Genomic DNA, 48,078 nt, shown 5'->3' on the forward strand with positions numbered 1-48,078 from the left:
TAAAAATTTAGAGGGTTGTGTATTTTTATCGAAATGCCGATTTTTGACACTACCAGACAGTTCAGGAGGAGAGTTTATGTTGTTAGCGGATAAAATCATAGAAGAAAGAAAAAAGAATGGATGGTCACAAGAAGATTTTGCGAATTTGCTGCATGTTTCTCGTCAAGCTGTATCAAAATGGGAAAGTGCACAATCTATTCCAGATATTAAACGCATAATCGAAATGGCCGATTTATTTGGTGTAAGTACGGATTATTTATTAAAAGAAGAAATGGAGTCTGTTCCATCTGTGCAAAACGAAGAAAATGGTATTTCTATTCGTAAAGTCACAATGGAACAAGCCAATGAATTTTTAAATATGCGTCAAATAAGTGCGAATAGGATTGCTCGAGGCGTAAGTTTATGTATCTTAAGTCCAGCTACATTGATTTTTTTGTCAGGAATTGATGGAAAAGAAAATGTTAGAATGGCTTTTGGTATGTTTGTTTTATTTGTAATGGTCGCCATAGCGGTTTATACCTTTATTTCAAATGGAATGAAAGAAGAACAATTTTCATATTTGGAAAAAGAATGCTTTGAAACGGAATATGGAGTAACAGGTTTAATAAAAGAAAAACAAAAAGCATTTGCACCTGTATTTACACAAAGCATTGCTCTTGGGGTTGTTTTGTGTATACTTTCAGCTCTTCCATTGATTGTGATATCTCTATTAGAATTTTCTGAATTCTTTATGACAAGTTGTGTAGCCATTATTTTGATTCTAGTATCCATTGATGTATATAGAATTGTGAAGGTATCTATGATCAAAGGTGGCTATGATATGCTTTTACAAGAAGGAGAATATTGTAAAGAAGAAAAAATTCGCAATAAAAAACTAGATTTATTTGATGGGGCTTACTGGTGCTTAATTGTAGCAATTTATCTGGCAACTAGTTTTTATTCCAATCGATGGGATCGAACATGGATTATCTGGCCAGTAGCCGGTGTTTTATTTGTAACAGTTCGTAGTATTGCACTTATATTTATGAAAGATGAAAACAAGCTTTAACTACAGGCTTGTTTTTTTTATAATGATAATATGGTAGATATTCAGGAATTATTAACTTATAAAGATGAAACCTATGCTTCTTTTCATGCTAAATTAGTACCTACTATTGATGCATCAACTATTATTGGTATACGAGTTCCTGTTTTGCGTAAATATGCATCTATGCATACAGACATAGGAAATTTCTTAGATCAATTACCGCATACATATTATGAAGAAAATATGTTACATGGTATTTATATTTCAAAAATTAAAGACTTGTCTTTGTGTTTAGAAAAAATCAATCAATTTCTTCCTTATGTTGATAACTGGGCAGTTTGTGATTCTATGAATCCTGTAGGATTTGGAAACAAGAAAGAAGATTTTTTTAAAATTCAAGAATGGATTTCGTCTAAGCATGTTTATACCATTCGCTTTGGCATTTTGATGTTGATGAAACATTATTGTCAAAAAGAATATTATTCTTTGGTTTATTCTATTCAAAGTGAAGAATATTACGTGAATATGATGATTGCCTGGTATTTTTGTACGGCTTTATTAAAAGACTTTGACAATGCGAAAAAAGTATTAGAAGATTCTGTTTTATCGATTTGGATTCACAATAAAACAATTCAAAAAGCCAGAGAAAGTCGTTTATTATCACAGTCACAAAAAGATTATATAAAGACATTGAAACGAAAGGAAAAATAATATGAACTGGAAAAATTTTAGCGCAAAGCCCTGGCTTCTTCCAATGCCTGTATGTATTATTGGTACATATGATGAAAAAGGAAATCCCAATGCGATGAATGCAGCCTGGGCAATGATTAGTGATACGCATGAAGTTACTATTTCACTGGCACATCATAAAACCACTGAAAATATATTACAAACAAAAGCTTTTACTATTGGATTTGCGACTGAAGAGTGCATTGTGGCATGTGATTATGTCGGCATTGTTTCACAAAATCAAGTACCGGATAAAATGGAAAGAACAAATTTTTCCATTCAAAAAAGTGAAAATGTAAATGCACCCATTCTTTTGGATTTGAAAATGAGTTTGGAATGTAAATTGAAATCCTATAAAGATGAAATTTTAACAGGTGAAATTGTCAATGTATGTGCTAGTGAAGATGTATTAACCAATGGAGAAATTGACATTTCAAAATTAAAACCACTTTTATTTGATCCTATTCATCATTTGTATTATTCTTTTGGAGATATCAAAGGAAAAGCTTTTTCAATTGGAGAGACTTTAAAGAAATGATTTCATTTGAATTATATATTTTAAATGCCATTCAACAAATACAGAATCCATTTTTAGATTCTATTATGGTTTTCTTTACAACACTGGGAAACAACGGAATGATTTGGATCACATTAACAATTTGTTTTCTTTTTTTTAAGAAAACACGCAAAATCGGAATTTTGCTGGGTATTGGTTTACTCTTAGATTTGATTCTATGCAATGGAATATTAAAACCTTTAATCCATCGATTAAGACCATTTACATACAATGACATCCATTTATTAATACCAAAGCCAAGAGATCCTTCTTTTCCATCTGGTCATACTGCTGCTTCCTTTGTTTGTGTAATGATTTTATTTTTGATGAATCAAAAAGGAAAATATCTGGTTTTATTGATTGCTCTTTTCATTGCATTTTCTCGATTATATTTATATGTTCATTTTCCTAGTGATGTATTAGCCGGCATGTTTCTTGGTTTATGCATTGGCTGGTTTGTGGTTTTCTTTTTCAAAAAAAGAATTGACGAAAAAAGGTAAGTTTTATATAATTGAATAAACAAACACATGAACAAGTATTCAATTATGGAGGGCTTATGAAAAAAACATATAAAATTGATGTAGATTGTGCGAATTGTGCTAATAAAATGGAATTGGCTGCCAAACAGACAAAGGGTGTAAAAAATGCAACTGTAAATTTTATGGCATTGAAAATGATTGTAGAATTTGAAGAAGGATTTACACCGGATGTGGTTATGCCAGAAGTTGAAAAGAATTGTAAAATTGTAGAAGATGATTGTGAAATTTTCTGGAAGAAATAAAGTACGGGTTCGTACTTTTTCCTTTCGTTTAAATATGAACAATTGTTCAAATGTTCAATAGGAGGATGTATGACAAAAAAACAAAAGAAAGTATTGCTTCGAATTATTGTTTCATTTCTTTTATGTGGCATTATTTCTTTTTTTAAATGCCCAACTATTCTTTATTTGATTCCATATATTGTCATTGGATATGATATTTTAAAAAAAGCATGGAAAGGTATTTTAAAGAAACAAGTCTTTGACGAAAACTTTTTAATGGCTGTTGCCACTATTGGCGCTTTGTTGCTTCAAGATTATTTAGAAGGGGTTGCGGTCATGTTGTTTTATCAAATTGGAGAATTGTTTCAAAGCTATGCGATTGGAAAGTCCAGAAGAAATATTGGAGCACTCATGGATATTCGTCCAGATTATGCGAATGTAGAAATAGATGGTATATGGCAAAAAGTAGATCCAGATGAAGTGGAAATAGGAACGATTATTCAAGTCAAGCCAGGGGAAAAAGTGCCAATTGATGGTATTGTGATTCAAGGGAATTCTACTTTGGATACATCGGCTTTAACAGGTGAAAGTGTTCCAAGAGATATTCATGAACAAGAAGAAGTGATTTCGGGTTGTATTAATTTAAGTGGTGTTTTATTGATTCAAACTACAAAAGAATTTATGGAAAGTACTGTTTCAAAGATTTTGGATTTAGTAGAAAATGCGAGTTCACGAAAATCAAAATCCGAAAATTTTATTTCAAAATTTGCTCGTTATTATACACCTGCTGTATGTTATGCTGCTTTATTTTTAGCAATTGTTCCACCTGTTATTTCTCTATTACTATCAATGAATCCAAGATGGAGTGACTGGATTTTTAGAGCCTTGACTTTTTTAGTCATTAGCTGTCCATGTGCTCTTGTCATCAGCATTCCATTAAGTTTCTTTGCCGGTATTGGCTGTGCCAGTCATGAAGGTGTATTGGTAAAGGGCTCGAATTATTTAGAAGCTTTGGCAAATGCAAAGATTGTAGTCTTTGATAAAACAGGAACTCTGACAAAAGGAACATTTGAAGTTATTGATGTTATAGAAGGTCAATATAAAAAAGAAGACATTTTAATGTATGCAGCCCATGCGGAATCGTTTTCCAGTCATCCTATTAGTCAGTCTTTGATTCGTGCTTATGGAAAAGAAATTGATTCTTCTTGTGTTAAAGATGTACAGGAAATCAGTGGTCATGGTATTGTATGTCAAATGAATGGGCATTCTGTTTTAGCAGGGAATATAAAATTGATGAATCAATATTGTATTGAAGTCCCTGTCATTTCAAAAAGTGCAACCATTGTTTATGTAGCCATTGATTCTGTTTATGCAGGTGCAATTTTAATTGCAGATGAAATCAAAGAAACATCAAAACAAGCTGTTTCAAATTTAAAGAAACTTGGAATTCAAAAAACAGTGATGTTGACTGGAGATCATGAAGGAGTTGGAAAAGAAGTAGCGGATGAATTGGGAATGGATTTGGTTTATACACAGCTTTTACCGGCTCAGAAAGTTGAAAAAGTTGAGGAATTGTTGAAGAATAAAAACAAAAAGGATCAACTTGTTTTTGTTGGTGATGGTATCAATGATGCACCAGTTTTAACAAGAGCTGATATCGGTATTGCCATGGGAGCTTTGGGAAGTGATGCGGCTATTGAAGCAGCGGATGTGGTTTTAATGGATGATGATCCATTAAAAATTGGAAAAGCCATTCAAGTGGCTCGTAAATGCATTCGTATTGTATATCAAAATATATATTTTGCCATTGGTATAAAAGTTTTGTGTCTTGTTTTAGGGGCACTTGGAATTGCCAATATGTGGATAGCAATTTTTGCGGATGTGGGTGTTATGGTCATTGCGGTATTAAATGCGATTCGAGCTCTTCGAATTTAGAAAGGATGAATATGTCAAAAAATGAAATTGATTGTTGTCAGGAACATCATGTACATGAAAATTTAGTGGATTTTGTCAATGAACATAGTCCCAAAGAAGATGTGATTTATGATTTAGCAGAATTGTTTAAGGTATTTGGGGATTCTACACGTTTGAGAATTTTAATTGTTTTATTTGAAGCCGAGGTATGTGTATGTGATATTGCACAGGCATTGAATATGACCCAATCCGCAATTAGTCATCAACTTCGTATTTTAAAACAAAATAAATTGGTAAAATCCAGAAGAGATGGAAAAACAGTTTATTATTCATTGGCTGATGATCATGTTTATAATATTATTGGACAGGGTTTGGAACATATTGTGGAATGAAAGCTCAGAAATGAGCTTTTTTCTGTGCTATAATAAAAGAAGGTGAAGACGATGATTTATGTATTTATGTTTTATATTCTTTGTTTAGTTACAAGATGTTTTGTTTTTCAGAAATTAAATATTGCTGCATGGAAAAGCATGATTCCATTTTATGGTTCTTATAGTCTTTTAAAAACTCTTCAGAAAACCAATATCTTTTATATCTATTCTGGATCGTTTTTTATATGTGTACTTTGCTGGTTTATGAAAATGGACTGGATAGGAGCTATTTTATTTATAGGATGTGGAATTGTTTTTGTGTGTTATTGGCTGACTATATGTTATTATGTGTGCAAAGCTTGTAAAAAGAATGTATTCTTTTACCTGCTTCTTGTGTTTTTACAACCATTGGCTTTTATTTTGATGGGTTGTAAGAAGGAAAAGGAATAAGATAATTTATCTATTTTTTTATAGTTTTTCTTGTTATAATAAACACGCTAAGGGGGTATTGGTGTGACGTATTATCAATTATTACGGCAAAGACGATTGAGTCTCAATTTAACAATCGAAGATGTCTGTTCACAAACTCGCCTGGACCCAAATTTTATTTTAGCCATAGAAGAACATAACTTAGATATTTTTGCGAATGATTATTCATTTGTTCGATATTTTATACATGCATATTGTGATGCCATTGGAGTGAATTGGGTTGTCGTGCAACAGGAAGTAGATCAGGACATCCATGCCTATGCACGTTCAAAAAATCATGCTATTACCCAGGCTCAAAAGAAAATTGCTTCTTCGATGCGTCCGGCAACAAGCAATAAAAAAAAGAAGAATAAGTCAGTTTTTAAATGGCTTTCATATAAGATTTCAGGGTCTTATCGGTTTAGTCGAATTATTATGATGGGAGCCATCGCTTTTGTATTTTTGATTGTTTTTAATATCTTTACGGATATAATGGCTTCTAGACAACAAGCGGAATATGAAAGACAGGTGCAAGAGGAGTTGGCACAAAAAGAAAAAGAAACCGAAGCACTTGCCAAACAATTTCAACAGGAAAAAGCTAAAAAAGCTATGAAAATTGATCTTGATGATCGAGATGAAAATATTTGGCGAATCTACAATCTTTCTGAAACGAAAGACATTCATTTTACAGTGGATTTACCTGAAGAAAGTACGGTTGCTATTTATGTGGACGATGCATTGGTTGCTGGTTCTGAAACGGTTTTATATAATGGTACATTTGAAGAAACAGTTTCGGTTTCACAGGATTGTACAATTATTCTGGAAATTGGAACCTATGCACAAAATAAAGTAACAGTAGAAAGTGAAGATATAGAATTTTGTGAAGATTACTGGTATTTAGATACACCAGCGGATTATACATTTGTTGTTGAATTTAATTCAGATTCAACAAAACAAGAAACAGAAGAAGAACTTGAAGAAGAATAGAGGTGGCTTCAATGAATTTACCAAATAAGTTGACATGCTTACGAATTTTACTGGTTCCTGTTGTTGTAATTATTTATTTATGTATCAGCCCTGATTTCTGTGTTTTTTCACAAACGACAGGATTGGCTTTACGCGATATATTGGCGTTTCTGGTTTTTGTTGGGGCATCGATTACGGATATGCTGGATGGACAAATTGCGCGACGGGAAAATTTGATTACTTCTTTTGGAAAATTTGCCGATCCCATTGCCGATAAAATGTTAGTGAATACTTTATTGATTTTAATGGTATATACACATCAAGCCAATGTTGTGGCAGTTTTATTAATGATTGCTCGTGATTTAGTGGTAGATGGACTTCGCATGATTGCCAGTCAACATGGTAAAGTGGTTAGTGCAGGGATGCCTGGAAAAGTAAAGACGGTATTGCAAATGATTGCGATTGCGGTTTTATTATTAAAAAACTGGCCGTTTGCGTTTTTTAATCTTCCATTGGGTTCCATTTTATTATGGTGTGCAACCATTGCTTCTTTATACAGTGGATGGATTTATTTTTATAAATTAAGAAAATATGTTTTAGAAAGTATGTAGTATGAAAGAAAAACTGGTTGAATTACTGACAAAAAAACAAGAAACCATTTCTTGTTGTGAATCATTAACGGCTGGGTTGGCAATGGCAACCATTGCTTCTGTTCCCGGGGCCAGTCAAGTTTTAAAAGGTGGATTTGTTACATATCAAAGTGCAATGAAACATATATTGGCTCATGTAGATCAAATGGTTATTGATACATATGGCGTGGTTTCAAAGCCATGTGCGTATCAAATGGCAAAAAATACATTAGCAATCACACAAAGTGATTATGCGCTTTCATTTACTGGAAATGCAGGACCACAGGCTATGGAAAATAAAAAAGCAGGTTTAGTCTATTGTGGGTTAGCATCGAAAAAAGGTGTCGAAGTGTATTCGTTTCAATTTGAGGGCATGAAACGAAATGACCTTCGTCAAAAAGTGGTAGATGAAATGATTGAAATCCTTGTGAATCAATTAGAAATGGAGTAAAAATGCAAGACAACAAAGATAAATTATTAGAAGATGTTTTAAAAGATATTGAAAAAGAATATGGAAAAGGGTCGGTCATGAAATTGGGAGATCGCCCCAATGTCGATATTGAACCCATTCCATCAGGTAGTCTTTTATTGGATCAGGCTTTAGGTGTAGGTGGATATCCAAAGGGACGTATTATTGAAATTTATGGACCTGAATCCAGTGGGAAAACTACTTTGGCTTTGCATGCCATTGCGGAAGTGCAAAAAAAGGGGGGGCGAGCAGCTTTCATAGATGCTGAAAATGCCATTGATCCTGTCTATGCCAAAAATTTAGGTGTTAATATTGATGAATTGATTTTGTCTCAACCTGACAGTGGAGAACAAGCCCTGAATATTTGTGAAATGCTGATTCGCTCAGGCGCTATTGATTTAATTGTTGTGGATTCAGTAGCTGCATTGGTTCCACAAGTGGAATTGGACGGAGAAATGGGGGATCTTCAAGTTGGGGCACAGGCACGTATGATGTCAAAGGCTATGCGTAAGTTGGCAGGTGCTATGAATCATCAAGAATGCACAGCTATTTTTATTAATCAGTTGCGTGAAAAAGTTGGAGTTTTCTATGGAAATCCAGAAACAACGCCTGGAGGACGTGCTCTGAAATTTTATGCATCGGTTCGTGTAGACATTCGCAAAGCTGATGTGATTAAAAATGGTTCCGAAATTGTGGGAAATAAAGTAAAAATCAAGGTTGTCAAGAATAAAGTGGCGCCTCCTTTCAAGCAAGCTGTTATCGAAATTATGTATGGTGAAGGAATTTCTTATTTATCGGAATTATTGGATATGTGTGTCAATGCCGGTATTGTAAAAAAAGCTGGTGCCTGGTTTAGCTATAATGGTGATAAAATTGGCCAAGGTAGAGAAGCTGCCAAGCTTTATATTAAGAGTAATCCGGATTTTCAAAAGGAACTGGAAGAAAAATATTATGAATATGTTCAAAATAATGGGCAGATTCAAATCGAAGAACAATGACAAGACACTTGTCTTGTTTTTTATTTTGATTTTTTAAAAATCAGAGTATAATTGACCATAAGGAGACAAGATTATGAGTGAAAAAAGAAATTTAACCCTTGTAATGGATTTTTACGAATTGACAATGAGTCAATGTTATTTCAATCAAGGAAAAGATAAACAAGTCGCATTCGATTTATTTTATCGAAGAAATCCAGATGATGGTGGATTCTGTGTTTTTGCCGGATTAGAACAAGCCATCGATTATGTTAAAAATTTGCATTTCAGTAAAGGAGACATTGATTATTTGCGTTCCACAAATACGTTTTCAGAAGAATTTCTTGAATATTTATCAACTGTTCGTTTTACCGGAGATATTGATGCCACTCCAGAAGGAACACCTGTGTTTCCTTATGAACCACTAGTTCGTGTCAAAGCCCCTATTATTGAAGCGCAATTAGTGGAAACAGCTCTTTTATTAACATTAAATCATCAGACATTGATTGCCACAAAGGCACGTCGAATTGTACAAGCCAGCGAAGGAAGAGCGGTTATGGAATTTGGAGCCCGTCGTGCTCATAACTTTGATGCAGCTATTTATGGTGCAAGAGCTGCTTATATTGCAGGTTGTGCTGGAACTGCAACTACATATGCAGGAAAAGAATATGGAATGCCTGCTTTAGGTACAATGGCACATTCTTTTGTGCAAAGCTTTCCAAGTGAATATGAAGCATTTTTATTTTATGCCAAGACATATCCAAATAGTTGTACTTTATTAATTGATACATATAGTACTTTAAAATCGGGTATTAAAAATGCTATTAAAGTGGCAAAAGAATATTTAGAACCAAATGGCTATCGATTAAAAGGTGTTCGAATTGATAGTGGTGATATTGCGTATTTATCTAAGAAATGTCGAAAAGAATTGGATGCCAATGGTATGCAGGATTGCAGTATTGTGATTTCTAATTCATTGGATGAATATGTGATTACGTCTTTGATTCAGCAACAAGGCGCAAAAATTGATTCCTTTGGAGTGGGAGAAAACTTAATCTGCTCAAAGAATAGTCCAGTTTTTGGTGGTGTTTATAAGATGGTTGCAGCTGAAGAAAATGGGGTTATGGTTCCAAAAATTAAAATTAGTGACAATGTGGAAAAAGTCACAAATCCGGGTATAAAAAATTTATATCGTATTTTGGACAAGGAAACGGGAAAAGCATTAGCGGATATCATGACTTTAGAAGATGAAGTACTGGATCCAGAAAAAGATTTAACGATTTATCATGCAATGTCAAAATGGAAAAATAAGACCATTGAAGCTGGCAGCTATGAATTACGTAATTTACTGGTTCCAATTTTCAAAAATGGACAATTGGTTTATGAGCTACCGACTTTAAAAGGTATTCGTGATTATTCGCAAAGAGAAATGGATACGTTATGGGATGAAATCAAACGTTTTACGTATCCACAGGAATATTATGTAGATTTAAGTGAAAAATTATTGGATCTTAAGTTACAGATGTTACAGGAATATAGATAAAGAAAATGGCGAAGAAAATTCTTCGCCATTAAATATTTCCTAAAATCATTTGTTCAATTAAAACAAATGCACTTTGTTCCATTCTTCCATCATATAAAAATCGATGAAATCCTCCTTCAATCACAAACATTCGCTTATATCCATTGACTTGTTTATAGGCATTTCTTGAACTTTCTACAGGAATCACTTCATCATCGCTTCCATGAAGAAAATAAACCGGACAATTTACGTGTTCAATAGAAGTTTTATAGTGACTTACAATTTCTGTAAAAGCTTTTGTTTGCGAAGAAGACATGGATGTACTTTCTTTTCCTTTGGACATATTTTTGAATAATTTTACGCCTTGAGCCGTAATTTTTGAAAAATCCAGGTATTGAAAAGCAGGCGCACAAAGAATCAGTTTTTTAACGGGATAAATTGATGCCAAATAAGAAGCAATGACACCACCCATACTAAATCCAAGAACAATTATTTCTTTTTTCTTTTGAAGTTGTTCTTGTAGTTTGTTTTCAGCTTTTTGAATCCAGATTCTATAATCTACATCTTCTGTATCTTTTAAATCATACATATCAAATTGAATGACTTCATAGTGTTTCTTTTTTAGATATTGTGCAATGGGATCAAATTCATGACTTAATTTTTTACCAAATCCATGTACCGTAAAAATTACAGGCTTCTTTTTAAATAATTTTATTTTGTCCATCGTCCAAAAATACCACATGGAAGTACATCATTTGAATGAGAAACTGGTAATAAGTTTTCTCCTACTTCCACTTGTCCTTTTCTTTCTTTTTGAATGGAATGCGCCAGTGTTTGTTGTAATGTCGAACAAGAAAAACCGGTTGTATAACAATTCACAATAAAAAATAAAGCATCGGGATCCAAAATTTGCTGGCAAGTCATAATCAATTCAAATAATTGATCTTCTAATTTCCATAATTCTCCGTTTGGTCCTCTTCCATAACTAGGTGGATCCATTATAATTCCATGATAAGTTCTTCCTCTTCTTTGTTCTCTTTTTACAAATTTCAAACAATCATCGACAATAAAACGGATTTTGTGGTCTTCTAAATGCGATAAAACCATATTTTCTTTTGCCCATTGTACCATTCCCTTAGACGCATCAACATGTACCACTTCACTAGCTCCGGCTTTTGCACATGCCATGGTTGCACCTCCAGTATATGCAAATAAATTTAAGATTCGAATTTGATCTAAGTTACTTTCCTGAATAACTTTGCTCATAAAGTCCCAGTTAGCGGCTTGTTCTGGAAATAATCCAGTGTGTTTAAATCCTGTGGGACTGATTTTAAAGCGTAAATCTTTATAGCCAATGGTCCAAAATTCTTTCAGTGGTTTTTTAAATTCCCATTGACCACCGCCTGATTTTGATCGATGATAAATGGCATCGGCTTTTTCCCATTTGGATTCATCTTCAATTGGCCAGATACAAACAGGATCGGGTCTTCTTAAAATAATTTGATTCCATCTTTCAAGTTTTTCTTTGTTTCCTGTATCGATGATTTCATAGTCTTTCCATTGATTGCTTACTTGATTCATGATTTGATTATATCGCATTGTTTAGAAATTAGCGAGTGTGATATAATATAAAAACTTGATTGGAGGTCTCAGTATGTTTGTTCAGTTATTTTGTCGCAATCGAAATGAAAAACAAAAAAATGAATTATATGAAGTATTGGGTTTATTGTGTCAAAGAGAAGCTATCCAAATTGAAGATAAAAACGATTATGTGGAAATACGGGTTTGTCCACAAGGAAATATTAAAGTAACAGAAGAAGGGAATAGTTTAATTTTAAGTGCAACAACTCGATTTGCGGGTCCCGGATTCCATGCTTTTGTAGTGGAATTTTTTATGGATATTCAAGAAGAAGTTCAAGGTGTCTATGAATTAAAAGATGATTTGTATTATGATGGAAATTTTGAATCTTTGGTTTCTATTTATGAAGATGAAATTGTGTATTTAAAGGACTTGTTGTTAAAGAATCAGGAAATGCAGGCACAAAATTATATGTATGAACATACGTTTTTCTTGCCATTATCAAATAAAAATACCATTTTAACGCCAATTTCTCGTTTGGATTTACAAGAGTTCAGGGATATGGATCCAAAAGATTTGTTGTCTTATTTTTATGTATGGAATCATTTTGATAAGGATGCTTTGTATTATAAAAATGTTGCATTGTATTATTTAGCCAATTATGGAGCGGGTAAATTTTCTTTGATGAATGAAGAATCAATTAAATATGCAAAAATGATTTGTGATTGTGTTGAAATTGCTTATGAAATGGATTCATTGATTTCTTTACCAATAAAAGAATATCAACAAATTTGTACTATACTACAAAGAAAATCAAAAATAGAACGTGGTATTCAAATGGAAGAAGAAGTTATGCAATATCGAATGAAAGAAGGATATCATTTATTTGATAATGTCAAAGTGGTTTGTCATGGAATGGCAGAAAGAAGTTATGATTATGTGAATCAGGCTTTGTGTTTAAGTGCACCTTTTGTAGAGGATACAAAGTGGCATTATTTGATTCAGGCAAGTAAACAAGATAATATTTGTACGAAAATTGAGGAATTAAATAAAGAAAAAGAAATTGTTTATCAAAATAAAAAAATACAAATTGTAACGTATCCAGAACAAAATTATTTTGTTGTAGAAGCTATTCTTTCACAACAAGAAAAATTATATTTTCATTGTGTGTGTGAATCTGAAAATTTGATTCCTTATTTAACACAATGCATTAAAGAAAGTGAATTTCAATTAGAAATGGAATAAATATGGAAATACTTAATCAATTAAATGACAAACAAAAAGATGCAGTCACAACCATGAATCAGCATGTACGAATTATTGCAGGAGCAGGTTCGGGTAAGACTCGTGTTTTAATGGCTCGTATTGCGTATTTAGTTAAAGAATGTGGCATCTGGCCCAATCGTATTTTAGCTATTACTTTTACAAATAAAGCTACCAATGAAATGAAAGAAAGGTTGCATGCAATTTTAAATGACGATGCCTATATGGTTCGTATTTCAACGATACATTCTCTGTGTGTTCGTATTTTACGAGAAGATGCACAATGCATTGACTATCCATCTTCGTTTACCATTTTAGATAGTGACGATCAAAAAGTTATTCTTCGTCCTTTTTATAAACAAATGGATATACAAGTCAAAGCTCTTCCTTTTTCTAAAGTTTTAAGCCATATTTCTGGATATAAAACAGGTGGAGTCGATCCTGAAATGGCTTTTTCTATGGCAATGGATGAAACACAGGAAGTGATTGCTTGTTTATATAAAAAATATGAGGTAAAGCGTAAAGAAATGCGTGCCATGGATTTTGATGATTTATTATTGGAAGCCCATCGTTTATTGAAAACTGATGAAACCGTTCGCTTAAAATGGCAAAGAAGACTGGATTATATTCATGTCGATGAATTTCAGGATGTGGACTATGTGCAATATGAAATTATTCGCTATTTAACAAGAAAAAATGCATTTCTATGTGTTGTAGGGGATCCAGATCAGACAATTTATACGTGGCGAGGAGCCAGTGTCGATATTATTATGCGCTTTGATAAAGATTTTCCTTCTTGTAAAACAGTGATTTTAAATCAGAATTATCGTTCGATTCAACCGATTCTAGATGCCAGTAATGAATTGATTCGATTTAATAAAAATCGAATTCAAAAAGATTTGTTTTCAACGATTGATGGAAATCAGAAAATTGTAATGAATCAAAGTCAGGATGATAGTGAAGAGCCTTTATATGTAGCTCGTCAAATTTTGGAATTAAAGAAACAAGGCTATGATTTTTCAGATATGGCAATTTTATATCGATCTAATTTTTCTTCTCGAGCTTTTGAACAAGTTTTACGAAAAACGGGAATTCCTTATCGCATTTACGGGGGCATTCGTTTCTATGAGAGACAAGAAATTAAAGATATGTTGTCGTATTTAAAATTGTGTACTAAACCCGATGAAAAAGATCCAGAACAAATGTCTTTGGATTTAGCAATTGTTCGTATCATCAATCGTCCTAGACGAAAAATTGGTGAAAAAACAATTGAGAAGTTGCAGCAACAGGCAATGAATCAAAATAAAAATTTATTAGAAGTGATGAAAGATGCACAAGATGTGTCTTCTACAATTCATAATAAATGTAAACAATTTGTAGAATTAATTGAATCTTTAAGAAGTCATAGAGAAGATTATTCTTTAGAAGATTTTTTCCAGTTTGTCTTAGAAGAAACGGGTTATTTGAAAATGCTGGAAGATGAAAATGAAGAAGATCGTATTGAAAACTTAAAGGAATTGAAACAAGATATTGCCATGAATCTGAAAGAAAATCCAGATTATTCTTTAGAAGAATATTTACAAGAAATTGCTTTGTTTACAGATAAAAGCCAGGAAGAAAAAATGAATTCCATTTCTTTGATGACTGTTCACGCCGCTAAGGGATTGGAGTTTAAAGCTGTTTTTATTGTGAATTTTAATGAAAGTGTTTTTCCAAGTGCTCGTTCTATACAAGAAGGTGGAAACCAGTCTTTAGAAGAAGAAAGACGCCTGTGCTATGTTGCCATGACACGTGCCAAAGAGTTTTTATGTATTTCATGGAATCGTGGTTATAGTTATATGTTGGAAACTTATAAAACACCGAGTCGATTTGTGTTAGAAATACCAAAACAATATACGAATTTAGATAAAGAAGAATCACCAAAAGAAGCGGTTTTAGAAAAACCAAAATCAAGAGTTCGTTATCGTAAAGGAGATATTGTTGAGCATAGTGTATATGGTCAAGGTGTGATTATTAAGGTAGAAGGAAATATTGCGACCATTGCGTTTGAAAGAAAATATGGCATAAAAAAATTAAATGCGTTGCATCCTTCTCTAAAAAAACGATAAAAAGTGTTATAATGCTTGCAGGAGTGTTTATGAAAAAAATTGGTTTATGTTTCATGTTGGTATTGGCTTTATGTGGCTGTTCCCTTTTTTCCAATACATCGACAGCTTTATATACAGGAGACTATGCGGCTTCTATGCCATTTCAAGACAGTGACACCCGTGTTAAACATGCGAGTTTGATTTCAGATTTAGATTGTCGTGTACAAATTGAAAGTGGTTTGATGGATTTATCCAAAACATATTTTGATCCTTCAAAAGTGACTTTTAAAACCCATACTTTTTTGGATTATGATGAATTAGATGCCACGGATGGTTCACGTGGATTATTGGGGACACTAAGAGATGACAATCCTATTGGTTTGAATCCAAGTTCAGATGAAGAATTTGATACGGGAAATGGGATTTCAACGGGGCCTGTTATTTTAGTGGATATTTATGAACTGGATTGGTATGCTGGAGATACTTTAAAAGGAATTTCTTTGTCTTTGGTGTTAAATGGATCTTTGTATTTGGATTCAAATACAGAAGTTCAAATTGAAAAGGAACAACTGAATTCATATTTTGATGTAACCGCTAATAAACTGGTTTCCTATATGAGAGAAAGATTTAATGAAATTACTTCAAGTATTCCTATCTATGTATGTGGCTATGTGTTAGATGATACATCAGATTTATATGGAGGCTATGCTCGTACTGGTTTCTTTAATGGAGGACAAGGAACATTTGATGATATAGACGAACAATGGGTATTAATTCCAAGTGCCAGCATTAATTCATTAGATGCATCGATGGCCAGTGAATTTGATGCGTATAAAAACTGTGTTATCGATGTATTAACAGATTATACGTTTGTGACTGCCAAAGCAAAATATGAGGGATCGGCTTGTAAAAAGGTATTGATTACCATTGAAGCACATGCTAAATCCACGGGAGAAATCTTGGCAATGGGGCAAACGGCTAAAGAAAATTTAAGTTTATTTACACAAATGGATTGTCGATATACGGTTACGATTAAAAATAATAATGAAACTTATATTGTGATTCAAAGGAAAGAGAATGAAACAGATTGTACTGTCATTTCTACTTTATAGTTTTCTTGTGTTATAATGAAATCGGAGGTTTGAAATTTTATGGCAAAACAAATGAAGAAAGTAAAAAAACCACAAAAGTTCAGTAATACAGTCAAAGAAAAAAAGCCAAAACAAGGTCATAAACTTGTATGGTTTACAATAATTATCATCGCCATTCCTTGTGCTATTGTAGCTTATGTTTTATTGACAAGTATTGGCGGTCAAAATAAACCAGTAACAGGAGATCGATTTGGAAAAGAAGATTTAAATCCAGAAATTAGTTCCAGCATGATTAAGGATATTGAGAGTCAGCTGGCTTCTATTGATGGAGTTGAAAATATAGAAGTGAATTTAAAGAGTGCTACGCTTCGTATTTCATTGGATATTGTAGATGATGCCAATAGTGAAAAAGCATCTTCAATTTGTGAAAGTGCTTATTCAATTGTCGATTCCATTTGTCCAATTTCCACTTATTTTACAAATACAGAAGATGGAAAAATGTATGATTTAGAAATTGCTTCTTTTACTTATATAGTAGATGATGCGCATCCAGTTGAAGGACAAGTCTATATCCAGTTAACAAAAACAGGAGCTGGAAGCAAAGTTATCGATAATATGAATGCAGCAAAAAATCAATCCATTGTCGATCAAATTAAACGATACTAAGAGCGAAAGCTCTTTTTTTTCTTGATAAGAAACAAAAAAAAGTTAAAACAAATATAAGTTTATTTTATAAAGAGATTGGAGAATATAATTATGAAGAAGAAATTATTAAGCATACTATGTGCTATATGTACAATATGCATGTTGGTACCATGACAATATCTGCAGAAACAGATGGAAATTTTACATATTTAATATCTGATAATCAAGTAACAATTACTGGATATATTGGTAGTGGTGGAAATGTTGTCATTCCATCACAAATAGAAGGTAGAACTGTTACAGCGATTGCACAAAATGCTTTTATGTTTTTGCAGTAATCTATCTAATGTAACAATCGAAAATGGAGTTGGATCCATTGGAAATGCTGCTTTTCAAAGTTGTACTTCTCTTACAAAAATAACAATTCCAGCTAGTGTTACTTTTATTGATAGTACTGCTTTTAATGGATGTACAAGTCTTACAAACATTCAAGTTGATGTTAATAATATAAATTATTCATCACAAGATGGTATATTGTTTAATAAGAATCAAACAGAATTGATTCGATATCCTCAAGGAAAAGCTGTAGCATCCTATACTATTCCTGATACTGTGACATCTATTGGGTATTGTGCTTTCTTTAGATGCGATAAACTTACAAATATAACGATTCCAAATAGTGTTACATCTATTGGGATTGTTGCTTTTGGTAGTTGTGCATTTACAAGTATCACAATACCAAATAGTGTTACAACGATTGGAGAATCTGCTTTCAAAGAATGTATTTATATGGAAAATATCACATTTGAAGCCAATTCACAGTTAACATCAATTGGTGTTAGTGCTTTTTACAATTGTAATGCTCTTAAGTCTATAGATATTCCATATGGTGTTACTTCGATTAGTGAAAATACTTTTCAGAATTGTTCAGGCCTTAAAAGTGTAACAATTCCTGAAAGTGTAACATCGATTGGAAACAACTCTTTTAATAAGTGTGACAGTCTTACAAGCATATATATTCCTTCTAATGTTGAATCAATTGGCATTTCTGCTTTTGCGGGTTGTGAGAAAATTACAAATATTGAATTTGGAGAGAATTCAAAACTGAAAACTATAGGAACTTATGCTTTTCTTGGATGTAAAATTACAAGCATAGACATCCCTGATGGTGTGACATTGATTGGACAACAAGCTTTCTCCTCAACTGATCTTACAAGCATAGTTATTCCTTATAGTGTAACTTCTATCGGTAAGTATGCTTTTAGTAATTGTCGAGCTCTTGATTGTATATTCCTGCCTGATAAAGAAGATTTATCTATTGGTATGGATGCAATTCCAAATAATACAACACGAGTAAAATATAGCCTAAATAACAATGAGGTTACTATTACTGAAATTAAATTAGGAAATGAAAAAACGAATGTTGCTATTCCAGATACAATTTGTGGATATGAAGTTGTTGAAGTTGCAAGTAATGAATGGTCAAAAGTTGGTAAACATACTCATAAAGGTAGTCAGGCAACTTGTATAGAAAAATCAAAATGTCGTATTTGTGGACAAGAATATGGTGAATTAAAAAATCATAATCTTAAACATTTTGATGCCAAAGAAGCAACAGTAGCAAAAGCAGGAAATATTGAATATTGGTATTGTATAGATTGTGAAAAGTATTTCTCAGATGAAAATGGAACCAAAGAAATTTCATTCGAAGATACCATTATTTCCAGACTGGCTCCAGAAATCATTGCTGGAAAAGGACAAAGTGTAACACAAGGAGAAAAGAAAGCATTGTCTTTTACTTCCAATGCTTCATATAATGAATTTAAATATGTAAAATTAGATGGAGAAACATTAGATTCAAAACATTATACAGTGAAAGAGGGAAGTATTATTGTTACACTGAATAAAGATTTTGTTTCTACTTTAAAAGCTGGTAAACATACAATTAGTATTGTTTCTGAAACTGGTGAAGCTACTACTGAATTTGAAGTGGTAAAGAAAGAAGTAGTAAAAGATAATTCTAAGAAAGAAAATTCCAATAAAACAAATACAGGATTGATTGGAAATGCAGGATTATGGATTTCTATGATGACTTCCAGTATCAATGCAATGTTGATTGGATTAATTTTACATAAAAAGAATAAAAAATAAATTCGAGTGAGTTCATTTGAACTTACTCATTTTTCTATTGCGCAATATATTGTGATTTTGTAAAATTAAAGTTAGGGAGATTAAAAAATGAAAGAAAAAAAAGTGACTTTATTATTTACTACATATCACAACTTTATTTCCTATTTATTATTATATTTATTTGGACACAACTATTCCCATGTTTCTATGTCTTTAGAATCGGATGGAGAATATTTTTACAGTTTTAATAAAAAAGGATTTCGAAAAGAATATCCTAAGCGTCACAAAAAAAGAAGAAAAAACAAAAGTTTTTCCATTCAATTTAAAATTTCAAAAGAAGAATATGATATTTTAAAACATAAAATTGAAGAATGCGAAAAAAGAAAGAATTTAAAATATTCTTCTTTGGGTGTTTTATTATGTTTATTCCATATTCGTCATCACTTTGAAGATTCTTATTTCTGTTCTCGCTTTGTTGCGGAAGCCTTACAGGATATGGGTCGCTTTGAATTAAAGAAAGATCCTTCTTTATATTTGCCCGATCAAATTATTGATGAAATGATTGCACACAATTGTTTAGAAAACGTGACAAGAAATCCATTATAGAAAGTTTATTATGTTTGAAAAGTGTTTGAAATTACTTGAAAATTCTTATAGTCCATATTCTCATTTCCGTGTTTCCAGTATTGTTGTGATGAAAGATGGAAAAGAATTTTATGGTGTAAATATTGAAAATGCATCCTATGGAGCCACTATATGTGCAGAACGCGTTGCGATATTTAATGCGATTGCTTCTGGCTATAAACCATTTGATTTTGAAAAAATCTATGTTCTTTGTGATTCACCTGACATTCAGCCTTCTTGTTTTATTTGCCGGCAAGTGATGAGTGAGATGTTTGAATCGGATAAAGAAGTGATTTGGTATTCGAATACTGGAAAAGAAAAAAAATTGTTGATTAAAGATATTTGTCCATATCCTTTTGTGGATGCTTGTATGAAATAATGTAGCACAAAGCTACATTTTTTTTAATTTTGAATTATAATTGTTTTATGAATCATTTACATATACGAAGTGTTTATTCTTTACTGGAATCTAGTTTTCGTTTAGAAGATATTATTGATGCTTCTATTCGAAATGGTTTTTATCATGTTTGTTTAACGGAACACAACAAAATGTTTTCGACAATGAAGTTCTGGAATTTGTGCAAAGAAAAAGGTGTACATCCTGTTATTGGACTGGAAACAGAAGTGATGTATAACGAAAAAGAATTTCATTTTATTTGTCTGGCAAAAAATGATAATGGACTAAAAGAATTGTATCGAATATCAAGTGAAAAAATGAAAAAAGAATCCAGTTTATCTTTTGAATTCTTTGTATCTCATACACAAAATTGTGTTGTTTTAACGGCTGGTGATTTTGAAGATGAACTCGGATCGTATATTCTTCATGAAAAAGATGAAGACATTCTTTCTTTTGTTTCTATATGCAATGACAGCTGGCAGGATTTCTATGTATCCATTGCGATGAATGATTCGAGTTTTCATCGTCAGAGAAATGGATATTTAAAAATGATTTTATCAAATCAATATAAAACGGTTGCCTTATCAAGAATTTTATATGAAAAAAAAGAAGACGTTGAAAATTTAAAAGTGTTACGTGCCATTGAAGCACAATCGTATTTAAGTGATCAAACACTGGATGTTTGTTACAATCGCTATTTTCGTTCCATTGAAGAAATGAAACAACTCTATGATTTATCAGACTTAGAGGCCAGTGATGAAATTTGTTTGAAATGTAACGTACAAATGGCATTCTCCAAAAACTCTTTGCCACTCTTTCATAATAAATATAACGTTGATTCCAAAACATTTTTAACAAATTTATGTAAAGCTGGATTGAAAAAGAGATTGAATAATGAAATAAAAGAAGAATATGTGAATCGACTTCAGTATGAACTCAATACCATTATTTCTATGGGCTTTACAGATTATTTTCTCATTGTATGGGATTTTATTCGCTTTGCGAGAAGTCAGAACATTATGGTAGGACCAGGAAGAGGATCTGTAGCTGGTTCTTTAGTGGCTTATGTATTAGGAATTACGCATATTGATCCCATTCAAAACCAACTTTTATTTGAACGTTTTTTAAATCCAGATCGTGTTTCTATGCCAGATATTGATACGGATTTTCCAGATAATCGAAGAGAAGAAGTCATTCAATATGTGATTGAAAAATATGGCAATCAAAGAGCATGTCGCATTGTGACATTTAATACAATGAAAGTGAAACAAGTGCTTCGTGATGTAGCTCGTACAATGGGATTATCGGTAAGAAAAGTCGATGAATTGATTAAAAAAATTGGTGATGAACAATCTTTAAAAGAACTATATCAAAAGAATATTTCTTTTAAACGACTTATAGATCAAGACAAACAATTCCATGAATTATTTGTTCGTTGTCTTCCATTAGAAGGATTACCACGCCATGCTTCCATTCATGCAGCTGGAATTGTTTTAAGTCAACAAGATATTGTAGAAGTTTGTCCATTAATGGAATTAGACGACCATAGCTATGCTTGTCAATTCACAATGGAATACTTAGAACCTCTTGGCTTGATCAAAATGGATTTTTTAGGTCTGAAAAATCTAACGACTATTCATCAAATTGTAAAAACCATTGAAATGGAGCAACACAAAACATTGGATATTTTCCGTATTCCATTAAATGACAGCAAAACTTTTCAATTGTTGTCCCATGCTGATACAGTAGGTGTTTTTCAATTGGAATCACAGGGCATTAAACAAGTTTTATTAAAACTAAAACCCAATAAATTTGAAGACATATGTGCTGTTCTTGCTTTGTATCGACCTGGACCCATGCACAATATTGATGAATACATTCAAAGAAAAAACGATCCATCCAAAATTGAATACTTGCATCCACTTTTAAAACCAATACTAAAAGATACCTATGGCATTATGTTATATCAAGAACAAATTATGCAGATTGCTCAGGTTATCGGGCAATTTAGTTTAGCACAAGCCGATACGCTTCGAAAAGCTATGTCGAAAAAGAATAAATCCATGATGGATTCTTTTCATATTCAATTTATTCAGGGAGCCTATCAAAAAGGAATAAGTAAAAAATGTGCAGAAGATATTTTTTCTATGATGGAGCGTTTTGCGGAATATGGATTCAATAAATCACATAGCTATGCTTATGGATTGATTGTTTATCAAATGGCATATCTAAAAACCAATTATCCATTGGTATTTTATAAATGTTTATTGGACAGTGTGATCTCTTCTCAAAATAAAACCATGGAATACGTATATGAATGTCAAAGACGAAAAATTCCGGTGTTAAAACCAAGTGTACAAGAATCCAATGAATGGTATACCATTGAAAAAAATGGATTACGAATGCCTTTACAAGTTATTAAAGGCATAGGAAAAAGTGTATATCCATTATTGATGGAACAAAGAAAACAAGCTCCTTATCAAAATTTTATAGAATTCATAGTTCGAGCTAAATCCATTGGCATTGAAGATAGCGCTATTAAATTATTAATTGATGGAGGCGCATTGGATTGTTTTTCATACAATCGAACAACAATGAAAGAAAACCTGCAAAACGTATTAAATTATGCACATTTAGTTTGTACAAAAACGAGTGAAGGCATTGTATTAAACTATGACATTGTCTCTTGTCCTGTGATTTTAAATCATAAAGAAAATAAAATGGAAAGTGCACAAAGAGAATTTGATGTCTTTGGATTTTATTTGGAAATGCATCCACTAAAAGAATTACGAAAAAAATATCCTAAAGCCATTCCGATTTCGCAAGCCAATGCCATTCAAGGCTATATGGAAGTATTAGGAAAAGTCAGTGGATATCGTGTTCATAAAACAAAAACAGGTGAATGGATGTGTTTTATGAGCATAGAAGATGAAAAAGGAAAAATGGATGTGGTATTGATGCCAAAGCTATATTCAATTGAAAAAGAAAACATTGCCAAGAATCGTTTTGTATGTATCAATGGAAAAAAAGATCGTCCACAATCAATTTTAGCCCGAAACGTAAAATGGATTGACATCGAAGAAAATAAATAGTGAATTTATGATTTTCTATGATAGAATAATATCATTCTAGGAGGGACCTATGGAAAAAGAAATAAATAGTAAAAATTTCATTGAAAGAATCATTGATCAAGATATAGAAGAAGGAAGATGTACAAAAGTTATTACGCGTTTTCCGCCAGAACCAAATGGATATTTACATGTAGGACATGCTAAATCTATTTTATTAAACTATGGATTAGCTGAAAAATACAATGGAGCTTTCAATCTACGTTTCGACGATACCAATCCAACAAAAGAAAACATTGAATTCGTAAATTCAATTGTAAAAGACGTAGAATGGCTGGGAGCCAAATATGAAGGAGACGTTAAATTCGCATCCAATTATTTTCCACAAATGTATGAAAATGCTGTGAAATTAATCAAAAAAGGAAAAGCCTATGTATGTGATTTAACACCAGATCAAATTCGAGAATATAGAGGAACTTTAAAAGAACCCGGAAAAGAATCACCATATCGTAATCGATCCATTGAAGAAAATCTTCGTTTATTTGAAGGCATGAAAGATGGAGAATTTGAAGATGGTTCAAAAGTTCTTCGTGCCAAAATTGATATGGCCAGTCCAAATATTAATATGCGAGATCCAATTTTATATCGAGTTGCTCGTTTTGAACACCATAATACAAAAAATGAATGGTGCATTTATCCAATGTATGATTTTGCACATCCTATTGAAGATGCACTTGAAGGTATCACGCATTCCATTTGTACACTGGAATTTGAAGACCATCGTCCTTTATATGACTGGGTAGTCATTGAATGTGGATTTAAAAATAAACCCGAAGAATTTCCAAAACAAATTGAATTTGCGAAAATGTATGTTACAAATGTGGTAACTGGAAAACGCTATATTAAACGTTTAGTGGAACAAAAAGTAGTGGATGGATGGGATGATCCTAGATTGGTAACCATTGCTGCTTTAAGACGAAGAGGATTTACTCCGGAATCTTTAAAATTGTTTATGGATTTATGCAGTGTATCTAAATCCAATTCATCAGTTGATTATGCGATGTTAGAATATTGTATTCGTGAAGATTTAAAACCAAAAGCACCTCGTGTGATGGGAGTATTCGATCCAATTGAATTAATTATTGACAATTATCCAGAAAATGAAGTTGAGTATTTACCGGCACAAACCAATGTTGAAAACCCTGAATTAGGTTCTCATTTGGTTCCATTTTCAAAGAAACTTTGGATTGATCGTGATGATTTTATGGAAGTCCCTGTTAAAAAATATTTTAGATTATTTCCAGGAAATGAAGTACGCTTAATGAATGCTTATTTTGTGACTTGTACAGGATTTGAAAAAGATGAAAATGGAAATATCACAAAAGTTCATTGTACATATGATCCAGAAACGAAAAATGGAACAGGTTTTACAGCTCGTAAAGTTAAAGGAACCATTCACTGGGTAGAACAAAATAGTGCCATTCCAGTTGTAGCTCGTTTATATGAAAACTTAGTGGATGAGTCTAAAGGTGTTTATAATGAAGATGGTTCTATGAATTTAAATCCAAATTCTTTGACAGTTGTCAATGGATATGTGGAACCATTTATTAAAGACTATAAACCAGGGGATTCATTCCAGTTTGTTCGTAATGGTTATTATTGCATTGATGTAAAAGATTCAACAGATGAACAATTTGTATTGAATCGAATTACATCTTTGAAGAGTTCCTTTAAATTACCAAAATAATCACTAGTACATTCTAGTGATTTTTTTTATAATAAAGCCATGACAAAAATAATTTGTATATCCAATAAAGTATTAACTCTATGCATGTATATTATATATCCACTTTTTTTAATGAGTCTTTGGAACAATCCCTTTTTAATCAAAGCCATTTGTATTCCATTGATTTCTTTTATACTTGTTTCGATTGCTCGAAAAAAAATTAATCGAGCACGTCCTTATGAAATAAAAAATAAATCTCCTATAATAAAAAAAGACACAAAAGGACAATCTATGCCCTCTAGACACGTCTTTTCTTCTGTCATTATTTCTATGACAATTTTATATATATATCCCGTTTTTGGTATATTCTTATTGATTTTAAGCGCCATAGAAGCTTTTATTCGCGTTATAGGTGGCGTACATTTTATCAGTGATGTCATGGCTGGATATATCATTGGCATCTTAGTTGGGTTGTTTTATTTTTTATAAATCCGTTCTTGAAAATCAAAAAAACTTCCTATATAATACTATCGTTGCAGACTCCGCTCTTGCAACCGCACAGAAAAGGTTATAAGTTGATTTTCACACCTTAATGGCGAGTACTCAAAGGAAAGGAGATAAAAAAATGTACGCAATTATTGAAACTGGTGGAAAACAAATTAAAGTTGAACAAGAAGCAGTCATCTTCGTTGAAAAATTAGAAGCAAACGAAGGAGATGTTGTAACATTCGACAAAGTTTTATTCGCTAACGGTAAAATTGGAAAACCTTATGTTGAAGGAGCTACAGTTACTGGTGTTGTAGAAAAACAAGGTAAAGGAAAGAAAATTACTATTGTTAAATACAAAGCTAAGAAAAGCTCTACTCGTCGTAAACAAGGACACCGTCAACCATATACTCGTGTAAAAATTACTGCAATTGAGGCTTAATTATGGTTAAGGTGGAAACACTGTATGAACAAAATCAAATTGTTTCTATTCGTATGAATGGACATGCCAATGCAGCAAAACATGGTGAAGATTTAGTTTGTGCAGGGGCTTCATCCATAGGAATTGGTGCATTAAATGCACTGGATGATATTTTTTCGGATGCAGTGGATTTAGAATTTCGAGAAAATAAATTCCGTATCAAAGTTTTAAAAAACTCGGATTTGCTTCAAACTTGTTTGTTGTTTATGATCAAGCAACTTGAAACAATGGTGGAAGCTTATCCAGAAAATATTACGATAATAAGGAAAGAGGTGTAAATCATGCGTTTCACATTAGATATTCAATTTTTCGCATCTAAGAAAGGGGTAGGTTCTACTAAGAACGGTCGTGACTCTATTTCAAAACGTTTAGGTGCTAAATTAGCAGATGGACAATATTGTACAGCTGGTAGTATCATTTACCGTCAACGTGGAACTAAGATTCATCCAGGAACAAACGTAGGTCGTGGTGGCGACGATACATTATTCGCATTGGTCGATGGTGTTGTTAAGTTTGAACGTCTTGGAAAGGATAAAAAGAAAGTTTCTGTTTATCCACAAGCTTAGTACAGAATTTTCTAGACCCCCACAACAACGGGGTCTATTTTTTTAGAAAGGAGTGCAAACATGTTTGTTGATCAGGTCAAAGTTCACTTAAAAGCGGGTAAAGGAGGAAATGGTATTGTCAGTTTCCGTCATGAAAAATATGTAGCTTATGGAGGGCCTTTTGGAGGCGATGGCGGAAAAGGCGGAGATGTTATTTTTGAAGCGGATCCAGGAATGACAACTTTACTCGATTTACGATTTCATCGAAAAATCCAGGCTACACCAGGTGAAAATGGAAAAAATAAGCGAATGCATGGAGCCAATGGCGAAGACAAAATCGTTAAAGTTCCATTAGGAACCATTGTAAAAAACGCAGAAACCAACCAAATTCTTGCGGATTTGACACAGCCTCATCAACAACAGATTGTTTGTAAAGGGGGAAGAGGTGGACGAGGAAACTGTCATTTCAAGTCAAGTCATAATACCGCTCCTAAATATGCTGAAGACGGATTTCCAGGACAGGAATACGATGTCATTGTGGAATTACGTGTTTTAGCGGATGTTGGTTTAGTTGGATTTCCAAGTGTTGGAAAATCGACTTTATTAGATGCTGTTTCTCGAGCTCGACCAGAAATTGGAGACTATCCATTCACAACCATTGCACCAAATGTCGGTGTTGTTCAAACAAGAGAAGGAAGAAGCTTTATTATGGCAGATTTACCTGGATTGATTGAAGGTGCCAGTGAAGGAAAAGGTTTGGGCCATCAATTTTTACGACACATAGAACGATGTCGTGTTATTATTCATATCCTGGATATGGGTGGAGAAGATGGAAGAAACCCGGTTGAAGATTATCGCATTATCAACGAAGAATTAAAGTCTTATAATTTACGTTTATTAGAGAGACCACAAATTGTGGTGGCCAATAAAATGGATTTGGACAATGCACAGAAAAATTTAGAAGCCTTCAAAGAAGCTTATCCAGATGTAGAAGTCTTTGAAACGACGACTATTATTCACGAAGGCATTGATCCAGTCTTAACAAAGGCAGCTGATTTATTAGAAACAACGCCTGTATTTCCGATTATGGAAGAAGAAAGTCAGGATGTTGGTGTTACATATACATTTGAAGAAAAGAAAAAAGACTATACAATTGAAAATATTCAACCAGGACTCTGGAAAGTATCTGGGCCTCGTTTGGAACGTGTTTTTGACATTAAAAAATTAAATACAGAAGAAGATTTTTATTTATTTGCGAATCGTCTACGTTATTTGGGAATTGACAATGCACTTCGTGAAGCGGGTTGTCAAGACGGAGATACGGTTCAATTATGTGGATATGAATTTGAATTTATTGAAAATTAGAGGAAAATATGAAGTGTATTTCATGGAATGTGAATGGTATTCGTGCTGTTCTCAAAAAAGATTTTGTTGAAATTTTATATGCATTAGATGCCGATATATTCTGTATTCAGGAAACCAAGGCACAAGAAGATCAGATTGAAGTGGAATGTGAATTATATCCATATCAATATAAATACAGTGCCCAAAGAAAAGGATATAGCGGAACTATGGTTTTTTGTAAAGAAGAACCACTATCGGTTTGTTATGGAATCGGGATGGAAAGTCATGATACAGAAGGAAGAGTTATTACACTGGAATACGATTCTTTCTATATTGTAACGGTTTATACACCCAATAGTGGTGATGGCTTGAAACGATTGGATTATCGTATGGAATGGGATATTGCCTTTTCTAAATACATTCAATCTTTAAATAAACCTGTTATGGTTTGTGGAGATTTAAATGTAGCCAATGAAGAAATTGATATTAAAAATCCGAAAACCAATCGTAGAAATGCCGGTTTTACAGATGAAGAACGAAATAGCTTTAAAGTCAATTTATTGTCGTTTCTAAAAGATACATATCGTAATTTATATCCAGATAAAGTGGAATATTCGTGGTGGTCATATCGCTTTAAAGCTCGAGAAAAAAATGCTGGGTGGCGTATTGATTACTGGCTTGTTTCACCGGAATTGATGGACAAAGTCATGGATTCAAAAATATTAACAGATATTTATGGTTCGGATCATTGTCCCGTTGAATTGGATATTCAACTATAAGCTCACATGAGCTTTTTTATTTGACATTTTATAAACAAGTGTTAATAATTAACTTATGTTTAAAAAGGAGGCTTTATGAAATCACAATATTTATTTTTTATTAGCCAAACTATAAAAACACATGTTAAACATGGAATAAGTAGTCTACAAATAGAAGACAATCATTTTATGCCATTGCACAAATTATTTGTTTTGATTCAACAATATGGAGTAAATAATTCCATCTATGTTTCACAGCTACCTGAATTAACAGGTGTTTTACCGCAAGCTATTTCTCGTTATCTTCGATTATTAGAAAAAGATGGCTTGATTCTTCGTAAAAGCGATCCAAAAGATCGAAGAAAAGTTTTTGTGAAATTGACGGAAAAAGGAATTCATCAACATCAAGCAAGTTTTGAAAAAATCAAAAACTATGCAACACGTATTGAAGAAGAAATGGGACACGATAAAATGGAGCAATTTATACAGCTTTGTATGAATATAGACCAGGCCATTGTCAAAGTGAACCAATCTATGGAGAATATAAAATGATTAAAATTTTAAAACAGTTATCGAAACACTGGATTTATTGCCTTTTTATTTTTGGACTGCTGCTTGTGCAAGCCAATTGCGATTTAAGTATTCCTTCCATGACTTCTGATATAGTGGATACTGGAATTCAAATGGGAGGCATAGAATCTGTTATTCCACAAACGATTCGAAAAGACTCATATCAGGCGTTATTGTGGTTGATGAATGATTCAGATGCACAACTTGTTGAAAGTTGTTACGAATTCAAAATCGATATATATGAATTAAAAGAAGAAAAAGAAGGATTAGAAGATTGTTTTTCGATTCCTGAAATTGTATTGGTTTCCATGGCAAGTGCAGAAAAAGAAAATGTAACATACCAAGATTTAGATCAGTCATGTCAATCGATTTTGAAAATGGTCGATCAGTTTCCTGATATGTTAAGTGATACGCAAAAAAGAGAAATCATTCAAGAAAATATGGAAACTTATTTTTCAAAAATAGATAACAATACCCTGGATTTAATGAAAAGCCAGTCTCAAGTCTTTGTGAAACTTGAATACCAGGGACAAGGGATTGCCCAAAGTGTTCAAACACGTTATTTATTAAAAACAGGAATGAAAATGCTGGGATATACACTTTTATTAGTCGTTTGTGCTATTTTAGTTGGATTTCTGGCATCGAAAGTATCAGCAACCATAGGAAAAGACTTACGAGAAGCTGTTTTTTCGAAAGTGGTTTCCTTTTCCAATGCTGAAATTGAATCGTTTTCTACGGCTTCCTTGATTACACGTACAACCAATGACATTCAACAAGTACAAATGGTTTGTGTTGTTTTGCTTCGAATGGTATTCTATGCACCAATTTTAGGAATTGGTGGAATTTTAAAAGTCATTCAAACTGGAAATGATTTATCTTGGATTATTGTTTTAACGGTTCTTTTGTTGTTGATTGTAATTGCGATTTTAATGATTGTAGCTATGCCACGATTTAAAAAAGTACAAACCCTGGTGGACAACGTCAATCAAGTTTCTCGTGAAATTTTAACAGGAATCATGCCAATTCGAGCTTTTTCAAGAGAAACATATGAAGAACAACGCTTTGATCAAGCCAACACCAATTTAATGAAAAATCAATTATTTACAGGAAGAACCATGGCCATGATGATGCCATTTATGACAATTATTATGAATGCCTGCTGCATTTTGATTGTCTGGTTCGGTGGAGTTTCTATGGACTTGGGACATATGCAAGTTGGAGACGTTATTGCTTATATTACATATACAATGCAAATTGTCATGTCCTTTATGATGATTGCTATGGTATCTATTATGTTACCAAGAGCCAGTGTTGCCTTTGATCGAATTGATGAAGTCTTACATCAGGAATGCAGTATACATGATTCAAAACAACAAATTCAACAAGAATTTAAAGGCGAAATATCTTTTGAAAATGTATCGTTTATGTATCCAGATGGACAAGATGAAACACTAACAGATTTAAATTTTACCATTCATCCAGGACAAACCACAGCTATTGTGGGAAGTACAGGATGTGGAAAATCAACGGTCATGAATTTAATTTGTCGTTTTTATGATGTTACAAAAGGAAGAATATGTATTGATGGCATTGATATTCGGGATATGTCTTTAGAGCAGTTACATGATTTAATTGGATATGTTCCACAAAAAGGCGTTTTATTTAGTGGAACGATTGAGTCCAATGTGAAATTTGGCAATAAAGTAGATGATTCTCAAATGAAAGATGCCTGTCAAATTGCCCAGGCACAGGAATTTATTGATACAAAAGAAAATACATATCAAAGTTCTATTGCCCAAGGTGGAAGCAATGTTTCAGGTGGACAAAAACAGCGCTTATCCATTGCTCGTGCCATTGCGAAAAATCCTTTGATTTATTTATTTGACGATAGCTTCTCAGCTTTGGATTTTAAAACCGATGCAGCTTTACGAAAAGCTTTGCATGCAAAAACAAAAGAAGCAACGGTATTGATTGTTGCCCAACGTATTTCCACTATTTTACATGCCGATCAAATTATAGTATTAGAAGAAGGACATATTGTTGGAAAAGGAAATCATCAGGAATTGATGAAGAATTGTGTCGAATATCAGGAAATAGCTAAAAGTCAATTGTCTTTGAATGAGTTAGGAGGTGCTTTATAATGCCACATCCAAAGCGTTCACATGAAAAAGCAAAAGATTTTAAAGGAACAATGAGGACTGTATTAAAGTCTTTAAAACCCTATACATTTTTATTGATCATTGTTTTTGGCTGTGCCATTCTTTCGACAATATTTAATATTGTTGGACCTAAAGTATTAGCCAAAGCCACAACGGCTTTAGCAACTGGATGGATTGCCAAGATTACACATACCGGTTCTATTGACTTTGTCTATATTGGAAAAGTTCTAATTTCATTAATGATTTTATATGTTATCGCTGCGATTTTCTCTTTTATACAACATTGGATCATGACAGGAATTACACAAAAAATTTGTTACGATTATCGAAAACAAATCAGTGAAAAAATTCATCGGCTTCCTTTGGCTTATTTTGAAAAAAGAACAGTAGGAGAAGTATTATCTCGAATCACCAATGATGTGGATACACTTGGACAAAGCTTGAATCAAAGTTTAAGTCAATTTGTTACAAGTATCACAACTATGATAGGAGTACTTGTGATGATGCTTTCTATTAGTCCTTCCATGACATTGGTAACCCTTTTTATTATTCCTGTCACTATTATATTTGTAATGATTGTTGTTAAACACTCTCAAAAATATTTTAAGCAACAACAAAAAATGCTGGGAATTGTCAATGGACAAGTAGAAGAAGTATATTCTGGACATAATGTCATTTGTGCTTTTAATCAAGAAAAAAATGTTGTGGATACATTTAATCAAAACAACGAACAATTATATGAATCTGCCTGGAAGTCACAATTCTTTTCTGGATTGATGATGCCTATTATGAATTTTGTGGCAAATTTAGGCTATGTTGTTGTAGCGATTATGGGTGGTATTTATGCTTCAAAAGGGAAAATCACCATTGGAGATATTCAAGCTTTTATTCAATATGTAAAGAATTTTACCCAGCCAATTCAACAATTGGCACAAGTTTCCAATCAGATGCAAAGTATGGCAGCTGCAGCTGAAAGAGTGTATGAATTCTTAAATGAAAAAGAAGAAGAACAAGTGCAAACGGTTCAGGAATGTACATTTAAAGGCGAAGTTACATTTGATCATGTACACTTTGGGTATAGACCAGATAAAGAAGTAATTAAAGATTTTTCTTGTCATATTCAACCGGGTCAGCAAATTGCGATTGTTGGACCAACTGGGGCCGGAAAAACAACCATTGTCAAATTATTGATGCGTTTCTATGATGTCAATCAGGGCTCAATTTGTGTAGACGGCATTGATATTCGAACTTTAAATCGAAGTGTATTACGTGAAAACTTTGGAATGGTTCTACAAGATACGTGGTTATTTAAAGGAACTATTATGGAAAATATTCGTTATGGAAATCTAAATGCTACAGATCAGGAAGTCATTCAGGCAGCTAAACAAGCAAAAGTGGATCACTTTATTCGTACGCTTCCAAAAGGGTATCAAATGGAAATCAATGAAGATGCTTCGAATTTGTCACAAGGACAAAAACAATTGTTGACGATTGCTCGTGCTATTTTAGCCAATAATCAAATTTTAATTCTAGATGAAGCAACGAGTAGTGTTGACACAAGAACGGAGCAGCAAATTCAAGATGCGATGGATGTATTAATGAAAGGTAAAACAAGTTTTGTGATTGCACATCGTTTGTCAACGATAAAAAATGCGGATTGTATCTTGGTTATGAAAGATGGAGATATTGTTGAACAAGGAAATCATGAAGAATTATTGAAACAAAATGGTTTCTATGCAAGTTTATATAATTCACAATTTGAAGATGCACAAGCGTGATGGACTATTTTTCCATCACGTTTCTTGTTATAATGGGAATATTGAAAGAGGTGTTCTATGATTGCTTTTGTATCAGGAAAGGTTCGAATTCTAAGAAAAGAAACCATTGTAGTTGATGTACATGACATTGGATATGAAGTTTATGTTGGAAATCCAAATGCTTATTCCATCAATGAAAATGTATTTTTATTTACATATCAGCACATTCGAGAAGATGCCAGTATTTTATTTGGGTTTAAAACAGAAGAAGATTATGATGTTTTTATGCGTCTGATCAATGTAAAAGGAATTGGACCTAAAACGGCTTTGAATTTATTAGTGGTTTGTCCGGCTTCTCAAATGGTAGAAGCCATTGAAAACGATGATATAAAGCGGTTAAAGTCTTTACCTGGAATTGGGGCAAAAACAGCTTCCCAGATTGTTTTGGATTTAAAAGGAAAATTTGTTTCTTTTCCTTCTCAAAATCAAGTCTCTACAAATCCTGTTTGGCAAGAATGCCAGGAGGCATTGATTTCTTTGGGATATAAAGCCAATCAATTGAGTGGAATTCGAAAAGAATTGGAAAATCGAACGGATTTAAAAGCCGATCAAATGTTGCGTTTGGCTTTGAGTCTGATAGCAAAACGGAATGGAGTATAACATGGATCGAGAAGTAGATGGAAATCTTCAGGAAAGCGATGGATTTGAAACATCGCTTCGTCCGAGTCATTTAGATGAATATATTGGACAAAGAGAATTAAAATCGAATTTAAAAATATTCATGGAAGCCGCTAAACAAAGAAATGAAACCTTGGATCATGCTTTGTTTTATGGACCTCCTGGATTAGGAAAAACAACTTTAGCTTATATTGTTTCTAATGAAATGCATGGAAACTTGAAAACAACCAGTGGGCCTTCCATTGAAAAAGGCGGTGATTTGGCTTCCATTTTATCAACACTAGAAGCAGGAGACGTCTTATTTATTGATGAAATACATCGTTTGTCAAAACAAGTAGAAGAAATATTGTATTCTGCGATGGAAGATTTTTGTATTGATGTTATTGTGGGAAAAGAATCCGGGAATCCACATTCCTTACGTGTTCCTTTACCACCTTTTACATTAGTAGGAGCAACTACACGTGCCGGAGATTTAAGTGCACCTTTACGAGATCGCTTTGGCATTGTTTCTCAACTTCAGTATTATGAATTAGAAGATTTAAAACAAATTATTCAAAGAACAGCGCGTGTCATGAATACGACAATCAATGATGAAGCAGCTCATGAAATTGCACTTCGTTCGCGTGGGACGCCACGTGTGGCTAATCGATTATTTCGCCGTGTACGGGACTTTGCCCAAGTGTTAAACAATGGACAAATTAGTATAGAAGTAACACGAAATGCTTTAGATTGTTTACACGTGGATTGTTTGGGTCTAGATGCGGTAGATCATAAATATTTAATGGGAATCATTGAACGATTTAAGGGAGGTCCTGTAGGCTTAGAAGCCATTGCAGCTTCTATTGGAGAAGAAACTTCAACTTTAGAAGATGTATATGAACCGTACTTGTTACAAATAGGTTTTATCAATCGTACGCCTCGTGGTCGTATTGTCACTGCAAAGGCATATGATCACTTGAAAATTATGCATCAGCCAGATTTATTTGAATGACAATTTGTCATTCTTTTTATTTTGTATTATTATTATCACATGGAAAATTTATCTCTTTTATCACAAAAAGTGTTGACATACAATGAACCGGATTCATCAAAATGGATTCACTGGCTCTCACATCAAGATCTTTATCCTGTTTCACAAAGTGAATGCATGCAGGAATTTGCAGCGATGATGGCTTTGGCTAAACAAAAAAAATGGAAAGTATTAGTTGCTGGAGATTATGATTGTGATGGTATTATGGCGACAACCATTATGGTTTCGGGATTAAAAAAATATGGACTGGATTGTGGTTTTTATATTCCGGATCGTTTAAAAGAAGGGTATGGGTTACATGCACATACTGTTGAAATGGCCTATAAAAAAGGATATAAAATTATTTTAACAGTGGATAATGGCATCAAGGCATTTGATGCTCTTCAAAAAGCACAGGAACTAAACATGATTACCATTGTAACGGATCACCATACCATAGAAGACTATGTAGAAGCGGATATTTTGGTACATCCAGATGAAATGGAAGAAGAATTTTCTTCTTTATGTGGAGCTGGAGTGGCTTTTGAATGTATGCGGGCATTAGGAATGGATAATTCATTTCATTTGATGTGTGCTTGTGTTGCCAGTATTGGAGATATGATGCCAGTTATCAAGGAAACGAGATGGATCATACAACAAGGAATTCGAGCTTTAAATCAAAGTCATGAACATCATTTTTTTTCTTTAACAAAAGACGAAACATTAAATGAAAATAACATTGCGTTTCAAATTGTTCCGAAATTAAATGCCATGGGTCGTTTATCTGATATGGCGAATGTGAACAATGCGGTTCGATATTTTTTAAGTGAACAACAAAATTTAAGTTTTGTATCTCAAATCGAAGCACTTAACAACAAACGAAAAGAAATGAGTCAGCAAATGACCTTGGATGCTCTTCATCGATGTGATTTAAAAGATGATATTTTATTTATTTATAATGAAAATTATCACGAAGGCATTGTAGGTTTAGTAAGTGGACAAATGAATGCCCAGTACGAAAAACCTGTTATTGTTTCTACTTCTTCAAATGGATTGACTCGATGTTCTATGCGAGCACCAGCTGGATTTGATTGTGTCGAGTTTTTGAAGGATTTTGATGGATTTGAGACTATGGGTGGTCATAAACAAGCCGCTGGTTTTTCTTTTTTGAATCAGAATTTACATTCTTTTCAAATTTATATTGAAGAAAAAATAAAGTCTTATGTCTGGAAAAAAGAAGAAAAGAATTCTATTGAAGTACAAGTCAATGAATTAAGTGTATCAGAAGTAAAAAGTTTAGATGTTCTTCGTCCTTTTGGACCTGGATTTGAATTACCGGTATTCAAAATCAACAATCCAGTCATTAAAACGATTTTTGATTTTCAAAATGGAAAACATCGAAAATATGTTTTAGATCAAGGTTTACAATGTATGGATTTTAACCAGACAAAAGAACATTTCATCAATCGAAATAAGCCAATACAAAGTTTAAGTGGCAGTATTTCTATTAATCGTTTTCGTCAAAAAGATACGGTGAATTTAACAATTGATTCCATAAAATATAAAGAGATGTGATATTATATAAACACAAAAAGTGAGGATAAAGACATGAATATTAAAGATTGTATAAAAAGTATACCTGGTTTTCCAAAAGAAGGTATTATTTTTAGAGATGTAACACCGATTTTAGAAAATCCAGAAGTATTTGAAGAAGTGACAAATCAATTAGCTGAATTTGCGAAAAGTGTGAATGCTAATGTGATTGTGGGGCCCGAAGCCAGAGGATTTTTCTTTGGAATTCCTGTTGCCAATGCATTAAAGCTTCCTTTTGTTCCAGTTCGTAAACCTGGTAAATTGCCTCGAAAAACAATTAATGAATCGTATGAATTGGAATATGGAACGGATACGCTTTGTATGCATGCCGATTCATTAAAAGAAAACGATCGTGTTTTAATTATTGATGATTTGCTGGCAACAGGTGGAACGGTAGAAGCCATTGTAAAGTTAATTCAAAAACAAAATGCAACTGTAGCGGGAATTGGTTTTGTGATTGAATTGGATGATTTGAAAGGAATTCAAAAATTTGAAGGCATTCCTGTGTGTTCTTTAACGCATTTCGAGGGTGAATAATAATAGAAAGGGTGGTTAATATGAGTCATCGTTCAATAACGTATCAAGAATGTATGGGCAATGTGAATGCTTATATTAAGCGCCCAGAAAACTTGGAAATGATTGAAAAGGCCTATGAATTTGCCAAAAAATGTCATGAAGGTCAATTTCGAAAAAGTGGAGAACCATATGTTGTACATGTTATTGAAGTAGCCAATACATTGGCTTTGCTTCATTGTTCACCAAAAACTATAGCGGCTGGTTTTCTACATGATACAGTTGAAGACTGTGATGGTGTGACCAATGAAACAATTGAAGAAATGTTTGGAGAAGAAATTCGTTTAATTGTGGATGCGGTCACAAAAATTGGTAATATTAAATTCCAGGATGAAAGAGAATACCAGGCAAGTAATCATCGTAAATTATTTATTGCGATGGCTAAAGATATTCGAGTGATTTTAGTGAAATTAGCGGATCGTCTTCATAATATGCGTACTTTGGAATTTATGAAGCCAGAGAAACAAAAGAAAATTGCGAATGAAACGTTATCGGTTTATGCACCGATTGCGCATCGACTAGGTATTAGTGAAATTAAAAATGAATTAGAGGATCTTTCATTTAAGTATTTATATAATGAGAAATACAATGAAATTAAGTTATTGGTGGCCCAACGTGAAAGTGAAAGAAATCAACAAGTAGAAATGATGATTACGGATATCAAAGTGATTTTGGATACTTATCATATTCCGTATCGTATTTTTGGTCGTTCGAAACATTTTTATTCGATTTATAAAAAAATGGTCACAAAGAATAAACGATTTGAAGAAATCCTGGATTTACTGGCGATTCGTATTATTACGGATTCAGAAACGCGGTGTTATGAAATTTTGGGCTATATTCATGCCACATATCGACCAATTCCAGGTCGTTTTAAAGATTATATTGCGATGCCAAAGGCCAATATGTATCAGTCATTGCATACAACAGTGGTAGAACCACAACATGGAAATATTTTTGAAATTCAGATTCGAACGGAACAAATGGATGCGGTAGCTGAGCGAGGTGTTGCGGCGCATTGGCTTTATAAAGAACATCCAAATTTTTCTCATGCACAAGAACAAAAACAAATTGAAGATAAATTATCGTGGTTCCGTGATTTTTCCATGATGACCGATGAAGACAGTGAAGATCCATTGGAATATATGAATGTTCTTCAAAAAGATATTTTTGAAGCCAATGTATATTGTTTATCTCCAAGAGGGAAAGTTATTGCTCTTCCTCAAGGTTCGTGTCCCATTGATTTTGCGTATCGAATTCATACGGAAGTGGGTCATAAAACAGTGGGAGCTAAGGTTAATGGGGCGATTGTTCCTTTAAATACGATTTTAAAAACAGGAGATGTTGTGGATATTTTAACAAATAAAAATTCCAAGGGTCCTTCAGAGGATTGGATTAAAATCGTTAAAAGTGGACATGCTCGAAATAAAATTCGTTCGTTTTTATTAAAACAAGAAGAAGCCAATCGAAAAGACACAATCAAAAAAGGGCAGCAAATGCTGGGAGATGAATTCCGTAGACAGAATTTGGATGTTTCTTTAATTACGGAAAAGAAATTAGAAGGTATATTAAATAGTTTATCCTTTAAAAATGTAGATGATTTATTTGTTGGCATTGCCAATAAGCGTGTTTCTTTAGAATCAATTGTGAATCGATTGGTGAAAAATCGTCAGGTAGTTTTAAATGATGAAGATATAATTCGTCATGTGAACAAAGAAAATCAGAAGTTCAAAAGAATTTCTGGATGTGGTGTCATTGTTCCGGGTATTGATACCATTTCGGTTTCGTTAGCCAATTGTTGTTCACCTATACCGGGTGATGATATTTTAGGCTATATTTCCAAAGGACAAGGCGTAAAAGTGCATAGAAGTGATTGCCCGAATATTGTTCATGAAAAGAAGCGATTGATTCCAGTGGAATGGGAAGAAGATATCCAGGAAAAACAATATGAAGTTCAGATTTTGATTTTGTCATCGGATCGTAGTTATTTATTAAGCGATATTATGACCACACTTCAACAATGCAATGCATATTTACGACATGTGGATAGCTTTATTAATGATGATAATTTAACGGTGACAACGAAATTGTTGTTGTCAGTTAAAGATGCTGTGCATCTAAAAACCATAATGGCAAATTTAAAGAAAGTGCGTAGCGTCAATGAAGTAATTCGAACAATTCAGTGAGACAATGATTCATTGTCTCTTTTTTTTATGAAACAAAATGATTGTATGGAGAATAGTGAACAAAATAATGAAAAAATTTTCATATTGTGTATGAAATATGATATAATCTCTGCATATTAGTTGAAGGGAAAAGAGTAATATGGAGAAAAAAAGATCGGTGTGGGCCTCGCGCACCACGTTTATTCTGGCGGCCGTTGGATCGGCTGTTGGATTAGGAAATGCCTGGCGTTTCCCGGGGTTGGTTGCTAAACACGGAGGAGGATCTTTCCTTTTAGTGTACTTAGTGGCTTTATTTGCGATTGGAATTCCTTTATTGATGATGGAGTTAGCAGTTGCTCGAAAATTCCACAAAGGAGCAGGTGAATCGCTTCGTGGAATCAACAAAAAATGTGAATTTGTTGGATGGGCTGCTACAGCAAATGCGTTTGTTATTGTAACATATTATGCCATTGTATTTGCCTGGGTATTGATGATGTTTTTCTTTTCATATCGTTTTATCAATATGACAGGAGATGCACTAGCGGCTAGTAACTTATTTGCAGATATTACACAAACGACTTGGGATGTCACGGGATATACGATTCCAATTCCGGTTTTGATTTGTGGTGTTATTGCCTGGTTATTGATTTATTATTGCATTCGTAATGGAGCAAACAGTGTTGGAAAAGTTGTAAAATATACAGTTATGTTGCCTGTTATTTTATTATTGATCATGGCTGTTAAAGGATGCATGATGTCAGGTGCTATGGAAGGGTTACAGCGTTTATTCATTCCAAATTTACAAGCTTTTCAAGATCCTTCTTTATGGGTGGATGCGATTGGACAAGTATTCTATAGTTTATCAATTATGATGTCCATTATGTTTGCCTATGGATCGTATTTAAGTGAAGAAGCTAATATTGCTACCGATGCAATTTTAATTGCTTTATGTGATGCAGCTGTCAGTATTTTATCGGGTATTGTTATGTTTTCTACAATGGGTGGTGTTGGCATGCTGGATTCCATTTCGGCTTCCGGTGTTGCTACGGCTTTCATCATTTATCCACAAGCTATTGTTAATTTAACAAATAATGGAATTGTTAATGCGATTTTTGGAGCTATTTTCTATTTGATGTTAGTAACATTAGCTATTGATTCGGCTTTCTCTATTGTTGAAGGGGTATCGGCTTCGATTTCAGATAAATTCAAATTGAATCCTAAAAAAACAACACAACGTATTTGTATGATAGCAGCTGTTATTTCTATTTTGTATATGACAAGAGCTGGTCTTGCCTGGCTGGATATTGTGGATGCCTGGACAAATCAAATTAACTTGATTGTGATTGGGGTCATGGAATGTATCGCCATTGGCTGGTGTTTTGATATCAAAAAGGTATTGAAACAAGTGAATCGGAATACAACGAATTTTAAAGTGCCTTACTGGTGGTTTGGAAATGCGGTTAAGTTTATAGCTCCAATTTCATTGTCTTTATTATTTGTATGGAATATTTATGATTTATTCTTTATCAAAGGTGGACATTATGGATATGCACTATGGGCTGAAGTTGCTGCTGGATGGATTGTATCGGCTTTGGTTTTTGTCAGTGGTATCTTTATTAAAATGGCAGTCAATGCCAGAAAGAAAAAAGGTTTTGTGGAAAACGAAATTGTATGGATTGAAGATAAAGACTAACGGGACATCGTAAGATGTCTCTTTTATTTGATTAATAATGAATAAAAAAGAACAAAAATGATGAATTATAATCTTGACATATGAACAATAATGAATTATTATAATCGTGCAAGGAGGCACATTATGGCAAAAATTAATATAGATGGTGTACAAAATGCTGAGGTATCTAAAAAAATTCCATGTGAAAAACCTTTATTAGAACAATTAGAAATTATGGAAGAATATACTCGTGTTCATAAAGAGTGTTCCACATTAAATAAAGCATTTCGTGAAGTAAATTGTTTGAAAGTTTTGTTCCCCACTTTATTCCGTACAATTGAAGATGGCGACTTAATTGCAGGTCGTTTGGATTTTCTTCCAATTGGATTTGGTTCAGTTACTAGTATTGGTGGAGTTGGACATTATTGTGTGTTTCATAAATTACGTGCATTTAAAGATCAGTTGGACAATGAAGAAGATAAAAAACGCGTCGATGTTCTTTATGATTATTGGCAAGACAATGATGTTAAAGCCATTTATTGTCAAGATGTGTTAAATGAAACAACGACAGGTCGTTTTATTGATTGTAAATATCCATATATGGCAACGGCTCGTTTATCGGGTATGATGTTAGACTACAATAAATTAATGAAATATGGAGTTAATGGTTTGATTGATTTATTAAATCAGCAAAATAAAAATGATTTTATTTTGGCTTCCATTGAAACATTGGAATTATTTAAAACAGTTATTGATCGTCAAGTGGAATTGATTGATGTTCAATTGAATAAAGAAATTAGTGAACAAAGAAGAAAAGACTTAGAGTTGATGAAAGCGGATTGTCAATTCATTCGTGAACACAAACCCGAAACTTTCCATCAGGCTTTACAATTGTTCTGGTTATATGCCCTTTGTGCGGGTTGCATCAACTATGGTCGCATGGACATTGTGTTAGGGCCTTTCTTAAAGAATGATATTGATGCAGGTCTGATTGATGAAGATGAAGCCTATCGTTATTTGAAATCTTTGTGGTGGATGATTGAAAATCGTCGTACAACGGTAAATGGACGCATCATTGTTGGTGGACAAGGAAGAGAAAATGTAGAAGCTTGTGACTTATTTGCGAAAATTTGTTTACGTGTTTGTAAAGATACACGCTATGTAGAACCTCAATTTACACTTCGCTTTGACTCCACAACAGATCCTGAAATTATGGACATGGCTTATGAATGCATCGCATCAGGAGCAACATATCCAACTTTATATAACGATGATGTCAATGTACCAGCCACTATGTATTCGATGAATGTAGATCGTAAAATCGCTGAGCAATATCTTCCATTTGGTTGTGGAGAATTCGTTATTCAGGGAAAGAGTGTAGGTACACCGAATACGTTATTGAATTTATTAAAAATTCAGCAATTGGCTTTGAATAAAGGAATTGATCCAATGGATGGTATTTATAAAGCAGGTCCAGTAAAAGTGAAAGACATTGATGAATTTGATACATTTGAATCTTTCTATGATCAATATAAAGAATTATTAGACTATTACATGGATTTAAGTGTACATGATCAAGCTTATAGTTATACAGTCATGAATCAGGAAGTTTCTTTCTTATTTTGTTCAATATTAATGGATGATTGTATTTCTCGTGGAAAAGCTTTATTAGATGGTGGTGTACAAATTTTAGGTGGTACCAATGAAACATATGGAAACATCAATTCCAGTGATGCGTTATATGCCATTAAAACATTGGTATATGATCAAAAAAAATATACACTGAAACAATTAAATGAGGCTTGTTTACATGACTATAAAGGATTTGAAAAAATTCAAAAAGATATTTTAAATGTTCCTAAATATGGAAATGATCACAAAGAATGTGATGAATTAGCCAATGATTTATATGAATATGTCGCAAAAGGAATTCGTGATCGTGGTATCAAAGAAGGAATGGGGTATTACTTGATAGTAATTTCCAATAATCAGACAAATACAGACTGGGGAAAACAAACGGATGCGTCTTTAGATGGAAGAAATCGTGCGGTTTATATGAATCCGGCTAACAATCCACAAGGTGGACAAGCCAAGAGTGGACCAACGGCGGTATTAAATTCTCTGGCTAAATTTGATGCGAAATATCATGGTGGAAGTGTACAAAATATTAAGTTTACACCTCGAATGATGCATGAAGACAAAGAAAAAGTGAAGGCATTGTTCCAGACATATTTTGATAATGGTGGATGTCAATTGATGGTTACAGTCGTGGATCATGGTGTCTTAGAAGATGCACAGATTCATCCAGAAAAATATCCAGATTTAATTGTTCGAGTAGCTGGATATAGTGCTGTTTTCGTCAATTTAACACCTGATATTCAGGCAGAATTATTGAGCAGGGTTTTATATGATTAAGGTTTCAAATATTGAACGATTTGCGACCCATGATGGACCTGGAATTCGGACAACCATTTTCTTAAAGGGTTGTCCCTTACATTGTCCGTGGTGTGCCAATCCAGAAACTTGGACATTGGATACTGTATTGATGCATGATGAAAAGAAATGTGTTCGTTGTCATTGTTGTCAAAGAGAATGTGAAAAAGGAGCTATTGAATTTGTACCTGCTTTTCAATTGAATCGAAATCTATGTGATGGGTGTCAAAAATGCATGGATGTTTGTATTCCATCGGCGATTCGCTTTTCTGGAATGGAAATGACAATGGATGATATTTTAGAAGAAGTATCAAAAGACGATGCGTATTATCAAAAATCCAATGGAGGCATTACTTTATCAGGAGGCGAACCTTTGTTTCAGTTTCCCCAAACATTTGAACTTATTTCAGAATTAAAGAAAAGAAACTATCATGTGGCTATTGAAACAACGGGAATGGTTTCTTTGGAGAATTTAAAAAAAATTGAGCCATATATTGATTTGTTTTTACATGATATTAAGCACTTAGATTCAATTAAATTAGAATCTATAACAGGTGCTAAAAAAGAAATTATTTTTCAAAATTTAGATTATTTATCAAAAATATGTCCAGAAAAAGTCATTGTGCGTGTACCAGTAATTCCTGGTTTTAATGATGATATTTTGGAAGAAATTATTTTATTTGCCAAGGAAAAAGGATTTAAAGAAGTGAATTTGTTGCCTTATCATTCTTTGGGAAAAAATAAATGGCATGATTTAAAGAAAGATTATGTCTATGAAAATGAAAAAATGATGGATAAGTCGAGCTTGTCTTCGTATACTATATTTGGAAAAGAAAACAATATAGTAGTGAAGATAGGTGGTTAAATTGTTAACAAAAGAAAGAAAATTATACATCATGGAATTGTTGAATCGAGATCATTTTGTTTCGATTAAACAATTAATGAGTTTATTAGATGTGTCTCGTTCATCGGTAATGCGTGATTTAGATGAATTAGAACAAGAAGGATTGATTGTACGAGAAAGAGGAGGTGCCTCTTTACTTGTATCCGATGCCAAACACAATGAACCAGCGGTTCGTGAAAAAGAACATACAAACGAAATTCAAAAGCGCAAGATTTGTCAAATGGCAGCCATGTCTATAAAAGACGGGGATTGTATTTTTATTGATTCAGGGACAACAGCCATATATATTGTGGATTATATTTTGGATAAAAACATAGATATTGTTACACCTAATACATATATATTATCAAGGATTCCAGATGATTTTAGAGGAAATATATATGTTTTGGGTGGTGAATTCAGAAAGAAATCAGAGATTTGTTGTGGTCCATTGACATTAGAATTTATGAATCATTTTCATTTTGATTATGCGTTTTTAACAGCCATTGGCATTCATTTTACAAAAAATGAAGTGTATTCTTTTGATTTTGATTTTGCGGCAATAAAAAAAGAAGCACTAAAACGAGCAAAGTACAAAATTTTATTGGTGGATCGTTCAAAATTCAATAATCAGGGTTTATGTGTATGGGCTGATACTGAGCAATTCCAATCGATTATTGTGGATCGATTTGAATTAGATATAAAGAAACCAAAAAATGTAGTGATTTGTGGATAGGAGGAAAATATGAAATTAACAGATCCAAGAAAACAAGCAATTTTAGATCAATTAAAAGGAGGATTGATTGTTTCGTGTCAAACACAAAAAGATGAACCAATTTATACTCCAGATATGACAGTAAAAATGGCAGAATGTGCAAAATGGGCGGGTGCCGTTGGTTTACGAATTAATTCACCAGAACAAATTCGTCAAGTCAAAGAAGCGAATTTGGGTCTTCCAATTATTGGTTTATATAAAGTATGGCACGATGATACATATGTATTCATTACACCAACTATGAAAGAAGTCGATGCCATTGTTGAAGCTGGAGCTGACATCATTGCGATTGATTGTACAAGTGAAGTGACACATGAAGGAACACAGGCTTGGGATCTGATTAAAGAAGTTCGTAAAAAATATCCGAATCACTTGATTTTTGCGGATTGTTCAACTATTGAAGAAGCACTTCGTGCCATTGAAAATGGAACTGAAATTGTAGCACCGACATTATATGGATATACACAAGCTACACAGCACATTGAAGGAGCCGACTATCGTATGATTGGAAAACTGTGTCGAGAAGTTGGTGATCGTGCAGCCGTTATTATGGAAGGACATTTATATACACCAGAAGATGCCATTAAATGTATGTTCTTAGGATGTCATAGTGTTGTTGTAGGAAGTGCTATTACGCGTCCTCACTATGTTGCGAAACGTTTCGTAGATGCTTTAAGTGGATATCAAGATGATTGGCGTAAAGTTGAAAAAGCGCATCATACAAATGAATTGAAATAACGAGAGGAAACTTCCTCTCGTTTTTGTTATACTTGATATGGTGGTGATAAAATGAAGAGAATTTTATTATTAGGGGCAACAGGTTCCATTGGACTTCAAACCATTGATGTGATTGAACAACATCCGGATTTATTTGAATTAGTGGGCGTTGTTGCTGGAAATAAAGTACAACAATTAAATGAAATCATAGAAAAGCATCCTTCTATTCAAGTAGTTGGAATCGGAAATGAACAATTTAAAGATCAGATTCATCATAAAAAAGTATATAGTGGAAATCATGCCATGGTCGATTGTATTGAAAACTGCGACTATGATTTATTAGTGAATGCTGTTGTAGGGTTTCGTGGATTAAAACCAACATTGGTTTCCTTAAAAAAAGGAAAAGACGTGGCCTTAGCCAACAAAGAAAGTTTAGTGGCTGGAGGAATGTTGGTTCGACAAACTTTAAAAGAAACAAATACAAAATTGTATCCCATTGATTCAGAGCATTCCGCTATTTTTCAGTGTCTGCAAGGAAATGATATTTCTCAAGTTAAGCGTTTAATTATTACAGCATCTGGTGGTTCTTTTCGAGATAAAACAAGAGAAGAATTAAAAGAAGTTACTGTGGAACAAACTTTAAAACATCCGAACTGGTCCATGGGAAAAAGAATAACAGTGGATAGTGCAACGATGGTAAATAAAGGTTTTGAAGTTATTGAAGCGCATTTCTTATTTGGTTTGGATTATGATCAAATTGATACGGTTTTACATCAGGAAAGTATTGTACATTCTATGGTGGAATACATAGATCATGCCATTATGGCGCAAATGGGATCCGCTGATATGCGTCTACCCATTCAATATGCGATTCAATATCCGGATCGTTTATCCTTAAAGGAAGAACATCCATTTGATGCGACAAAAACAATTAATCTTCATTTTAAAGAAATGGATTTTGAAAGATATCCGATGTTAAGACTGGCCTATGAAGTCGGAAGAAAAGAAGGAAATTTGGGAGCCGTATTTAATGGAGCCGATGAACAAGCTGTGGAATTATTTTTAGAAGAAAAAATTTCGTTTCTTCAAATTGAAGAAAGTATTGAAAAAGCTATTCAACAAGCTCAATATATTGAATATCCAAGTTATCAACAATTAGAAGAAAGTGATCTTTGGGCTCGTGAATTTGTCAAATCTTTATGGGACTAGAATAATTTCTATTTTTATAGTATGATAGAAAAGTAATCTTTTGAATTGAGGTGATAACATGAAAAATAAATTGGGATTTGCTCTTTCAGCTGCTTTGGCTTTTTCTATGCCATTGAATATGACTGTTTTAGCTGAAGAAGTGGAACAAGAAACAATTGAAATTAAAAACGCAAATGATTTTAAAGAACAGTTTTTATGTTATAAAGTCATTGAAATAAAAAATAATAAAGAAGAAACATCTTATATATTATTTGAAAACATAGATGAATCAAATTATGAAGTAATTTTAGCTGGAAAACGTTTCTTAGAAACATTGAATCCACAAATTGAAGAACAAAAAATATTAAAAGAAAACATTGAAAAAATGCTGGTTTCTTTAAAAGAAGATGAAGAAAATTCATTTGATTTTAATGAAAAAATCAAAGATGCTTTAGAAGTTCAAGCAAAAATTGAAGAACAAAAGAAACTAGAAGAACAACAAAAAGAAGATTCTTCACAAGAAGATGAAGTAGATGAAGAAAAATCTGAAGAAAAAGAGGAATCCAAAGAAGAAGATTCAAAAGAAAAAGAGGAAGACTCAGAAGAAAAAGAGAAAGACTCAAAAGAAGATGAGGAATCCGAAGAAAAAGAAGAGTCTAAAGAAGAAAAAATAGAAGAAGATAAAAAAGAAGAAGTTGGAAAGAAAACAAAAGACATTCAACAAGAACAAGACATAATGCCACTAGTTGCCTATGATTTAGGACCAGTGAATTTAAGTCCAAGTGCTGAATTACCTGTAGAAGAAGAAATTCAGCCACAAACTTTATTAACGTATTCGGTTCAAACTAAACAAGAAGTACAAGCTTTAACAAGCGTGAGTTCAACGGCTCAATCGTTTGTAGATACTTATCTAACAAGTTCAATGGGAGCTATCTATACAAAAGCTAACTCAACAAATTATACCAATATCTTAAGTGGATTATCTTCATGGAATAAGTTAACAGCCAGTGATCGAAATCAAGTGAATTCGATTTTAAAAAGTGCAGTTGGTAAAACATATCAGAATTTGTTGCAGGAAGCACAAGCAATTAAAGCTGGTTATGTAGATTATTCAACAATTTCTGTTAATACAGCCACTAAAAACAATGCTAATTTATGGACACTGTTAATGGGATTATCTGCTTCCTCAATGGCTTTATTATCAAAGAAAAGAAAAAAGACGAACATCGAGTAACATCGATGTTTTTTGGACCTCTAAAATTAGATGAGGTTTAGAAAAAAGCCAATTTAAAACCTT

The 48,078-nt window shown here is 33.1% G+C and carries 46 protein-coding genes and 1 other annotated feature; of the genes, 44 read left to right on the forward strand and 2 right to left on the reverse strand.

The genetic code is table 11. The features are described 5' to 3' along the window. The 13 genes from ACI32A_RS04835 to ACI32A_RS04895 form a co-directional block, all read left to right on the forward strand. Positions 1-1,048 (forward strand): helix-turn-helix domain-containing protein (locus ACI32A_RS04835; protein ID WP_439753902.1); only part of this gene is annotated, 1,048 nt, incomplete at its 5' end. 30 nt (positions 1,049-1,078) lie between these two features. Further along, a complete protein-coding gene (locus tag ACI32A_RS04840; RefSeq protein ID WP_439753903.1) occupies positions 1,079-1,738 on the forward strand; it encodes a DNA alkylation repair protein in 660 nt (219 codons plus the stop codon). A 1-nt stretch (position 1,739) separates the two neighbouring features. Next, positions 1,740-2,294 (forward strand): flavin reductase family protein, encoded by a 555-nt coding sequence (locus ACI32A_RS04845; protein ID WP_439753904.1) that lies wholly within the window; start codon positions 1,740-1,742, stop codon positions 2,292-2,294. Then, positions 2,291-2,812, forward strand: a complete 522-nt coding sequence (locus tag ACI32A_RS04850; protein ID WP_439753905.1) for a phosphatase PAP2 family protein — start codon at positions 2,291-2,293, stop codon at positions 2,810-2,812. The genes ACI32A_RS04845 and ACI32A_RS04850 overlap by 4 nt, the downstream gene beginning before the upstream one ends. Positions 2,813-2,868: 56 nt before the next feature. After that, positions 2,869-3,093, forward strand: a complete 225-nt coding sequence (locus ACI32A_RS04855; RefSeq protein WP_439753906.1) for a cation transporter — start codon at positions 2,869-2,871, stop codon at positions 3,091-3,093. Between the two features lie 69 nt (positions 3,094-3,162). Next, positions 3,163-5,007 carry a heavy metal translocating P-type ATPase gene (locus tag ACI32A_RS04860; RefSeq protein WP_439753907.1) on the forward strand — a complete coding sequence of 615 codons (1,845 nt, stop codon included), beginning with the start codon at positions 3,163-3,165 and terminating at the stop codon, positions 5,005-5,007. Positions 5,008-5,018: 11 nt separating this feature from the next. Continuing rightward, the gene (locus tag ACI32A_RS04865) at positions 5,019-5,378 is read left to right on the forward strand and encodes an ArsR/SmtB family transcription factor (protein WP_439753908.1); all 360 of its coding nucleotides are present in this window, start codon (positions 5,019-5,021) and stop codon (positions 5,376-5,378) included. A gap of 51 nt (positions 5,379-5,429) precedes the next feature. Further along, positions 5,430-5,807, forward strand: coding sequence for a hypothetical protein (locus ACI32A_RS04870; protein ID WP_439753909.1), 378 nt, complete (start codon positions 5,430-5,432; stop codon positions 5,805-5,807). A gap of 63 nt (positions 5,808-5,870) precedes the next feature. Then, positions 5,871-6,812, forward strand: coding sequence for a helix-turn-helix domain-containing protein (locus tag ACI32A_RS04875; protein WP_439753910.1), 942 nt, complete (start codon positions 5,871-5,873; stop codon positions 6,810-6,812). A gap of 11 nt (positions 6,813-6,823) precedes the next feature. After that, the gene (gene pgsA, locus ACI32A_RS04880) at positions 6,824-7,402 is read left to right on the forward strand and encodes a CDP-diacylglycerol--glycerol-3-phosphate 3-phosphatidyltransferase (protein ID WP_439753911.1); all 579 of its coding nucleotides are present in this window, start codon (positions 6,824-6,826) and stop codon (positions 7,400-7,402) included. A 1-nt stretch (position 7,403) separates the two neighbouring features. Next, a complete protein-coding gene (locus tag ACI32A_RS04885; protein WP_439753912.1) occupies positions 7,404-7,871 on the forward strand; it encodes a CinA family protein in 468 nt (155 codons plus the stop codon). 2 nt (positions 7,872-7,873) lie between these two features. Continuing rightward, positions 7,874-8,887 carry a recombinase RecA gene (gene recA / locus ACI32A_RS04890; protein WP_439753913.1) on the forward strand — a complete coding sequence of 338 codons (1,014 nt, stop codon included), beginning with the start codon at positions 7,874-7,876 and terminating at the stop codon, positions 8,885-8,887. A gap of 73 nt (positions 8,888-8,960) precedes the next feature. Beyond that, positions 8,961-10,406 (forward strand): nicotinate phosphoribosyltransferase, encoded by a 1,446-nt coding sequence (locus tag ACI32A_RS04895; protein WP_439753914.1) that lies wholly within the window; start codon positions 8,961-8,963, stop codon positions 10,404-10,406. Positions 10,407-10,434: 28 nt separating this feature from the next. Here the strand turns inward: ACI32A_RS04895 and ACI32A_RS04900 are convergent, their stop codons facing one another. Both ACI32A_RS04900 and ACI32A_RS04905 read right to left on the reverse strand, forming a co-directional pair. Continuing rightward, on the reverse strand, positions 10,435-11,109 hold the full coding sequence (locus ACI32A_RS04900; protein WP_439753915.1) for an alpha/beta hydrolase: 675 nt from the start codon (positions 11,107-11,109) through the stop codon (positions 10,435-10,437). Then, on the reverse strand, positions 11,097-11,966 hold the full coding sequence (locus tag ACI32A_RS04905; RefSeq protein WP_439753916.1) for a class I SAM-dependent methyltransferase: 870 nt from the start codon (positions 11,964-11,966) through the stop codon (positions 11,097-11,099). The genes ACI32A_RS04900 and ACI32A_RS04905 overlap by 13 nt, the downstream gene beginning before the upstream one ends. A gap of 73 nt (positions 11,967-12,039) precedes the next feature. Between ACI32A_RS04905 and ACI32A_RS04910 the strand changes: the two genes are divergently transcribed. From ACI32A_RS04910 to ACI32A_RS05060, 31 genes are all read left to right on the forward strand, one after another. After that, positions 12,040-13,209 carry a hypothetical protein gene (locus ACI32A_RS04910; protein WP_439753917.1) on the forward strand — a complete coding sequence of 390 codons (1,170 nt, stop codon included), beginning with the start codon at positions 12,040-12,042 and terminating at the stop codon, positions 13,207-13,209. A 2-nt stretch (positions 13,210-13,211) separates the two neighbouring features. After that, entirely contained in the window at positions 13,212-15,335 is a 2,124-nt protein-coding gene (locus ACI32A_RS04915) for an ATP-dependent helicase (protein ID WP_439753918.1), read from the forward strand. Between the two features lie 29 nt (positions 15,336-15,364). Continuing rightward, a complete protein-coding gene (locus ACI32A_RS04920; RefSeq protein ID WP_439753919.1) occupies positions 15,365-16,426 on the forward strand; it encodes a CamS family sex pheromone protein in 1,062 nt (353 codons plus the stop codon). 39 nt (positions 16,427-16,465) lie between these two features. Next, positions 16,466-17,071, forward strand: a complete 606-nt coding sequence (locus ACI32A_RS04925; RefSeq protein WP_439753920.1) for a hypothetical protein — start codon at positions 16,466-16,468, stop codon at positions 17,069-17,071. Positions 17,072-17,205: 134 nt separating this feature from the next. Next, positions 17,206-17,388: a hypothetical protein gene (locus tag ACI32A_RS04930; protein ID WP_439753921.1), complete on the forward strand. Its 183-nt coding sequence runs from the start codon at positions 17,206-17,208 to the stop codon at positions 17,386-17,388. Next, positions 17,366-19,201, forward strand: a complete 1,836-nt coding sequence (locus tag ACI32A_RS04935) for a leucine-rich repeat domain-containing protein (RefSeq protein WP_439753922.1) — start codon at positions 17,366-17,368, stop codon at positions 19,199-19,201. The genes ACI32A_RS04930 and ACI32A_RS04935 overlap by 23 nt, the downstream gene beginning before the upstream one ends. 87 nt (positions 19,202-19,288) lie before the next feature. Continuing rightward, the gene (locus tag ACI32A_RS04940; protein WP_439753923.1) at positions 19,289-19,786 is read left to right on the forward strand and encodes a hypothetical protein; all 498 of its coding nucleotides are present in this window, start codon (positions 19,289-19,291) and stop codon (positions 19,784-19,786) included. 10 nt (positions 19,787-19,796) lie between these two features. Further along, positions 19,797-20,183, forward strand: a complete 387-nt coding sequence (gene cdd / locus ACI32A_RS04945) for a cytidine deaminase (RefSeq protein ID WP_439753924.1) — start codon at positions 19,797-19,799, stop codon at positions 20,181-20,183. 47 nt (positions 20,184-20,230) lie between these two features. Then, positions 20,231-23,293 carry a DNA polymerase III subunit alpha gene (locus ACI32A_RS04950; protein WP_439753925.1) on the forward strand — a complete coding sequence of 1,021 codons (3,063 nt, stop codon included), beginning with the start codon at positions 20,231-20,233 and terminating at the stop codon, positions 23,291-23,293. Positions 23,294-23,342: 49 nt separating this feature from the next. Next, the gene (locus ACI32A_RS04955) at positions 23,343-25,016 is read left to right on the forward strand and encodes a glutamine--tRNA ligase/YqeY domain fusion protein (protein ID WP_439753926.1); all 1,674 of its coding nucleotides are present in this window, start codon (positions 23,343-23,345) and stop codon (positions 25,014-25,016) included. A gap of 39 nt (positions 25,017-25,055) precedes the next feature. After that, positions 25,056-25,484 carry a phosphatase PAP2 family protein gene (locus ACI32A_RS04960; protein WP_439753927.1) on the forward strand — a complete coding sequence of 143 codons (429 nt, stop codon included), beginning with the start codon at positions 25,056-25,058 and terminating at the stop codon, positions 25,482-25,484. A gap of 53 nt (positions 25,485-25,537) precedes the next feature. Then, positions 25,538-25,609 (forward strand) — a sequence feature (ribosomal protein L21 leader region). An 11-nt stretch (positions 25,610-25,620) separates the two neighbouring features. Continuing rightward, positions 25,621-25,923, forward strand: a complete 303-nt coding sequence (gene rplU / locus ACI32A_RS04965) for a 50S ribosomal protein L21 (protein ID WP_439753928.1) — start codon at positions 25,621-25,623, stop codon at positions 25,921-25,923. Positions 25,924-25,925: 2 nt separating this feature from the next. Then, positions 25,926-26,240 (forward strand): ribosomal-processing cysteine protease Prp, encoded by a 315-nt coding sequence (locus tag ACI32A_RS04970; RefSeq protein ID WP_439753929.1) that lies wholly within the window; start codon positions 25,926-25,928, stop codon positions 26,238-26,240. 3 nt (positions 26,241-26,243) lie between these two features. After that, a complete protein-coding gene (rpmA, locus tag ACI32A_RS04975; RefSeq protein ID WP_439753930.1) occupies positions 26,244-26,528 on the forward strand; it encodes a 50S ribosomal protein L27 in 285 nt (94 codons plus the stop codon). 60 nt (positions 26,529-26,588) lie between these two features. Continuing rightward, a complete protein-coding gene (gene obgE / locus ACI32A_RS04980; RefSeq protein ID WP_439753931.1) occupies positions 26,589-27,872 on the forward strand; it encodes a GTPase ObgE in 1,284 nt (427 codons plus the stop codon). Between the two features lie 8 nt (positions 27,873-27,880). Beyond that, a complete protein-coding gene (locus ACI32A_RS04985) occupies positions 27,881-28,630 on the forward strand; it encodes an exodeoxyribonuclease III (protein WP_439753932.1) in 750 nt (249 codons plus the stop codon). A 75-nt stretch (positions 28,631-28,705) separates the two neighbouring features. Then, positions 28,706-29,161 carry a MarR family winged helix-turn-helix transcriptional regulator gene (locus ACI32A_RS04990; protein WP_439753933.1) on the forward strand — a complete coding sequence of 152 codons (456 nt, stop codon included), beginning with the start codon at positions 28,706-28,708 and terminating at the stop codon, positions 29,159-29,161. After that, positions 29,158-31,320 (forward strand): ABC transporter ATP-binding protein, encoded by a 2,163-nt coding sequence (locus ACI32A_RS04995; RefSeq protein WP_439753934.1) that lies wholly within the window; start codon positions 29,158-29,160, stop codon positions 31,318-31,320. The genes ACI32A_RS04990 and ACI32A_RS04995 overlap by 4 nt, the downstream gene beginning before the upstream one ends. Continuing rightward, a complete protein-coding gene (locus ACI32A_RS05000) occupies positions 31,320-33,116 on the forward strand; it encodes an ABC transporter ATP-binding protein (protein WP_439753935.1) in 1,797 nt (598 codons plus the stop codon). Before ACI32A_RS04995 ends, ACI32A_RS05000 begins: the two co-directional genes overlap by 1 nt. 57 nt (positions 33,117-33,173) lie before the next feature. Continuing rightward, positions 33,174-33,755, forward strand: coding sequence for a Holliday junction branch migration protein RuvA (gene ruvA, locus ACI32A_RS05005; RefSeq protein WP_439753936.1), 582 nt, complete (start codon positions 33,174-33,176; stop codon positions 33,753-33,755). Position 33,756: 1 nt separating this feature from the next. Beyond that, positions 33,757-34,764, forward strand: a complete 1,008-nt coding sequence (gene ruvB / locus ACI32A_RS05010) for a Holliday junction branch migration DNA helicase RuvB (protein WP_439753937.1) — start codon at positions 33,757-33,759, stop codon at positions 34,762-34,764. A gap of 39 nt (positions 34,765-34,803) precedes the next feature. Further along, positions 34,804-36,357 carry a single-stranded-DNA-specific exonuclease RecJ gene (locus ACI32A_RS05015; protein WP_439753938.1) on the forward strand — a complete coding sequence of 518 codons (1,554 nt, stop codon included), beginning with the start codon at positions 34,804-34,806 and terminating at the stop codon, positions 36,355-36,357. Between the two features lie 33 nt (positions 36,358-36,390). Further along, positions 36,391-36,912: an adenine phosphoribosyltransferase gene (locus ACI32A_RS05020; protein WP_439753939.1), complete on the forward strand. Its 522-nt coding sequence runs from the start codon at positions 36,391-36,393 to the stop codon at positions 36,910-36,912. A gap of 20 nt (positions 36,913-36,932) precedes the next feature. Then, positions 36,933-39,134: a RelA/SpoT family protein gene (locus tag ACI32A_RS05025; protein ID WP_439753940.1), complete on the forward strand. Its 2,202-nt coding sequence runs from the start codon at positions 36,933-36,935 to the stop codon at positions 39,132-39,134. Between the two features lie 157 nt (positions 39,135-39,291). After that, positions 39,292-40,806, forward strand: coding sequence for a sodium-dependent transporter (locus tag ACI32A_RS05030; protein ID WP_439753941.1), 1,515 nt, complete (start codon positions 39,292-39,294; stop codon positions 40,804-40,806). Positions 40,807-40,929: 123 nt separating this feature from the next. After that, a complete protein-coding gene (locus ACI32A_RS05035) occupies positions 40,930-43,200 on the forward strand; it encodes a pyruvate formate lyase family protein (protein ID WP_439753942.1) in 2,271 nt (756 codons plus the stop codon). Further along, positions 43,193-44,083, forward strand: a complete 891-nt coding sequence (locus ACI32A_RS05040) for a glycyl-radical enzyme activating protein (protein ID WP_439753943.1) — start codon at positions 43,193-43,195, stop codon at positions 44,081-44,083. The genes ACI32A_RS05035 and ACI32A_RS05040 overlap by 8 nt, the downstream gene beginning before the upstream one ends. 1 nt (position 44,084) lies before the next feature. Then, positions 44,085-44,837 carry a DeoR/GlpR family DNA-binding transcription regulator gene (locus ACI32A_RS05045; protein WP_439753944.1) on the forward strand — a complete coding sequence of 251 codons (753 nt, stop codon included), beginning with the start codon at positions 44,085-44,087 and terminating at the stop codon, positions 44,835-44,837. Between the two features lie 9 nt (positions 44,838-44,846). Further along, positions 44,847-45,614: an N-acetylmannosamine-6-phosphate 2-epimerase gene (locus ACI32A_RS05050; RefSeq protein WP_439753945.1), complete on the forward strand. Its 768-nt coding sequence runs from the start codon at positions 44,847-44,849 to the stop codon at positions 45,612-45,614. 51 nt (positions 45,615-45,665) lie between these two features. Next, complete coding sequence (gene dxr, locus ACI32A_RS05055) at positions 45,666-46,802, forward strand: 1-deoxy-D-xylulose-5-phosphate reductoisomerase (RefSeq protein ID WP_439753946.1); 1,137 nt, start codon at positions 45,666-45,668, stop codon at positions 46,800-46,802. Between the two features lie 58 nt (positions 46,803-46,860). Further along, positions 46,861-48,015: a hypothetical protein gene (locus ACI32A_RS05060; protein WP_439753947.1), complete on the forward strand. Its 1,155-nt coding sequence runs from the start codon at positions 46,861-46,863 to the stop codon at positions 48,013-48,015. The last annotated feature ends 63 nt before the right edge of the window (positions 48,016-48,078 follow it).

Origin of the sequence: Floccifex sp. (genome assembly GCF_051873555.1) — a bacterium.
Classification (GTDB): Bacteria; Bacillota_I; Bacilli_A; order Erysipelotrichales; family Erysipelotrichaceae; genus Floccifex.

What these genes read in the sequence shown, in the direction of transcription:
- ACI32A_RS04840 (WP_439753903.1), top strand. Translation starts at nt 1,079, where the DNA reads ATGGTAGATATTCAGGAATTATTAACTTATAAAGATGAAACCTATGCT.
- ACI32A_RS04845 (WP_439753904.1), top strand. Translation starts at nt 1,740, where the DNA reads ATGAACTGGAAAAATTTTAGCGCAAAGCCCTGGCTTCTTCCAATGCCT.
- ACI32A_RS04850 (WP_439753905.1), top strand. Translation starts at nt 2,291, where the DNA reads ATGATTTCATTTGAATTATATATTTTAAATGCCATTCAACAAATACAG.
- ACI32A_RS04855 (WP_439753906.1), top strand. Translation starts at nt 2,869, where the DNA reads ATGAAAAAAACATATAAAATTGATGTAGATTGTGCGAATTGTGCTAAT.
- ACI32A_RS04860 (WP_439753907.1), top strand. Translation starts at nt 3,163, where the DNA reads ATGACAAAAAAACAAAAGAAAGTATTGCTTCGAATTATTGTTTCATTT.
- ACI32A_RS04865 (WP_439753908.1), top strand. Translation starts at nt 5,019, where the DNA reads ATGTCAAAAAATGAAATTGATTGTTGTCAGGAACATCATGTACATGAA.
- ACI32A_RS04870 (WP_439753909.1), top strand. Translation starts at nt 5,430, where the DNA reads ATGATTTATGTATTTATGTTTTATATTCTTTGTTTAGTTACAAGATGT.
- pgsA (WP_439753911.1), top strand. Translation starts at nt 6,824, where the DNA reads ATGAATTTACCAAATAAGTTGACATGCTTACGAATTTTACTGGTTCCT.
- ACI32A_RS04885 (WP_439753912.1), top strand. Translation starts at nt 7,404, where the DNA reads ATGAAAGAAAAACTGGTTGAATTACTGACAAAAAAACAAGAAACCATT.
- recA (WP_439753913.1), top strand. Translation starts at nt 7,874, where the DNA reads ATGCAAGACAACAAAGATAAATTATTAGAAGATGTTTTAAAAGATATT.
- ACI32A_RS04895 (WP_439753914.1), top strand. Translation starts at nt 8,961, where the DNA reads ATGAGTGAAAAAAGAAATTTAACCCTTGTAATGGATTTTTACGAATTG.
- ACI32A_RS04900 (WP_439753915.1), bottom strand. Translation starts at nt 11,109, where the DNA reads ATGGACAAAATAAAATTATTTAAAAAGAAGCCTGTAATTTTTACGGTA.
- ACI32A_RS04905 (WP_439753916.1), bottom strand. Translation starts at nt 11,966, where the DNA reads ATGAATCAAGTAAGCAATCAATGGAAAGACTATGAAATCATCGATACA.
- ACI32A_RS04910 (WP_439753917.1), top strand. Translation starts at nt 12,040, where the DNA reads ATGTTTGTTCAGTTATTTTGTCGCAATCGAAATGAAAAACAAAAAAAT.
- ACI32A_RS04915 (WP_439753918.1), top strand. Translation starts at nt 13,212, where the DNA reads ATGGAAATACTTAATCAATTAAATGACAAACAAAAAGATGCAGTCACA.
- ACI32A_RS04920 (WP_439753919.1), top strand. Translation starts at nt 15,365, where the DNA reads ATGAAAAAAATTGGTTTATGTTTCATGTTGGTATTGGCTTTATGTGGC.
- ACI32A_RS04925 (WP_439753920.1), top strand. Translation starts at nt 16,466, where the DNA reads ATGGCAAAACAAATGAAGAAAGTAAAAAAACCACAAAAGTTCAGTAAT.
- ACI32A_RS04930 (WP_439753921.1), top strand. Translation starts at nt 17,206, where the DNA reads ATGCATGTTGGTACCATGACAATATCTGCAGAAACAGATGGAAATTTT.
- ACI32A_RS04935 (WP_439753922.1), top strand. Translation starts at nt 17,366, where the DNA reads ATGCTTTTATGTTTTTGCAGTAATCTATCTAATGTAACAATCGAAAAT.
- ACI32A_RS04940 (WP_439753923.1), top strand. Translation starts at nt 19,289, where the DNA reads ATGAAAGAAAAAAAAGTGACTTTATTATTTACTACATATCACAACTTT.
- cdd (WP_439753924.1), top strand. Translation starts at nt 19,797, where the DNA reads ATGTTTGAAAAGTGTTTGAAATTACTTGAAAATTCTTATAGTCCATAT.
- ACI32A_RS04950 (WP_439753925.1), top strand. Translation starts at nt 20,231, where the DNA reads ATGAATCATTTACATATACGAAGTGTTTATTCTTTACTGGAATCTAGT.
- ACI32A_RS04955 (WP_439753926.1), top strand. Translation starts at nt 23,343, where the DNA reads ATGGAAAAAGAAATAAATAGTAAAAATTTCATTGAAAGAATCATTGAT.
- ACI32A_RS04960 (WP_439753927.1), top strand. Translation starts at nt 25,056, where the DNA reads ATGACAAAAATAATTTGTATATCCAATAAAGTATTAACTCTATGCATG.
- rplU (WP_439753928.1), top strand. Translation starts at nt 25,621, where the DNA reads ATGTACGCAATTATTGAAACTGGTGGAAAACAAATTAAAGTTGAACAA.
- ACI32A_RS04970 (WP_439753929.1), top strand. Translation starts at nt 25,926, where the DNA reads ATGGTTAAGGTGGAAACACTGTATGAACAAAATCAAATTGTTTCTATT.
- rpmA (WP_439753930.1), top strand. Translation starts at nt 26,244, where the DNA reads ATGCGTTTCACATTAGATATTCAATTTTTCGCATCTAAGAAAGGGGTA.
- obgE (WP_439753931.1), top strand. Translation starts at nt 26,589, where the DNA reads ATGTTTGTTGATCAGGTCAAAGTTCACTTAAAAGCGGGTAAAGGAGGA.
- ACI32A_RS04985 (WP_439753932.1), top strand. Translation starts at nt 27,881, where the DNA reads ATGAAGTGTATTTCATGGAATGTGAATGGTATTCGTGCTGTTCTCAAA.
- ACI32A_RS04990 (WP_439753933.1), top strand. Translation starts at nt 28,706, where the DNA reads ATGAAATCACAATATTTATTTTTTATTAGCCAAACTATAAAAACACAT.
- ACI32A_RS04995 (WP_439753934.1), top strand. Translation starts at nt 29,158, where the DNA reads ATGATTAAAATTTTAAAACAGTTATCGAAACACTGGATTTATTGCCTT.
- ACI32A_RS05000 (WP_439753935.1), top strand. Translation starts at nt 31,320, where the DNA reads ATGCCACATCCAAAGCGTTCACATGAAAAAGCAAAAGATTTTAAAGGA.
- ruvA (WP_439753936.1), top strand. Translation starts at nt 33,174, where the DNA reads ATGATTGCTTTTGTATCAGGAAAGGTTCGAATTCTAAGAAAAGAAACC.
- ruvB (WP_439753937.1), top strand. Translation starts at nt 33,757, where the DNA reads ATGGATCGAGAAGTAGATGGAAATCTTCAGGAAAGCGATGGATTTGAA.
- ACI32A_RS05015 (WP_439753938.1), top strand. Translation starts at nt 34,804, where the DNA reads ATGGAAAATTTATCTCTTTTATCACAAAAAGTGTTGACATACAATGAA.
- ACI32A_RS05020 (WP_439753939.1), top strand. Translation starts at nt 36,391, where the DNA reads ATGAATATTAAAGATTGTATAAAAAGTATACCTGGTTTTCCAAAAGAA.
- ACI32A_RS05025 (WP_439753940.1), top strand. Translation starts at nt 36,933, where the DNA reads ATGAGTCATCGTTCAATAACGTATCAAGAATGTATGGGCAATGTGAAT.
- ACI32A_RS05035 (WP_439753942.1), top strand. Translation starts at nt 40,930, where the DNA reads ATGGCAAAAATTAATATAGATGGTGTACAAAATGCTGAGGTATCTAAA.
- ACI32A_RS05040 (WP_439753943.1), top strand. Translation starts at nt 43,193, where the DNA reads ATGATTAAGGTTTCAAATATTGAACGATTTGCGACCCATGATGGACCT.
- ACI32A_RS05050 (WP_439753945.1), top strand. Translation starts at nt 44,847, where the DNA reads ATGAAATTAACAGATCCAAGAAAACAAGCAATTTTAGATCAATTAAAA.
- dxr (WP_439753946.1), top strand. Translation starts at nt 45,666, where the DNA reads ATGAAGAGAATTTTATTATTAGGGGCAACAGGTTCCATTGGACTTCAA.
- ACI32A_RS05060 (WP_439753947.1), top strand. Translation starts at nt 46,861, where the DNA reads ATGAAAAATAAATTGGGATTTGCTCTTTCAGCTGCTTTGGCTTTTTCT.